Here is a 57,671-nt window from a genome sequence, read left to right on the forward strand (position 1 = left end):
CAGGTCATCCGATGGGGAATCCACCTCATCCCGACGAGCATGGGACTCGTGTTCTTCCTCGCGTGCATGTACAGTCTCGTGCGGATCACCCACGCCAGCGAGCGATGGCGCGATTTCGGTCTGCTCGTGCTATTTAGCACCGCCATCATCCTCACGCACCAGGTGTCGTCGTTCATCATGCTAGTGTTGCTCTTCGCGGGGCTCGCCGCGCAGATACTGCTCCAGTTCAGCTTCTTCACCGAGGAACCGGACGCCCTGTCGTTCACTGGCGGGGGGTCGAACCCGGTGAACCTCATCGGTCTCGTGGGGTTCAACCTCGGGCTCATCGTCTTCACGTGGTCGCTGACCCCGTACAAGGGCGACACCTTCCTCGAGACCGTCCTCAGCTACCTCTACGTGAACTTGTTCAACGCCGGGTTCCTGACCGGTGTCAGCGGGAGCGGGGGGTCCGAGGGCGCCTCCGGCGTCGCCGGCGGCGGCGGGCAGACGCTCCTCTCGCAGATGTCGACGTACGTCACCGAAGCGGGATTCCTCCTGCTGATCTTCGCAGGCGTCTTGGGGTGTCTCACCGTCCTCAAGCGGTCGCGTGCGACACAGACGACGTACACCTTCGTCGGTGCCATCGTCGCGATGCTGTTCGTCGTCCTCGGCCTCCCGCTGTTCGGTATCGAGAGCTTCGTGCCGGGCCGCTGGATCGGGTTCCTCTACGCGCTCCTCGCCATCGTCGGCGTCCTCGGGTTCCGTCACCTCGCGAACCGAACGTCGCTCAAGGTCGCCGGCGTCGTCCTGCTCATGCTCGTGCTGATCTACCCGAACGTGATGGTCATGTCGAACGACGGCGCGATGGACAGTCCGGTGTTCTCGGACCAACACGAACGGCTCTCGTACACCGACCAGGAGCTCGCCGCGGTCGACACGTACGGCAACGCCCGTCCGACCGACGAAGGAGGCGAGATCTACACCGACTTGCCGTACGGGACAGTGTGGGAACGAACAGACGCGCATCCGGCCGAACCGCTCCCCGCGGAGGCGGGACGGCCGGTGCCCCAAGGGACTTCGGTGTACCGGGACTACCAGTCCGAGAGCGCCTCGTACTTCATGAACAGTCAGACCGAGGCGGCAACGAACCTCAACCCGTCGAAGACGGACATCTGTCCGTCGACGACCAACCACGTCTACGCGAACGGGCAGGTCACCGTCTGCACGCTGCCCGGGTCCTGATCGACCGCGGCCGCTCTTCTCGTATCTTGCGTCCCCGTCGCGCCGACGGACGGTCGTCGTGCGGAACACGAAGCGCGGATCGGTCAGCGCGTCTCGACGGACGGTCGAACCGCCGTTGACGACGATGCCACGCGGTGCGTTCCTCGCGTTGCGGCGACGCCCCGCGAGGGACGGTCGACCGTCTACTCGGGGTCGGCGTGTTCTTCGGCGGGGTTTCCGGACGGGTCGAGGAGAATCCGACCGAGACGGGACCGACAGCGACGGGGGTCGCAGTTGAAGCGCGACGGGAGCCGCGCTGGGTCTGCCTCATCCGCCCGCGACGGTCGGCACGGAACACGCGTCAACCGCTGAGCGCCTGCGGCTGGAAACGGTGCGAAAACACGGGAGTTGCCTCCGCGAAGCGGCTCTCGTCCGACTGCTCGGGTTCGTTGGAGTCCGCGACCGCGTCTAGGTTCCGTCGATCGCGGTGCCGTTACCGCCGGACGAGTCGTCGCCGGATCCCGACGCCCCGTCGGCCGCCCGTTCGAACTGCTCGCGGGTCGACTCGGGGTCGACGGTCGGTGCCGTCACGGAGTCGCCGTAGGCGACGCGCGGAACGGTCGTGATCTCGAGTCCGTCGGCGCGTTCGGCGGACTGTTCGACGCTCCGATTGTACGTTCGGGAGCGAATGGCCTGTCGGATCTGGTCGAGTCCGTCGACGTCCGCGCGCTCGGCGAAGCGAACGAGGTTGTCGGTCGTCGCCCACTCGAATCGCTCCTGCGGCTGGTTGGCGAAGACGTACGCGAAGTAGTCCCAGAACGACGACGGGTCGATGTCCCAGACGGCGAGGCCCGCCTCGGTCGCTCTCGGCGCGTCCTCGCCGAGATACGGTTCGCCGTCTACGTACGCCACGTTTCGGAACTCGACGGAGACGTCGCCGGTGGCGACGAAGTCGTCGACGAGGTCGTCGAACTGTTCGTTGACGAACTCCTGCGTGTACGGGCACTTCCAGTTCCCGTAGAGGGTGACCGTCGTGTCGGCGGTCCCCAGCGTCGGATATCGCTGACGCGGGCGCTCTTCGAGGAGGGAGCTGCTCGGCACGTCGATGTCCGGTTCGGAGATCGTCTCCGGCCGGTCGCCCGGGGCCACTTGCTCGTCGGTCGCGGTCCCGTTTTCGGTCGCGGCATCGCTCTCGGTCGCGTTCGTCGCGGCGTTCTGTGGCGCCGAGGCGTTCGTCGCCGTTCGTTCGGGCTCCGAGTCGGTATCATCGACGACGCTCGCACAGCCGCTCAGTGCCGGCACCGCGGCGATCGCTGATAGTCCGAGCAACCGTCGTCTGCTCACCGGGTTGTCGTCCATACAGACTACCCGGGCGTGAACGTCATTATTATCGGTCGTGTAAGGCGTGCTGGAAGGCGTTCTCGCATCTGACGTCGTGCCTAAACGGGGAACAACGGAGCGCGGACGGGATCCGTCCGGAAACCGCTCGACTCGGCGCCGATGAGTCCTCGGTTGTCAGCCGTATCGTCCCTTAGCGCATCTATAGTAATGGGGCTCTCAGCGCATGGGGTTTGTCAGGGGCAACCCGTCCGCCCGCGGACCCCGATAACCATGAAACGCCAGACTCAACGTTCGGCTGCGACGAACCAGACCACACCGACCAGTTCGAATGCAGAGACCGGTCGTACAGACCGCCGCGCCCCCGCCCGTAGGGAGGTGCGCTGATATGTGTGGCATCATCGCCCACATCGGGGACGAGCGAGTGCTGAACCCGATCGTGACCGGCCTCGAGAAGCTCGAATACCGCGGCTACGATTCGGCGGGGGTCGCGGTGAAGAACGGGTCCGGACTCGACGTCTGGAAGTGCTCGGGCCGCGTCTCGGACCTCAAGGAGACCATCGACGGCGAGGGATCCAAAGCGAACCTCGGTATCGGCCACACTCGGTGGAGTACTCACGGTCCGCCGAGCGACGAGAACGCACATCCGCACACGGACGGTTCAGACCGCGTCGCCGCCGTTCACAACGGCATCATCGAGAACTACGAGTCCATCAAGGAGCGGCTGATCGAGGAGGGGTACGAGTTCACGAGCGACACCGACACCGAGGTCATCCCCAACCTCATCGCGTACTACCTCGACCGAGGGAACGAAGCGCTCAGCGCGTTCGAGCAGACGATAGACGAACTAGAGGGGAGCTACGCCATCGCGGTGATCGTTGACGGCATCGACTCCATCTTCGCCGCCCGCCGAGGGTCGCCACTCGTCCTCGGTGTCGAGGAGGAGAGTTACTACCTCGCAAGCGACGTTCCGGCGTTCCTCGACCACACGGACGAGGTCGTCTACCTCGAGGACGGCGACACCATCGAAGTCCGAGAGGAGCGGGTCAACTTCATCGACGAGAACGATCAGACGGCCCAACACGAGATCGAGCAGGTCGACTGGCAACCCGAGGAGACGGGCAAGGGCCAGTACGACCACTTCATGCTGAAGGAGATCCACAGCCAACCGACCTCGCTTCAGAAGACCGTCGAGGGCCGTCTCGACACCGACGCCGGTACCACGGACCTCGACATCGACAAGGACCTCTCCGACATCGACACCGTCCACCTCGTCGGATGTGGTACCTCGTACCACGCCGCCCTCTTCGGGGCGAGCCTGCTGAACCGCTGTGACGTCTCCGCGCGAGCGATCCGTGCCAGCGAGTACGACGCCAACACCGGTACGCCGCCGGGGAACAGACTCTTCGTCGCCGTCACCCAGAGCGGCGAGACGGCCGACACGCTCGGTGCGCTCTGGCAGGCCAACGAGGCGGGCGTCGAGACGCTCGCAGTGACGAACGTCGTCCAATCGACGGCGGCGCGGGAGGCGGACGAGGCCCTGTACATCCGCGCGGGGCCCGAGATCGGCGTCGCGGCGACGAAGACGTTCTCGTCGCAGGCCGTGCTGCTCACGATGCTCAGTCAGCACCTCGCTCGCGTTAACGAGAGCGGGAATCGGGTCGAGGACGCGGACGAACTCGTGGCGGACCTCATGGAGCTGCCTGACGAGGTCGAGAACATTCTCCAGTCGAGTGACACCTCCCGATTGGCGCGGGAGTTCCTCCACAGCGAGTCCTACTTCTTCATCGGCCGCGGCCTCGGCTGTTCGGTCGCGAAGGAGGGCGCGCTGAAGTTCAAGGAGATCACCTACGAACACGCCGAGGGGTTCGCTTCCGGCGAACTCAAACACGGCCCCCTGGCGCTCGTCACTGAGAAGACGCCGGTGTTCGCGGTCTGTGCCGAGGACAACGAGAAGACGGTGACGAACGCGAAGGAAGCCCAGGCGCGAGGCGCATCGATCGTCGCCGTCTCGCCGCCCGACCACGGCATCGTCGACACCGCCGACGAACACCTCTACGTGCCCGACCTGCACTCCGTCTGTTCGAACCTCCTGGCGAACGTTCAGCTGCAGCTGCTGTCGTACCACTGCGCGACCGAGCTGGATCGGGCCATCGACAAACCGCGTAACCTCGCGAAGAGCGTCACCGTCGAATGACACCGATTTTCAATCGTCCCTACGAACGATGAACAAGGAACTGTTTGGCGTACTCGACGACGACGGCGCGTTCAACGAGTTAGCGTCGCGGCCGAGCTTCGACCGGGTCGCCGACGGCGAGAGCGCGACTGTCGCGATCCGAGATCCGGCAATCGGGTTCCCCGGTCGGTCGGCCATCCACAGCGACGAGCGCGGTCACTGTATCCTCTGGGGGGAGATATTTCCCCCGGACGGCGTTTCGACCCAGGTCGCCGAGTACACCCTGGATCGATACGAGGAGGTCGGCACCGACGCGTTCGCCGAGCTCAACGGGTCGTTCCTGGCGTTCGTCGAACTCGACGACGAGGCGATCGTCGCCACCGACCCGGCACGGACGTGGCAGTGCTTCTACGCGGACACGCCCGACGGTCGGGTCTTCGGAACGAACCCGCAACGCGTGCTCTCGGCGGTTCCGAACACGGACGTCGACAGGCGCGGCTTGCTCGAATTCGCCCACATGGGCGTCGTCGTCGACGAGCGAACCGTGTTCGACCGCCTCAGTACGATCCCGTTCGACGGCTACATCACGGGGGAGGAGGCGGGAACGCTGTCTCGGTTCGTCTACGACCCGGCAGACCCGGAGACGTTCGACTACGTCGACGAGCTCGCCGACCGTATCGAGCGTGCAATCGCCCGCCGGTCGAACTACCCGGGGAAGACGGGGCTCCTCCTGAGTGGGGGGTACGACTCTCGCACGATCGTCGCCCAACACCCGGGAATCGATATCTGTTACACGCTCGGGGAACCCGACCATCCAGAGGTCGAAGTTGCACGTGACATCGCCGATCAGTACGGAGCCGACCACAAGACGCTCATCGCGGACGACGACTACCTCAACGTGGACGAGGACGTCATCGAGTACTCCATGGGGACCCGCGAATCGGTCCACGTCCACCATGCGGGGTGTGACGAGAAGATGGACGTCGACACCATCTTCCACGGGTTGTTCTTCGACACGTTCCTTCGTGGCCACTTCCTCCCACGGAACGCCATCGAGTTCTTCGGGAACAGGTTCCCGCTTCAGGGGCTCAACCCGAACCCGAACCCGACGGAGGTACTCTCCTCGAAGTTCGGCTATCACCCTGCGTGCGACCACATCTTCCCCGAGTGCTACGAGGAGTTCGACACGAGCATGGACCTGATCGACGACGTGGTCGACGAGCAGTTCGACAAATGGTCGGACCGCTACGACAACGTCTACGATAGCATCGCGCTCATCGGCATCCAGAACCAGCCGACGCTTCCGTTCCACTTCGAGCTGGCCGACAACTACATCGAGTCGTTCGTCGCCGCCGACGCCGAACTCATCGACTGGCACCTGAAGACGCCGCCCGAAAAACGCAACACGAAGACGATGAAGAAAGCGGTGCGGAAACTGAACCCGGACATCTTCCGTCACCGCCCGCCGGACCGGCCACACCACTCGTTCCGGAAGAATCAGGTCGAGAAGTTCCTGCGGCGGAAGATGCCGGTTATCGACCCGTTCAGTTCGCCGTGGCCGGACATGGACGCCCAGTACGCCGAAAACGAGCTCGATCGCAAACTGTTCCCCGGCTATCCGAGTATCCACGAACTACCGGTGAGGGTCAAACTCCGCATCAACGACATCACCAAATGGATGAACTCGTCCGTCGATGAGAACCTCCTCACACCGAACGACGTGCTGTGTCCGCCGCCGAAGATTCCCACGGAGCCCTGAGCCGGCTGGTCGATTTGGGTGTCGGCCGCGGTTGTCCGAACTGACGCCATGCGGTCGCTGTCGACGGGTCGAGTGCTGTCTGTAGCCGCTCGCGTCGACGGCTCGTCTGACCGCGCCTGGTTCACTGTGCCGTGAATCCCGGGGAGGAGCCGAACCGCTGTTGAACCCGCAGCAACTACTCGTAAGAGCGTCGAATGCGGGCTCGAAATGCGGCACACGAGGCTTGTCAGTTGTCGATGGAGGCCGCGGAGTCGCCCGATCGATCCGGTCCGTGCCTCGCAGGTGGCTCGTCAACGGAAAGCGCCGCGTCGAGTGCGGTTCGTCGAGCGCCGAGCGGAGGAGGGGCGGTGGTCGGCAGACGGACACCCGTTTCAGCGGTGCGGGTCACTCGGTCACGTCGGCGTCACTTGTCGTGCGCCACGATCTCGCCGGGGGTGGTTCGAGCGCCCTCCGACAGTGTCACACCGGCGTTGAGACCGGTGTTGATGCCGGTCTTCACGCCGTCACCCACGACGACGCCGAACTTCTTGCGGCCCGTCGAGACGCGCTCGCCTTTGACCGTGAGTTCGACGTCCTCGTCGTCGTGGCGGAGGTTCGCGACGTTGGTGCCGGCACCGAAGTTCGCGTTCCGGCCGACGACGCTGTCGCCGACGTACGAGAGGTGCCCGACGTTCGTGTTCTCCAGGACGACGCTGTTTTTGATCTCGACGGCGTGGCCGATGTGGACGTCGGGGGCGATGAACGTGCTCCCCCGGACGTAGGCGTTCGGTCCGACGGACGCCCCCTTCGAGACGTACGCCGGTCCCTCGATGACGCTGCCGCCGCGAACGGTCGCGCCGTCCTCGACGACGACGGGTCCCTGAATCGTCGCGTCGTCGCTCACCTCGCCGTCGACGCGGCGGTCGAACGTTCCGAGCTTCCACTCGTTCGCTTCGAGTAGCTCCCACGGCCGGCCGACGTCCATCCAGCGGTCGAGGGTGACGGGTGAGACGGTGTACTCCGAGATGACTCGGTCGAGCACGTCGGTGAGTTCGCGTTCGCCGCGCTCACTCGGCGACACGTCGAGCATGTCGCGTGCTTCCTCGGGAAAGACGTACGCGCCGGCGTTCACGAGGTCGTTCTGCGGAGCGTCGGGCTTCTCCACGATGTTCGTCACCGCGCCGTCGGAGACGTTCAGGACGCCGTAGTTCGAGGGGTTCGGGACCCGAATCGAGGCGATACTCGGCGCGGCGTCGAACAGCCTGTCGATCCCCTCGGGGTCGTAGAGGTTGTCGCCGTAGAGCACCGAGAAGGGGCCGTCGATGTGTTCTTTGGTGGCGTGGACGGCGTCGGCGGTTCCCTGCTGTTCGTCTTGGACGACGTACGAGACGGGGACGCCGCGATACGACGATCCGAAGTAGTCCCGGACGGTCTCTCCGCCGTATCCGACGACGAAGACGAGTTCGTCGGCACCGGCCTCGACCGCCGCCTCGGCGGTGTGGGCGGTGATCGGTTGGCCGGCGACCGACAGCATCGGTTTGGGGACCTCGTTCGACAACGGCCGCATTCGAGTGCCTTTGCCCGCCGCGAGAACGATCGCTTGCATGCCCAGGCGTAGTCGAATGACGCGGTTTATTATACGCAAAATAAGCGTCTATCGGGGCCGAAACGTCAGTTGCGGGAGCGTTTAGTACTGTGGTAGCGACGGCTCACCCGAACAGGAAGCCGTGCCGCCAGAGCAACGCTTCCGCGGCGGCGGTTCCCCACACCACCTGGTCCTCGATGTAGGTCCCTTTGCGCGTCGTCTCGACGAGGTATCCGGGGAGATGCAGGTCACCGTACACCTTGTGGATGAGGAGCGGTCGCGACCCGTCGAGCGAGTTCCCGCAGTCGAAGTCGTAGTACGACGGGTACTCCGAGAGGTCGACGTAGTGGTCGTCGACCCGGGCGCACGCGTCCACGGCGTTTTCCGGCGTGGCACGAGTCGGGAAGACGGCCTGTCCGACCTTCCCGTCGTGCTTGTAGATCCCGCTCGAACTGTGGAGGTCGACGACGACGTCCGGGTCGTGCGCGACGAGCTCCGACCAGAGCGCTCGGGCCAGTTTACTCTCCGGGGTCGACCCGGTCGGGAACTGTCGGTTCAGATCTCCGTCCTCGGTGTGCCGGGCGTGCCGTTCGATGGCCCGCCGGTTCGCCTCGGGGACGACGACGAGTTTGCCGCCCGTCGGGCGAAGGCGCGTCATCTCCCCGGCGCTGATGTACCCTTGCGGCTCGTCGCCGTGGACCCCACCGACGACGAACGCCGTCGGACCCGGTTTCCCCGAGTCGATGACGTGCACCGGCGTCTCGTACTTGGTCCCCGGAAGGAGCGAGTGGGTGCGGACGCTCCCTTCGTTGACTCTGTCGAGACGCGTGCGAATCCAGCCCAGGATGTCGGCGTAGTTGCCGTGCTTGTGATCGCGGAGGAGGCGGACCCGCGGGACGTCAGAGATGCCGTATCGGACGGCCTCGTCGGTCGCAGAGCGCACGAGACCGTCGTAACGGTCCTCGTAGGCGCGGTTGGCGATCTTCATCGTGTTTCGGACGCCTCCGAGGCCCATGTACGACTCCAACCGGGCGTGCGTGTACGTCTTGGTCGTGTAGTTCCAGTACATGAACTCGAAGAACTCCCAGAAGTTCTCCGGTTCGACCAGCCAGACGCCGTGTGCGGCGCGGGCGGCGCGGGCCTCGCCCTCGTCGTCCCCGACAAGGTACGTGTCGACGGCGTCGGGGCGGTACGAGAGGAACCGAAGTTCGACGTTGAGGAGGCCCGGCCGGACGTACTCGCGAACGATCTTCTCGAGGTTGTGCTGGACGAAGTACTGCGAGGCGTCGGAGAGGAAGTTGACGTACACGGTCAGCGTGGGGTTCGTCTCGTCGGTTCCCATCGTGGGGTAGAGCCGATCCGGGAGATACGGTGCCGTCCCGACCTCGCCCGGGACGAACGCCGCTTCAGCGGATGACGTGGCTGCCGCACCGACCAGAGAGGATCCTATCGTAGCGCCAAGAAAATGACGACGAGTGAGTTGGGTATCCATTATCTTCTGGATCTGATGACGTTCTCTAAACCGAGAATGTTCTCGCTTCATATCGACAGCATTCAAGTACTCGTGTGAGCTGTGAACGAGAGACTCACTCTCGGTCTCTGCCGTCGACCCGGAGAAAAATCAGCGATGCCGGAGCGCCGGTCCGGCGCTTCGACTGCCGCTTGCGCTTCGACTACCGCCGACGCCGCTGCCGCCCGCGCTTCGACTACCCCCTACGCTTCAATTACCGCTCTCGCCGCCTCGACGCGGTCGATCGCGTCGTCGAACAGTCCGTCCGCGTTCGCCTCGGTCCGCGCCTCCGCCGTGACTCTGACGAGCGGCTGTGTCCCGCTCGCGCGGACGAGGAACCAGCCGTCGTCTGTGGCGACGCGGACGCCGTCGCGGTCGTCGATGTCGTCGTACTCGTCGCGAACGCTCGCTCCGACTCGTTCGAGGACGCGAGCCTTGTCGTTCACCTCGATGCTCTCTCGGCGGAGCGGGTAGGTGTCGGTCGCGGCGACGAGTTCGGACAGCGGCCCGCGCTTCGAGACGAGTTCGACGAGTTTGCACGCCGCGAGCGGACCGTCGGGGCAGGGCGTCTCGTCGCCCCAGATCCACGCTCCAGACGGTTCGCCGCCGAAGACGACGGTCGGCTCGGCGCACGCTTCGGCGACGTACACGTCGCCGACGCGCGTTCGAACGGCGTCGGCGCCGACAGAGTTGACGGCGTCGTCGACGGCGAGGCTCGTGTTCACCGGGACCGCGATCAGTTCGCCTTCGGCAGCGGCTTCGCGACCGAACAGCGCGAGGAGGGAGTCCCCCTCGACGAAGTCCCCGTCGTCGTCGACGGCCATCATCCGGTCGGCGTCGCCGTCGTGCGCGATCCCGAGGTCGGCGTCGGTTTCGGCGACGTGCGTTTCGAGCGCGTGACAGGTCGCCTCCGTCGGCTCGCTCGGCCGCCCCGGGAACCGGCCGTCGCGTTGGCCGTTCAGCGTCGAGACCGTACACCCGAGATCGGTGAGCACGTCCGCCGTGATCCGGCCCGTGCCGTTCCCGACGTCGACGACGACCGAACACGGCTCCGAGAGGTCGACGCTCTCGCGGAGCTCCTCCCGGTGTCGATCTCCGATAGCGCGCTGTCGCTGGCCGCCGACCTCGTCCCACGCGGCGAGGTCGTAGTCGCCTTGCTCGACCCGTCGGGCGACGGCGTCTCGCTCGTCGGCACCGAAGGCGCGTCCGGATTCGGTCCACAGCTTAAGACCGTTGTCCGACGACGGGTTGTGCGAGGCGGTCACGACGACGCTCGCGTCGGCATCGAACCACCCTGCGGCGCGGGCGACCGTCGGCGTGGGGTGGGTTCCGACGCGGACGACATCTGCTCCGGTCTCTCGAAGACCCGCCGTGAGCGCCTGTTCGAGCATCGGTCCGCTCTCCCGAACGTCACGTCCAACGACGACCGTGTCGTACCCTTCGCTCCCGAGTGCGCGGCCGACGGAGAGGGCCAGAGACGCTGTAACGTCGTCACCGACCGCTCCACGGATCCCGCTGGTTCCGAACATGGTCTCGACCACGCCCGCGCCGGGCATTACTATGGTATCAGTAACAGAAGAGCGGGAGCGGGCTGGCCGCCCCCTCAACTGCACCCACGCGGTGGTAACCCATACCCAAGCAGACCGACAGTACAGGCCGTCACTTTCCGAGAGGGGACGGAACGAGACGGCCCGTATCGACCCTCGGCCCGTTCCCACATTACTATCCAGTTGGTAGGACAGCCGGCGATGGGAATCCCGATCGTTTCACGGTACTAGGGTCTCTTTAGTGAGACAACGGTCTGGGTAGTTCATGTAGGGAGGGCGAGTGTACCCAACGCATGGACGTACACGAACTGACGGCAATCCAACGTGACTTGCTTTTCGTCGTGAGTGGCATGTCCGACTCGTCGGGGACGGCGATCAAGTCCGAGCTCGAACGGACCCAGAACCGAAACCTCGTCAAAGGACGGGTGTATACGAACTTGGACGAACTCGCCGACGACGACCTCATCGACAAAGGGAGTAAGAACGGGCGAGCAAACGAGTACTCGGTGACAGAGGAGGGCCGTGAGGCGGTGAGAAACCGGCGTCGCTGGGAGCAGAGCTACGTGAAACAGACGGCCTGACCCCGCTTTCCGTCGGTGGACGCCGCACCCGCTGAGCCACCCGAGCGGCGGGTCACGGGTCTGAGAGGCTTACTTTGTTTATAATAAACACCAGTAGGCCGCAATGGCTCGTTGATGACAGAACGACAGTCCAGCCGGAGACGGTTCCTCCACGCGACCGGTGCGGCAGCGCTCGTCGGACTCGCCGGTTGTTCGGGCGGGTCAGAGTCCGAGAACACGACGGCACCCGCCTCGAACAACACGACGACGACCAACCAGTCGTCGACCGACACGCCGGAAGACCAGATCCGCGGCCCCCGCGAGGGCGACGACCTGCCGGAACTCACGGAGCCGTCGAACGGATACCCGCCGGAGTTCGACGCCGTGCCGGAGGAGCGGGACATCGACACGAGCGCCTACGACACGCTGACGCGAGACGTCAACGGCGAGACCGCCGAAGTGCCGCTCGTTCCCGTCGAGGACGCGTACTATTGGTACGCACGTCAGGAGGCGCGCTTCGCCGACGCTCGCAGTGAGACCGGGTACGAAGTCTCGCACATCTTCGGATCGGTCCTCAGTCCCGCACCCGACGGCCGACGGTTGGACCCCACCGCCGACTGGGACAAGTCAGACCGGGTCGTGACGTACTGCCACTGCCCCCACCACCTGTCGTCGCTCCGTGCGGCGTCGCTGCTGGAAGCCGGGTTCGAGAACGTGTACGCCATCGACGAGGGGTACCAGGGATGGCTCGACCGGAACTACCCGCTCGCCGGCTCCGACACGAACCGCGACTACACGGTCCGGACGATCGAGGGGGAGACCAGTCGATTCGACGCCGGCGAGACGGCGTGGGCGTTCCACCCCGAGACCGATCAGGTCGAGGCGACCGAGATCGGATCCGACGGCTCCTACACGCTCGAACTCAAGTTCGTGCAGGTCGGCGCGCAGAGCACGATTCAGGTCGAGACGCCGAGTTACGCCATCCAGGCACCGCTGGGCGACCTGACCAGCGGGACGGTCACCGCCGAGAGCGGGTCCCCGGCGACGTCGACGAAGGAGACGTCCACGAACTCGACGAACTCGACGACCACCGCGTCGAACGGCACGGTCACCAACTCCACGAACGCGACGGACGATTCGTATTCGTGGCAGTGGAACTTCTAGCGCGTCCGTGAGGACGGGGTCGTACCGACGAGCCTCCCTCCCCGCTCTCCGTCGGAAACGCGGGACCGCGACGCTCGAATGGCTCCCGGTGGGCCTCCGAGAATCGACGATTCGGTCGAGCCGCGCCGCTGTCGAACGCGCGCTCGGAGCGGTCCGAAAGACGCGGAATGCGGGGCGGGCAGTCGCGGCGGTCGGCGGCGCCTCGAGCGAGAGACGCGACGGCGACTACCGGAACCGACCGAGCAGCCGGTAGTCGCGGTCGGGCTCGTATCGCCGGAACAGCAGGCTGTTCGTCAGCACGCTCACGCTGGAGAGCGCCATCGCCCCCGCGGCCAGCGCGGGCTGGAGCAGGCCGAGCGAGGCGAGCGGGATCATGAGCGTGTTGTAGCCGAGCGCCCAGACGAGGTTCTGTTTGATCTTCTGGAGGGTCGCGTCCGAGACGCGGATCGCCTTCACCACGTCGAGCGGGTCGTCGCGCATCAGCGTCACGTCCGCGGCCTCGATCGCCACGTCGGTGCCGCTCCCGATGGCGGTGCCGACGTGCGCGACCGCGAGCGCCGGCGCGTCGTTGACGCCGTCGCCGACCATCATCGCCTGTCGGCCCTCGTCCTGAATCGCCTCGACGGCGTCGGACTTGTCCTCCGGCAGGACGCTCGCCCGGACGTTCTCGGGGTCGATACCCACCTGCTCGGCGACGGCCCGGGCGGTGCGCTCGTTGTCGCCGGTGATCATCATCACGTCGATCCCGCGGTCGCGGAGGGCCGTCACGGCGTCCGCCGCGCTCTCCTTGACCGTGTCCGCGTCGGCGACGACGCCGATCAGGTCGCCGGCGTTCGTGCCAGCGGGCACGCGAGCGACGAGCATCGCCGTCTTCCCCTCGTCTTCGAGGCGCTCCATGGTCTCGGCCGCGGGCGAGGCGTCGATCCCCTCGTCGTCTAACAGCTTGCGGTTGCCGACCAGGATCACGTCGCCCTCGACCGTCGCGCGGACCCCCTGTCCGGGGACGTTCTCGAACTCGTCGGGCTCGGGCACCTCCAGGCCGCGCTCGCGAGCGCCCTCGACGATGGCGCGGGCGAGGGGGTGCTCGCTGCCGCGCTCGGCGATGGCGGCGAGCCGGAGCACCTCGCTTTCGGCGTCGCGGTCGGCGTCCGGAGCCGCGGAGTCGGCGTCCGGGGCCGGATCCGGGGAGTCGCCGTCACCGGACTCCAACGGCCGCGCCGCGCCGCCGTCGGTGACGGGCTCCCCGTCGCGGTCGAACGCGACCACGTCGGTCAGCTCCATCTCGCCCTCGGTGAGCGTCCCCGTCTTGTCGAAGACGACGGTGTCGACGTCCTTGGCGCGTTCGAGCACGTCGCCGCCCTTGAACAGGACGCCGTGGCCCGCGCCGATGGTGGTGCCGACCATCGTCGCGGCCGGAGTCGCCAGCCCCAGCGCGCAGGGGCAGGCGATGAGCACGGACGAGGCGAACACGACGATCGCGAACTCGGCGACGGAGACCGCGCCGCCGGCGACCGCGGGGCCGCCCGCGACGAGCCCCCACAGCGGGAGGGCGTTCACGAAGCCGGCGAGCGCCTCGGGGAAGAGGTACCAGACGGTCCCCCACAGCAGGGCGTTGACGATGACCGCCGGGACGAAGTACGCGGAGATGCGGTCGGCGAGGTTCTGGATGTCGGGCTGGCGCGACTGCGCCTCCTTGACGGTCCGGACGATCCCCTGCAGGGCGGTGTCGGCGCCGACCTTGGTCGCCTCGACGACGAGCACGCCGTTTTCGTTGATCGTCGAGCCGATCACCTCGTCGCCCTCGCCCTTCTCGACCGGGACGGACTCGCCGGTCACCATCGACTCGTCGACCGCGCTCTGCCCGTCGACGACGACGCCGTCGGTCGGGATCTTCTCGCCCGGGCGGACCTTCATCCGGTCGCCGACCTCGACCTCGTCGACGGGGACCTCCTCCTCGTTCCCGTCCTCGTCGACGAGGGTGGCCTGATCGGCCTCCATCTCCAGGAGCTTCCGGAGCGCCTCGCCGGCCCGGCCCTTCGAGCGGGCCTCGAGGTAGTTGCCGAGCGTGATGAACACGAGGATGAGCGCCGCCGTGTCGAAGTAGAGGCTGCCGGCGACGACCCCGGCGAGGACCGCGACCGAGTAGGCGTACGCGGTCGTGGAGCCGAGCGCGATCAGCACGTCCATGTTGGCGCGCCCGTTCCTCACCAGCGCCTTGTAGGAGTTCTCGTAGAACGGGCGCCCCAGAACGATCTGTACGGGCGTCGCGAGCAGGAACTGCACCCACCCGACCGAGACGCCGAAGACGGTCTCCGGGAACAGCGCCCCGTCGAGCAGCAGGTGGTCGGCCATGAACAGGAGCAGCGGCGCCGCGAGCGCGGCCCCGAAGAGGGTCAGGCGGAGCTGTTTGCGGATCTCCTCTTCGCGAGCCGCGTCGCGGGCGTCCTGCTCGGCGTCGCCGCTCTCGCTCGCGTTCCCTCCGGATTCTCCCGCGTCGCCGCCGCCCCCCTCCCGAACCGGGGAGTAGCCCGCCGACTCGATCGCGTCGTAGAGGTCGGACCGGGAGGCGTCCGCGGGGTTGTACCGCACCTGCGCCTCGTCGGTCGCGTAGTTCACGTCGGCCTCGATCACCCCCGGCGTCGACTCGAGGGCCTCCGCGTTGGTCTCCGCGCAGTTCGCACAGGACATGTCCGTGATCGCGACGGTGACGGTCTCGCTGACCGCGCCGTAGCCCGCGGACTCGATCGCCGCGTAGATCTCGCCGAGCGACACCTCCTCGGGGTCGTACTCGACGGACCCCTCGTCGGTGGCGTAGTTGGCGTTCGCCGAGACTACCCCGTCGAGGTCCGCGAGGGCGTCCTCGATCGTCGCCGAGCAGTTGGCACAGGACATCCCCGTGACGTCCAGATGGGCTGTTCTCGTTGGCGTGTGTATCAATACGTGTCCCTCCCTTAGGCGGTTTTCTGCTTCGAGATCGCGGCTTCGAGCGGTCCGAAATCTTCGATTCCAAAGCGACCGCCGACTCCGAGAGACCGAGGAGACGAGAAACAGAGGAGGAGATATCGCAGCGATCGACGATATCGCAAACGAATAGAAGGCGGTGGCGCGTGCCGACGAGCGCCCGAAGGGCGCGAGTCGCACGCGCGAGGGAGCCCGCGGCCGCCGGCGGCGGCCGCGGCGAGGCTGGGGAGGCGTGAGGCTGCGGTTGCCGTGCTGTGCGGCTGGGGCTTTGGAGATGATCTTCGACGAAAGCAGCTCACAAACGGCCGATCCGCCAGATTATACCCCTTCCTCCAGCCGCTGGTATCGCTCTCGGAACCGCGACAGGCAGGACGGACAGCAGAAGTGGTAGACGTCGCCGTCGATCCGCGCCGTCTCGCCCTCGCTGTCGACGGTGTTGGAACACTCCGCGCAGGTCAGCGCGAACTCCACGCCCTCGATCGACGGCGTCCACTCGAACTCGTCGACCAGCGTGACCGCGTACTCCTCGACGGCGACCCCCTCGAACAGCCCCTGCACCCACTCCCGCACGTTCCGCCCCTCGACCCGACCGTACACGCGGAGGTCGCCCTCGGCCGTGACGAACACGTGCTCGACGGCGTCGGCGTCTCGCGCCCGGTCCCGCGCCGCGCCGAGCGCTTCCGGACGGCTCGGCGGCAGTTCCACGTCCACCAACACGGGGACGCCCGCCCGGAGCTTCGTGCGGTCGACGTCGACCGTGAACCCCTCGATGACGCCGGTCTCTTCCAGTCGGGTGACGCGGTCGGAGACCGCCGGCCCCGACAGCCCCACGCGCTCCCCGATCTCGCTGAACGGGCGCCGGGCGTCTTCGGCCAACAGCGACAGGATCTCCAAGTCCGTCTCGTCGAGGTCGCGCATGCCCCACACGACGACCTCGCGACACAAGACCGTTGCCCCGTTCCGCTTCGGATTCCAAAGTCGATCGGTCGATTCAGCCGCAGTCGAGAAGCGACAAGCGAAAAACGTCCCCCACACGTACGATCGGGTGCCATGAGCCGAACGCTCACCGTCGAAGGAATGTCGTGTGACCACTGCGAGCAGAGCGTCGAGGAAGCATTGGAGGGCGTCGCGGGCGTCGAGCGCGCGACCGCCGACCGCGAGAGCGAGTCCGCGACCGTCGAGGGCGACGCCGACCCGGACGCGCTCGTGGCCGCGGTGGATGAGGCGGGCTACGACGCGTCCGCGTAGGGAAACCGAGCGAGCGCGAGCGACGAACGGCTACCGGTTCAGCGTGTGGATCGCCTGCCCGCGGGCGTTCTCCGCGGCCTCCATCACCGCCTCCGCGAGCGTGGGGTGCGTGTGGACCGTCGCCGCCACGTCCTCCAGCGTCGCGCCCATCTCGATCGCGAGCGCGACCTCGGCGACCAGCTCGGAGGCCTCCGGCCCGACGATCTGCCCGCCGAGCACGAAGCCGGTCTCCTCGTCGGCGACGAGCCGGACGAACCCGTCGGTGTGGCCCGTCGTCATCGCGCGGCCGGAGGCGTTGAACGGCATCTCGCCGACGACCGGGTCGAACCCCTCCGCCTCGGCCTCCGCCTCGGTCAGGCCTACCGTCCCGATCTCGGGGTCGGTGAAGACGGCCGCGGGGATCGCCTGCTGGTCGAGCGCCGCGGGCTCGCCCGCGATCACCTCGGCGGCGACGATCCCCTCGTTCGAGGCCGCGTGCGCGAGCATCGGCTCGCCGGCGACGTCGCCGACGGCGTGAATATGCTCGACCGCGGTGCGGGTTCGGTCGTCCGTCTCGATGAACCCGCGGTCGTCCGTCTCGATCCCGGCGTTCTCCGGGTCGAGCCCGTCCGTCACCGATTGGCGGCCGACCGCGACGAGGATTTTATCGACGCCGTACGTCGACTCCTCGCCCTCTTCCGTCTCGGTGTGGAGGCGGTAGCCGCCGTCGGCGGCCTCGGACCACCCGCTCGCGCCCTCGCCGAAGTGGAACTCCACGCCGAGCTCCTCGGCGCGCTTGCGGACGATCCGCTTCACGTCGTCCTCGTACGGCTGGAGGATGTCGTCGAGCATCTCGACGACGGTCACCTCGGCGCCGAGCTTCGCGTACGTCGTCGCCAGCTCCATCCCGATGTAGCCGCCGCCGACGATCCCGATCCGGTCCGGGACCGTGTCCGCGTCGAGCGCCTCGGCGGAGCTCCAGACGTGGTCTTCCGCGAAGTCGAAGCCGGGGATCTGGACCGGTCGCGAGCCGGTGGCGACGACCGCGTGCTCGAACTCGATCGACTCGGAGCCCTGCCCCTCGCCGCCGTGGGCGACGCGCGCGGTGTGCTCGTCGACGAAGGACGCGGTTCCGGGGACGAGGTTGACGCCGTTCGCCTTACAGAGCTTCTCGACGCCGCTCGTCAACTGGTCGACCACGCCGTCCTTCCACTCGACCATCTTCCCCATGTCGACGGCGGGGTCGGCGTGAACGCCCATGAACTCCGCGTTGCCGGCCTCGTGGGCGAGCCCGCTCCCCGTGATCAGCGCCTTCGAGGGGATACAGCCGCGGTTCAGGCAGACGCCGCCGTAGGCGTCCCGCTCGACGAGGGTCGCGTCGAGCCCCTCCTGTGCGGCGCGGATGGCGGCGACGTAGCCGCCCGGTCCGCCGCCGATCACCAGTACCTCCGTTCCGGTTGCGATGTCTCCGACGACCATTATCGAGTCAACAGTAGCAGCGGGTGTTCAAGGTGTTCCATTACGGTGTTCGCGAACCGCGCGGCGACCGCGCCGTCGACGACGCGGTGGTCGATCGACAGCGACAGCGGGAGGGTCGGCGCCGGGACGACCTCGCCGTCACGGACGACCGGCCGCTCCTCGATGGCGCCGAGCCCCAGAATGGCCGTCTCCGGGTAGTTGATGATCGGCGTGGCGAACTCTCCGCCGATGGCGCCGAAGTTGGTGACGGTGAACGTGCTCCCCTTCATCTCGGCCGGCTTGAGCGACCGGTCCCGGGCGCGCGTCGCGAGGTCGCGCACCTCCGCGGCCAGCTCGAAGAGCCCCTTCTCGTCGACGTCGTCGACGACCGGGACCATCAGCCCGGCGTCGGTCGCGACCGCGATCCCGAGGTTGTACTCCTTCTTCAGCACGATCTCCTCGTCGTCCTCGCGCAGCTCGCTGTTGAGGTACGGGTGCTCTTTCAGCCCCGCGACGATCGCCTTCATCACGAACGGCATGTAGGTGAGGTTCACCCCCCGCTCCTCGGCCCTCGGCTTCAGCTCCTCGCGCGCCTCGACGAGGGCGGCGACCTCGGCGGTGTCGTGGTGGGTGACGTGCGGAGCGGTGAACTTCGACCGCTCCATCTGCTTCCCGATGGTGCGGCGCACCCCGCGGTAGGGGACGGTCTCGTCGCCGGGAGTCGTTTCCTCGCCGGCGGCGGACGCGCTCGCCGTCGACGTGTCGCCAGCGGTCGCGTCGGCGGTCGCGGCCGCCGTCTCGTCCACGTCGACCGGCTCCGGTTCGGGCGCCGATTCGGCCGTCGTCGCCGACTCCAGCGCGTCCGCGTACGCCCGCACGTCCTCGCCCGTGACGAACGCCTCGCCGTCGCGGGTCTCGTCGGTCGGCACGTCGTCGACGTCGACGCCGAGGTCGCGAGCCGCCTTCCGCGTCGCGGGCGTCGCGAGCGTCGTGTCGCGACCGGCCGGCTCCGGCGCCGCGTCGGAAGTGGCGGTCGCCGAGGGCTCTGCGGCGCCGTCGTCGCCGCGCGCGTCCACGACCGACTGCCGGTCGTCGAAGTCGACGTCGGCCGGGGTGGGAGCGGGCGACTCGTCGGATCCGGCGTCGTCCGCGTCGGTCGCGGGGGCGGCGTCCCCGGCAGCGTGCGCCCGCACGTCGGCCTCGGTGACGCGACCGCCGGGACCGCTCCCGTCGACGGCCGCGACGTCGACGCCCAGTTCGCGGGCGACCCGGCGGGCCGACGGGGGCGCGAAGGTTCGGCCGGACGAGGTCGCCGGCTCCGACTCGACGGCGTCGTCCGCCGCGGCCGGCTCCGGTTCGCCCGCGTCGGGGCTCGTCTCGTCGACGTCCCCTTCGTCGGCGGAGCCGGAGTCGTCCGCGTCCGCCTCCGCCCCGTCCTCGTCGACGCGGAACGAGATGATCACGTCGCCGACCGGGACCATCTCCCCCTCCTCGACGAACAGCTCCTCGACGGTCCCGTCGTAGCGCGACGGGACCTCGACGAGCGCCTTGTCGGTCTCGACCTCCGCGACCGGTTGGTCCTCCTCGACGCGGTCGCCGGGGGCGACGAGCCACGACACCAGCTCGCCCTCCGCGACGCCCTCGCCGACGTCCGGCAGCCTGAACTCCTCGACGGTCATGCCTCGACCTCCGCGACTGTCATGGGATGGATCTCCGCGGGAGCCATCTTAAAACTCGACCGCCTCCAGGATTCCCTCCTCGATGCGCGCCGCGGTCGGGAGGTAGTAGTCCTCCAGCGCGTACAGCGGGTAGGGGACGTCGAACCCGGTGACGCGCTTCACGGGCGCCTCCTGGTACAGCAGCGCCTCTTCCTGGATGATCGCCGTGATCTCCCCCGCGAGCCCGCCCGTCTTGGGGGCCTCGTGGACGACGACGGCGCGGCCGGTGCGCTCGAAGGCGTCGACGATCGCCTCGCGGTCGAGCGGGGAGACGGTGCGGAGGTCGACGACCTCGCACTCGATCCCCTCCTCCGCGAGGTTGTCCGCGGCCTCCAGCGTCGGGCGCGTCATGGCGCCGTAAGTGAACACGGCCACGTCGTCGCCCTCGCGTCGAGTGGCGGCCTCGCCGATCGGGACCGTGTACGGCTCCTCGGGGACCTCCTCGCGGAACGCGCGGTAGATGAGCTTCGGTTCGAGGAAGATCACCGGGTCGGGGTCGCGGATCGACGCCGCGAGCAGCCCCTTCGCGTCGTACGGCGTCGAGGGGATGACGACCTTCAGCCCGGCCTCGTGCGCGTAGAACGCTTCCTTCGACTCGGAGTGGTGCTCAGGCGCGCGGATCCCCCCGCCGTAGGGGGCGCGCAGCGTCATGGGGAGGGAAAAGCGGCTCCGGCTCCGGGCGCGGAACCGGGCCATGTGCGAGACGATCTGGTCGAAGCCGGGGTACATGAACCCGGAGAACTGGATCTCGGGGACCGGGCGGAGCCCCATCGCGGCCATGCCGACCGCGGCGCCGACGATGCCCGACTCCGCGAGCGGGGTGTCGACGACGCGGTCGCCGCCGAACTCGTCGTAGAGCCCCTCGGTCGCCCGGAAGACGCCGCCGTTCTTCCCGACGTCCTGGCCGAGCACGAGGACGTCGTCGTCCTCGCGCATCTCGCTGTACAACCCGTCACGTACCGCCTGTACGACGGTGAGATTCTGTGTGTCGCTCATTTACTCCTCCAGGAACGCCTCGTCGCCGTGGGTCTCGCGGAACGCCTCGAACCGCTCGTACTGCCGCTCCAGTTCGGGCGGGATATCCGCGTAGGCGTGCTCGAACAGCTCGCTCGGCTCGGGCCGGGCGGCCGACTCCGCCTCGTCGATCGCGTCGGCGACGCGATCCTCGACCGCGCTCTCGATCTCGGCGACCCGCTCGTCGTCGAGGACCCCCTCCGACCGGAGGTAGGTCTCTAGCCGCGGGATCGGGTCCTTCGCCTTCCAGCGCTCGACCTCGTCGTCGTCGCGGTAGACGGTGGGGTCGTCGGCGGTCGTGTGCGCGCCGAACCGATACTGGATCGCCTCGATCAGCGTCGGGCGCGGCCGGTCGGGCTCCGGGTCGCGCGCCTTCTCGAGGGCGGCCGCCGTGACGGCGTACACCGCGAGCGGGTCCATCCCGTCGACCTGCACGCCGTCGATCCCGTACGCCTCGGCCTTCTGCGCCAGCGTCGCGCTCCGGGTCTGCCGCTCGCGGGGCACGGAGATCGCCCACTGGTTGTTGTTACAGAAGAAGACGGTCGGCGTGTCGAAGACGCCGGCGAAGTTGACCCCCTCGTGGAAGTCGCCCTCGCTCGTCGCGCCGTCGCCGAAGTAACAGAGGAACGCCTCGTCGGTGCCGCGGAGCTTCGCGGCCCACGACGCGCCCGTGGCGTGGGGCACCTGCGAGGCGATGGGGACGGCGACCGGGAAGACGTTGACGTCCTCTGGCGCCTTGTTGCCGGCCTCGTGACCCATCCAGTAGAGGAGCGTCTGTTTCAGCGGGAGCCCGTGGACCAGCGCCGCGCCGTGCTCGCGGTACGAGGGGACCATCCAGTCGCCCTCGGCGAGCGCCGTCGCGGAGCCGATCTGCGCGCCCTCCTGTCCCGACAGCGGCGGGTACGTCCCCATCCGCCCCTGCCGCTGGAGGCTCACCGCCCGGCCGTCGAAGTGTCGGGCGAGCCGCATGTGCCGGTACATGTCGACGAGCTCCTCGTCGCCGAGGTCGGGGACGTCGCCGACGACCTCGCCGTCCTCGTCGAGCACGCGGACCGGATCGTCGTACGCCCTGTCGAATACGCTCACGGTCGGACCCACCTGTTCATGCCCGAACGGTTCGGCGCCCGGGTAATATCGTTTTCGTACGTAGTTTAGTATACCCAGAAATCGGTGGACGCGATGAGAAACTGTCCATCAGATTCCGAGAGAACCGGACGTTTTTGAACAACTCGCGCCGAGCCGGCAATATTTTCGTCGGCTCGGCGGTTTCCGCGAACAGTAACGGACAAACGGGAAGGTTTCCCGAGTATCGGGTCCGCGGCGGAGGCGGAGTCGCGACTCGACCGGAGGGTGGAGCCGTGGCTCGGCGGAACAGATCGGGACGGAACCGCGGCCGTCGGGGCGTCCGATCACCCGAGCCGGAAGGAGGGTTCGTCGCGCTCGCCGCGCTCGTCGCGCTCGTCGTCGAGGTCCTCTAACTGGATCACGTCCTCCTCGTCGTCGTCGAGCTGCTCGCGGAGGTGATTGACGTACCGCTTGTACTCGTCCAGCTGCTCGCGGAGGTGGTCGGCCTCCAGCTCCAGCCGCTCGTGCTCGCGGATGAAGCTCTTGGGAACCTCGACGCGCGGCGGGAACGACTCGCCCGGCTCGCCCATGCTCTCGAGCTCCGCCTCCGGGACGGCGCGGACCTGTCCGTCGTGGGCAACGAGCGTGTCCACGTAGTCCCGGAACACCGCCGACAGCGAGATGTCCCGCTCCTCGGCGATGTCGCGGAGCGCCTCGAACGCGTCCTCGTTGACGCGGAACGAGATCGTCTTGTTCTTGTTGCCCATTACCGGAACGGTGGTCGGGCTATCCACTTAAGCGTTTGTCAGACGGTGGCACGAAAAGGGGGAATAGCGGGTTTCGTGGACGTTAAGCGCCCGATCAATACGCGGATCGGTCGGCGTCGCTCAGGGCTCCGGCGTCCCGGCCGGATCCGTCGCGTCGCCGGCAGCGGCGCCGTCGGCGGAGCCCTCGTCCGCGTCGCCGCCGGCGAGCTCGTCGTCGCCGTCGGCGTCGAGGTCCTCCAGCGCCGACAGCGCGGCGGCCTTGTACGTCTCGGGGTCGAGGTCGTACTCCTCGCGGGCCATCCGCGCGTACTCGTTCCCGTCGTCGTCGAACGCGGCGACGCGCTCGATCGTCCGCGTGGCCGTCTCGGCGACCCAGCGGTCGCGGGTGGCGGCGTCGACCTCGGTGATCGACTCGGGGCGGACGGAGACCCGAACGGTACCGTCGTCGGTCTCGTACGTCCGGGGCTTCCCCACGACTGCGACGTAGGCGGGCGGCTCCAGGTCGCGGAGCTTGGAGGCGGCCTCGGGCTGGTACTGGCCGGCGTACACGAAGAACGTGCCCGTCGGGTCGACGATGCGGCCGCGCCAGTACTCGCTGTCCTCGCCGACGTCCTCCTTCTCCGTGAGGGTGCCGACGAAGAACACGCGGTTCGAGGACTCGCCCGTCGGCAGCAGCGCGTAGACGGGGGCGCGCTCGTCGTCGGACTCGGTGAACGTGTAGCCGGCGTCGTTGAACTCGCTCGCGAACACGCGCCGGGCGACCTCTCGGGTGGGTGCGGATTGGCTCATTTAAATCGACCTCGCTTCGATCAGCGCGCTTTCAACGTCGACGGCGCCGGGGTCTTCCATCTCGTCGACCAGGACGTACCGGCCGAAGGTGGGCCCGGTGACGCGGTAGTACCGCCCGAGCACGTCGTCGGCCATCTCCTCGGCGACGACGGTGGTGTCGAGCGCGTCCATCGCCATGTCCTTGGCCTCTTCGAGGCCCATCCCGGTGAGCTCCTCGGTGGCCTCGCGGTCGAAGATGACCTCGGTGACGGTCTCGCCGTCGTCGAGGACGCCCTTGATCCGGAGGTCGAACTCGCCCTCGACCTGGCCGTGCTCGGAGCAGCGCCCGTTCTGGAGGACGCGCGTGCAGTCGTCCTCGGGGCAGCGCTTGATCAGCCCGGAGCCGGACTGGATGTCCACGAGGGCGCCCTCGACGGTGTCGGCGTTGTCGCCGATCTCGATCTCCTCGTCGATCTCGGTGATGCCGGTCGTCCGGTTGAGCTTCACCGAGTAGCTGCCCTCGTACTCGTCGGTGACGACGTTCGAGAGCTCGTACGCCTGCCCCTCCGTCAGCTCGGGGAGATCGGAGGTCTCGAAGGCGACGAACTTGATCGTGCCCGACTCGTCGCCGAGGAGGCCCACCTGCGAGATCGAGTCGCTGCGGGGCTCCCAGAGGTCGACGAGCTTCACACGTAAGTCGACCCACTGCTCGTCCTCGTCGATCTCGTCGACCAAGACGGACTCGCTGCCGCCGCGGCCGAGCTCGTCGCGCTCCATCCCGGCGTCTTCGAGGTAGCTGTTGGTGACGCTCCGGCGCGCCTCGTCGAGGGGGACGCGGTACTCGTTGACGAGGTTCTCCAGCCGCTCCTCGACCTCGTCGGCGTCCACGTCTAGGTGGTCCGAGAACTGTTCCGCTATCGCTTCCGCTTCCTGTCGCAGTTCGCTCATGGGGTGTCTCCGCCTCCGGTCGTGTTTCAATGGGAGGCGTACGACGGTTGGTTCCTCACGGTATTAAAAATCCCGCAACCGCGGTGAAAGTGGTCGTCTCCGAGGCGCTGACGGGCTTCTTCCGGCGGTTCGGGTCCATCTGCACCCGTCTGCGTCAGACGACCGTCAGCCGTGCGCGGGCGCCGTTTCAAGTGGAACGATACCGCGTGAAGCGTCCGCACGTGTCGAGGTCGAAGAGAAATAAGCGAGGCGGTGGCGCGCCGGTGAGCGCCCGTGAGGGCGCGAACCGAGCGCGAGGGAGGCGGCGGCCGGCGCGGCGTCGCCCGCGCCGGGCCGTCCGCCGAGGCTGGGGAGGCGTGAGGCTGCGGTCCCGCGAGCGAAGTGAGCGGGAGCACGGAAGTCGCAGCCCGCACAGCGAACGCAGTGAGCGAGCAGGACCGTCTTCCGGCGGTGCGGTTGCGGTGCGGGGCGGGAACTCAAAGGGGCAGTCGCGGGGCTTTGGACGTGTTCACTGTCGATCTGCAGTCGGGTATTCATAAGCGGGCGACTGGGCCGTCTACGGAGCCTACCGCGACGGCGACGAGTGACGAACCCCTCACGACGGGTCCGCCGCCCGCGGACCGAGTAACCCCGTATCGCCAACGGACCTATATTCCGCGCGCCGGTACGACCCCCATGGACGACCGACTCGAACGCGTCATCCGCCAGCAGCTCCGCAAGGCGGGCAAGCAGTTCGAGGAGGCGAAGCGGGCGTACTCCGAGGGGAGAGACGACCCCGACGGCGACGCCAGCGGGGCGGAGCGGTACGACCTCCCGACCGACGGGGACGGGCGCGCCCGGATCGTCTGCCGGCGGCACGCGGAGCGGCGGGCGGTCGCGGTCGACGCCGAGGGACGCCCCTCGTGTTTCGACGCCGACCACCCCGACTGCGAGGGCTGCGCCGAGGACGTGCGCGACGGGTTCGTGGAGACCTGGTGAGGCCGGTCGCGGCCGGTGCGGGGGAGCACGAACCGCGCCGGCCCCACCCGAAGGCGTTTTTAGACGGGTCCCCTCGGGCCGGGCATGAAGCGGACGACGGTCGTCGTCGGGCTCCTCGTCGTGGTCGCGGTCGGGCTGGCGCTATCCGGCGTCTTCGGCGTCTTCTCCGGGCCGCCCGCGGAGGAGCCGGCGGCGACGGTCCCCGAGGAGTCGCTCATCGCGGTCGACGGCGACTACCGGCTGTGGCCGTACACGAGCCGGAGCCCGTCCGTCTCGGGGCGGACGCTCGCGATCAACGTCCTGTTCCACGCCGACGCGGAGACGACGCGCGCGGCGATCGAGGGGGGACCAGAGACCGACTGGGAGGAGACCGAGGGCGTCGAGTCGGAGACGACCGCCGACACCGAGCGGGTGCGGGAGTTCGTCGAGCGCGACTGGGCCGACGCGCGCAGCTCGACGCGGTACAGCTACGTCGAGGGGCCCGACGGCGGGGTCTGGCTGACGGAGACGTTCGAACTCCACGACGGGGCGTATCTCGGCGTGCGCGACCACGTCCGCGCGTACGAGTCCCCCGACGGGGAGTACACCGCGATACAGGCCCACGAGGAGTACTACGACTGGTTCCGGCTCCGCCACACCGTGCCCGGGATCGACGACCCGGCGGTCCGGCTGGAGGACGAGTTCATCCACGGCGAGGTCGACGCCGAGGTGCGCCGCGAGTACCGCGGGATCGAAGGCGGCTGGAGCGACGGCTGGATCTCGGTGATCGAGCTGGCGTCGCTCGTGACCGTCGCCGGCGCCCTGCTCCGGCGCCGGACCCGGGCGGCTGCCGTCGATCTGGCGCGGCGGAGCCGCCGAGAGGCGGCGAGACACGCCGACGCCGCGGTGCTCGGGGTCGCGCTCGCCGCCGTCGTCGTCGGCGTCCGGACCGGCGGGGTCGCGCTGGAGCTCGCGTACCCGAGCCTTCCGCCGAAGGCGATCGCCGGCCCGCTGTACCTCGTCCTCGCCGTCGGCCTGCCGGGTCTCGTCGTCGCCCGGTCGCGCGAGTGCGATCCGGCGGCGGCCGCGCTCGGCGTCGTCGTCGGACTGGGGGCGGGGTTCGTCCTCGACTTCGCCGCGCTCGGCGTCGCGGTCCCGCCCGACCTCATCGTTCACCGAATGGCGCTGCTCGCGGCGCTCGGCGTGGTCGCGATCGGACGTGCGGCGGACGACCGCCCCGTTCTCGCCGCGGGGCTCCTCGCGTGGGCGGTCGGGCTGGCGCTCCCGCTCGCGGACGTGATCTGAGGCGATCGGAGCCGGAATCGGGGTCGAGACACCCGGTCGGCCGGACGATGCGGCGCGAGGCCACCACAGAAGAGATATACATCGGCGCCGAAACAGCAAGGGACGAATGAACGGGCACGTCAGCCGGCGGGAGGCGCTCGCGGGGATCGGTCTGGGGGCCCTGAGCGCCGGCTGTCTCGGTCGGACCCGTAACCTCGCGGGCCGCAACAGGCCCGCGCAGCTCACGCTGCAGATCGACTCGGCGCCGGCCGACAGGGATCCGAACGCGATCCGGATCGCGAGGCACCTCGCCGAGAACCTGAACGCCGTGGGGATCGACGCCCGGATCAACACCCTGAGCCGGACCGACCTCTGGCGGAAGGTGCTCATCAACCAGGACTTCGACGTCTACGTCGGCCGGTTCCTGGAGTCGGACCCGTTCGACCCGGACGCGATGTACGCGTTCGCCCACTCGCGGTTCGTCGCCGAGGCCGGCCGCCAGAACCCGTTCGGATTCGCCGACGTCAACGGCGTCGACGAACAGCTCGAACGCCAGCGGCGGGTGACGGAGGAGCGGCCCGAGGTCGTGGCCGAGCTCCAGCGCTCGCTGTGCGAGCTGCAGCCGTTCACCGTCGTCGCGTTTCCCGACCCCCTCACCGCGGTCCGCGAGGGGCGGTTCTCGGGGTGGACGAACCGACAGCCGCTTTCGGCCGGCGCCCTGCTGGACCTGGAGTACGCGGGATCGACCGACGGGACGGCGGCGACGAACGCGACCGCGGACGACGGCGACGCGGGGGCCACCGAGAACGCCACCGCGGACGGGGAGACCGCCGACGGCGACGCCACGCTCCGGCTCGTCACGACGGACGACCAGATCACGGAGAACTGGAACCCGATCGCGGCCGAGTACCGACGCGAGGGGACGTTCACGTCGCTGTTGTACGACCAGCTCGCGCTCGTCGACCGCGGAGAGACCGTCCCGTGGCTCGCGTCGGGGTGGGAACGGATCGACGAGGAGACGCTCGTCGTCGACATCCGGGACGCCCGGTGGCACGACGGCGAACCGGTGACCGCGGGCGACGTGGCGTTCACCTACGAGTTCCTCCGCGACACCTCGTTGGGGTCCCTCGATACGGAGGTACCGACGCCGCGGTTCCGCGGCCGGAGCTCCGTCGTCCGGTCGGCGAGCGTCGTCGGCGACGGGCGGGTCGAGCTCGCGATCGGCGACGTGAACGACGCGGTCGCGATCCGGGCGCTGCAGGTCCCGGTCCTCCCGGAACACGTCTGGTCGGAGCGGACCGGCGTCGCGACGATCGCCGGCTTCGAGTTCGACGTGGAGACGACCGAGGCGGTGGTGTCGAACAACGAGGACCCGGTCGGGAGCGGTCCGATACGGTTCGTCGAGGCGACGGCGGAGGAGTCGGTCGTCTTCGATCGGAACCCGGACCACTTCCTCGCCCGCGCGGACTCGACGGAGGGGGGGACCGACCCCGCGGCGGGGGTCCCGGAGCGGTTCCGCGGGAAGCCGGCCTTCGATCGGCTGCGGATCGAGGTGTCGCCCTCGGACATCGCCGCGGTGGCGGCGGTCGGCGACGGGCTCGCGGACGCGACGGTCTCGAACCTCGGTCCGGACGCGGTGCCTCGGATCGGACGCCAGGCCGACACGCGGCTCGTGACCGGGCGCTCGGGCGGGTTCTACCACGTCGGGTACAACGCCCGGCGGGCGCCGCTGTCGAACCCGCGCTTCCGGGCCGTGCTCGCCTCGCTGATCGACAAGGAGACGCTCGTCCGCGAGGCGTTCAGCGGGTACGCCGAGCCGGCGGCGTCGCCGCTGGCGGCCTCGCCCGAGTGGGTGCCACCGGACCTGAAGTGGGACGACCGAGAGACGGACCCGGTGTACCCGTTCGTCGGGGATTCGGGGTCGCTCGACGCCGACGAGGCGAAGGAGCTGTTCCGCGACGTGGGGTATCGGTTCGACGAGGAGGGGCGGCTGCTGTCGCGGGGAGAATGAACTGGCTCCTGTCGGTCCTCGGCTCGCTCGTCCTGTGGGTCGGCGGGGGAACGCTCGTCGCCGCGGCGGTGATAATCGGCCCGAGTCGGCTTCGGGGGCTCCGCGACGACGCCGCGTCGCGCCTGAGAGACGCGCGGCGGGAGCTCGCCGCGCTCGGCGCGGTCCTGCTCGCGAGCGCGGTCGGCCGGAGCTCGCTCCAGACGGTCTCGGAGCTGTTCGGTCTGCGGTTGACGGGCCTGATCTACGCGGTCGAGGGCGACTTCATCGAGTGGATACAGCAGACGTACGCCACGCCCGAGCTGACGATGTACTTCTCGTCGGTGTACGTGTACGGGTACGCGTTCCTGCTCTCGTTCCCCCTCCTCGCGTACCTGGCGCTCCCGCGGACGAGGACGCTGCGGCGGCTCGTCGTCGCGTACGCGCTCAACTACTCGATCGGGCTCGCGATATACACGGTCGTGTTCGCGCACGGACCGCGGAACCTGGACGTCGGGCGGTCCCTGCTTTTCACGTACAACCCCGAGTTCACGGCGCTGACGAGCGAGGTGAACGAGGCCGCGAACGTCTTCCCCTCGCTGCACACGTCGCTGTCGGTGACCGTCGCGGCGTTCGCCGTCCTGACGCGCGAGGAGTACCCGCGGTGGACGCCGGTCGCGCTGTGGATCTCGACGTCGGTGGTGATCGCGACGATGTACCTCGGGATCCACTGGCTCACCGACGTGATCGGCGGGATCGCGCTCGCGCTCGGCGCCGTCTACCTCTCGTGCCGGATCGTCGACGAGGAGGAAGAGAGCGACGGCGGAACCGACGGCGACGCCACGGTCGGGACCTAGCTGGCTCAGGCGCCCTCGACGAGCCGTTCGAGCTGCTCCGGCGGCACCGCGCCGCGGGCGGCGTGGCCGTCGAAGGCGAACGTCGGCACGCCGGTGATCCCCCGCTGCCGCGCCGCGTCGAACATCGCCGTCACGCGCTCGCGGAGGTCCTCGTCGCCGAGCGCGGCGTCGACCACGTCGGCGTCGAGCCCCTCGACGTCTTCCGCGACGTCGACGAGCACCTCGCGGTCGCCGATGTCGCGCCCCTCCCGCCACAGCGCCGCGAACACCGCGTCGTCGAAGGCGGGCCACGCCTCGGGGGCGGTCTCTTTCACGTGCACGGAGACGAGCTGCGCGGGCAGCGAGTCGACGTCGGTCGCGATCTCCTGGACCATCTCGACGTCGTACTGCTCCTGGAGCCGGCGGACGTTCTCGCGGGCCTGCGCGTAGTAGTCGTCGCCCTTCCCGTCGTCGACGTCGTGGTCGATCGTGCCGTCGGGGTTGCGCTTGCCCGCCCGGAGGTCGAACGGGTGCCAGTCGACCGCGAGCGGCTCCTCGCGCGTCTCCCGGTACTCGGCGAGCGACTGTCGCCCGAGGTAGCAGAACGGACAGACGTAGTCCGAGTAGACGGTGATCGACTCGGTCGCGTCGTCGGCCGGATCGCCGTCGGTCGCGTCGTTGGAGTGAGCGTTCGACATACCCCGGGTTCGACGGCGAGCGTCAAAGGCCGTTCGGCGGCGGCGATCGCCACGACTTAGTATAATCTAGTGGTACCACCAACGTATGACGCGAGACCACGACGCCGTCTCGCCGCCCGTCGCGCTGACGATCGCCGGCAGCGACAGCGGCGGCGGGGCGGGGATCCAGGCGGACCTGAAGGCGATGACGGCCCACGGCGTCTTCGGGACCGCGGTCGTGACGGCGACGACGGCGCAGAACACGCGGGGCGTCGAGGACGTCCACGCGGTCCCGGCCGACCACGTCGCGAGCCAGTACGACGCCGTGGTCGAGGACTTCGACGTCGGGGCGGTGAAGACCGGGATGCTGGCCACGGCGCCGATCGTCGAGACCGCGGCCGGGCTGCTCGCCCGCTGCCCGGCCCCGACCGTCGTCGACCCGGTGATGGTCGCGGCGACCGGCGACCGGCTGCTCTCGCCCGCGGCCGAGGCGGCCTACGAGGGGCTGATCGAGCGCGCGACGCTCGTCACCCCCAACGCCGACGAGGCGGCGGTCCTGGTCGACCAGCCGGTCGAGACGCCGGCGGACGCCGCGGCGGCCGGCCGGGAACTCGTCGGTCGGGGCGCCGGCGCCGCGCTCGTGAAGGGCGGCCACCTCGACGGCGAGACCGTCGTCGACACGCTCGTGATCGGAGACGCGGGCGGGAGCGGCGGCGAAAGCGAGAGCGGAGACGACGAGGCCGCCGCCGATCCGACCGTCGTCCGCTTCGAGAACCCCCGCGCCGCGACCGAGGCGACGCACGGCTCCGGCTGCGCGTTATCGAGCGCGATCGCGGCCCGGTTGGCGCGCGGAGGGCCCCTGCGGGAGGCCGTCACCGGCGCGGTCGGCGAGATGACGCCGGCGATCCGTCGCGGCTACGACGTGGGTGAGGGGCCGGGCGCGGTGAACCCGACCGTGTTCGACGACGGAGCGTGAAGCGGGGGAACCGGGACGCGCTCAGACGAACGCGAGCGGCGTCATCAGCGCGGCGCCGGCCGCGATCCCGGCCGCGAGCACGGGCTTCCCGCCGCGGGGGAGCTCGGTGCCGGCCGCCAGCGCCTCCGGGACGAACTCGGTGGCGACGAGGTAGATCATCGCGCCGGCGGCGAACCCGAAGCCGTACGGGAGGAACTCGCGGGCGTACCGGACGAACGCGAAGGCGAGGACCGCCCCGATCGGTTGCGGGAGGCTGGAGAACACCGCCCACCAGACCATCTTCCACCGCGAGACGCCCATCGCCCGCAGCGGGATCGAGATCGCGGTCCCCTCCGGGACGTTGTGGATCGAGATCGCGAGCGTCATGAACACCGCGAGCAGCGGGACGGTGAAGCCGAACAGCTCGGTCCCGCCCGCCAGACCGAGGTCCGCGAACGAGACGCCGACGGCGACCCCCTCGGGGAAGCTGTGGACGGTCAGCACGCCGAGGATCAACACGAGCTTCTTGAAGTCCGCCTCCTCGTACTCCCGCGGGTCGATCTCGGCGTCGAGGAGCACGTCGTGCGCGACGACGACCAGGACGACGCCCGCGGCCAGTCCGATCCCGATCTCGACGGGCGTCCCCTCGGCGAGCCCCTCCCGGACGAGCCCGAACAGCGACGCGGAGACCATGATCCCCGAGGAGAACCCCCACAGCGCCACGTTCCCGCGGTCGCTGATCGAGTCGAACAGGAAGAAGGGCAGCGCGCCGATCCCGGTCGCGAGCGCCGTGAGCAGGCCGGCGACGAAGACGAACGCGAACGCGTCGAGTGCGACCATCGCTCGTTCGGACGTTCGGCGACCCCGCGTATAACTGCGACGGGCGGGCCCGGATCGCGAGAACGCGCCGGCGACTCCGGCCCGTCACGTGAGTTCCGTGCCTCGGTTCGGGGCGGCACGAGTCCGGACTCCGAACGGCCTCAGCCGATCCCGCGAAGGAGCCCGAACGCGAGCAGGAGGAGCAGCAGCGCGGTCGACAGCAGCAGGACCATGAGCTTCGTTCCGGGGCGGGAACGACCGCCGGGGTGAGCGACGGCCCCGCTCCGGCGGGTGCGGCCCCGGGGGGGCGGTAGCGGAGTCACGGTCACGCTTCGTCGGACGGCGACTCGGGGGACTCCCCGTCGGGGTCGTCGCCGTCGGAGTCGTCGCCGTCGTCGCCGGCGACGTCATCGCCTTCGCCGGACGCGGCGTCGGCCTCGTCTCCGCCGTCGGCGGGCGGTTCGGCTCCCGTTTCGGTGCTCCCGCCGGCGTCGGTCTCGCCCTCGTCGTCAGACGCTTCGGGCCCCTCCTCGCCGGCAGACGATTCGGGCACCTCCTCGCCGTCGGGTTCGCTCTCCGTGTCGCCGAGGTCGGTGGGTGCAGACTCGTTGCTTCCGTTGTTGACGGGGTCAGTCGGTCCCCGTTCGTCGGCGTCGGGATCGCCGTCGGATTCGTTCAGCCCGCTCGACTCGTCGACTCCTCCCGAGTCGTTGACCCCGCTCGACTCGTTCAGCCCGTCCGACTCGTCGCCGTCGTCCGCGACGTTCGAGCCGCCGACGGCGGTGACGGCCGTCGGTCCGGCCGAGGGGAGGCGCTCGTCCGACACGAAGCTCTCGTTCGTCTCGAAGCCCACGCTCACCTCCGCGGAGGAGGTGAACACGGCGACGGTGTAGCCGCCGCCGAAGGCGACGGCCCACACCACCAGCGCGGCGACGACCATCGCGGCGAGGGGGCGCTCGGCGCTCATCAGTCCCCCTCCCCCGCGCCGTCGACCGGCGCGGCGACGTCCTCCGGGCGGGGAGACGACGCGCGCGAGGCGTCCGCCCTAGCGTCGCCGTCGGTCGATTTCCGGTCGAGCACGCCGCTCGCCGGGACCCAGACCGCGAGCGCGCCGAGCAGCAGCGTCGTCACCGCGACCGCGACCGCGATCGAGACCGCGGTCCGGAGCTGGAACGCGACGTACGCGGCGTACGGCGCGAATCCGACCAACACGGCGGTCGCTCCGCCGACGGACGCGACCGACACGCCGCCGGAACCGGTCCCGGCGCCGGACTCGTCTGACGGGGGGTCGGCCGCGACGGCCGGAGCGCCCTCGGCGCCCGCTTCCGCGGCGTCCGCCGGCGCGGCGGTCACCGCCGACGACTCGGGCGACGCATCTCCGTCGGCGCCGCGGACGATCGACCACAGCTCGCCGGCCGCGAGGAGCCCGAACGGGAGCACCACGAGCGCGACGAACCCGGCCCGGGTGCCGGCGAACTGGATCACGTACCCGATGTACGGGATCGCGAACACCACCTCGCCGATGAGGTTGGTCCCCGGCACGAGCCCCGGATCGGGGCCCTCGTTGGCGTCGCCCATCGTCTCGAAGGCGACGCCGCCGTCGGCCGCGACGACGTCGATCACCCGGTGCGTCACGGGCACGTCGCTCGTGCCGCGGGAGAAGGTGATCACGTCGCCGGCGGCGATCGCGGCCGGGTCGCGCTCGGCGACGATCACGACGTCGCCCGGGGCGATCGCGGGCGTCATGCTCGCCGTGAGCACGACGAAGCTCTCGTCGGCGCCCACGACCTCGGGGGCCGCGAACACCGCGAACGGCGCCACGAGGGCGATCAACACGACGATACCGAGCACGTTTGCCGCTTTTTTAACGTTTGGTAATGTGAGTGGGTTGTTCATCAGATATCCTCCTCGCCGTCGCCGTTGCCGCCCTCGCCGCTATTGCGGCCGTTCCGGCCGCCGTTCCCGCCCGCATCGCCGTCAGCGGCACAGACGAAGACGACGATGTGGCTGATCCCGTAGTTTCCGTCCTTTCCGTCCCGCTCGGGCGCGAACAGGACCTCTCCCGTGTCGGGTCCGACGGGATCGATCTCGTACCGCACGGTCTCCTGACCGCCCTTGATTTCGACGGCGCAGAGGTCCGGACCGGGGTTGCCGTCCGCGTCGATCAGCGCGAACGCGGCGCCGACCGCCTCGCCGTCCGCCTTCGTCTCGACCGCGGTGACCTCGATCGAATGCGGTTCCGTGCCGTCGGGGAGCTCGACGAGCGGGAGGACGTCGCCGACCGCGAGCGCGGCCTCGACGTCGTCAGCCTTGCCGAACTCGACGCACGCCGGGCAGTCGTCCCCGGGCTCGTCGCACGTCAGGCCCGCGAAGGGGTTCGACGCGGCGGCGTCCGCCTCCGAGACGTGCCGGCACTGCTCCGCGTAGAGGCGGAACGCGAGCGCGGCGTCGGTCCCCGCGAGCGCGTCGACCGCGTCGCCCGGGAGCCGCCAGCCGACAGCCACGTCGAGGGCGTCTCCGGGGTCGAGGCAGCCGACGTCGATCCGCTCCCCGTCGGCGAGTGCGCGTTGGACGTCGGCCAGGACCCCCTGACCGCCCGACACGGCGTCGCCGTCGACGCGAACGTCGACTTCGAGCGCGTCCGCGAGGACGTCGTCCGGGGCGGGGCAGTCGGCGGCGAGCCAGACCCGAACGGGATTCGTCCGCACGCCGACGGCGAACCGCTCGGTTCCCGCGTCCCCGGGCTCGATGCCGGAGACGCCGAGCTCCACGGCGCCGTCGGTGACGTCGCCGTCCACCGTCAGCTCGACCCCGCCCGCGCCGAGGGCGTTGCCGCCGAAGGTCGCGCGGTCGGAGAGGTACGCGCCCGTCCCGAGCCCGCTGGCCATGCCGACGGCGCCGACGCCGCCGATCCCGGTGAGCAGCTGGCGACGGCTCAGGCCGCTCGGACGGCGCCCGCCGTCGCGTCCGGGGGTCACGACTGCCCCCCGTCGTCGCCGGGCGCCGTCAGGAAGGGGTTCTCCTCGTCGCCGCACGCGACCGCGGCGAACGAGAGGTCGAAGTCGACGGTGCCGCCCTGTCCGGCGTTGCCGCCGTCGGCGTCGAACGCCCACGAGAAGGCGAGACAGCGCCGCTCGTCGGGCGCGAGGCACCCGTCTCCGAAGCCGCCGGGGGTCAGCTCGACGCCCGACGCGAGGGCGCTCCCGTCGAACGACGCGAGGGGGCCGGCGGCGATCCGCTCGCCGTAGGCCGCGAAGCCGCTCTCGGCGCCGGCGCAGCCGCCGATGCCTAAGACGCCGGTGTCGTACCGGAGGTCGAGCGAGACGCGCTCGGCGAGCGCGGCGCTCGCCGGGTCGCTCCCGACGCGCGGGACGAGCCTGAGCCACACGCGGACGCCGTCGGGGACGAGCCCCGCGGGGTCGTCGAGCCGGAGCCCGACGCTCGCGGTCCCGCTGTCGCCGGGGAGCGCGTTGTTCAGGTCGACGAGCCGGACGCCGGCCTCGACGTCCGCGGCGTCGGTCGGGCTCGCGTCGACGACCGAGCCGTTCTCGGTCCGGCGCCAGCCGACCACGACGTTCCACGGCGTGTCGGACTGCGCGTACGTGTAGTCGGAGTACTCGTTCCAGCTGCCCGTCGACCGGCCGCCGGCGGCGCCGAGGGTCGCGAAGCCGACGGCTCCGATGCCCGCAAGCGCCTCCCGCCGCGTGAATTGTGTCTCTTTTCGTGTCATGCTGTGTGTTCGCGGCTCCGAACGGCCGTTCGTCGATGTGCTTCGCCACGCGTCCGGCGAGTGTATGTATGCGCGACCTACCCGCCCGTCCGGACGGGATACCCGTCCGGTCCGCGGGGCCTACCCGTCCGGTCCGCGGGGCCTACCGCGCCGTCGACCGGCGAGGCGGCCGGTCGCCGATCCCGACCGACGTCGATCGGGTCGGCCCGGAGTTCGCCCGTATCAGGCGGGCTGCTCCGGTCCGGAGCCGTCGTTGTGGCGCGCCTGCTCGGTGTAGAAGCCGAGGTCGAAGCCGAGGGTGTCGCCCTGGGCCTCGTTGCCCACGTCGATCGGGAGCTCCCACGAGAGCGCGACGCAGTGCATCACGCCGTCGCCGCGGAACGCGTCGCGGTCCGGGTCGTCGGGGTCGTCGCCGAGTTCGTCGTACGGCGTCGCGCGGTTGCCGTCGAGCGGAACGCCGTTCCCGTCCGCGAGCGCCGCGAGGACGTTGCCGAGGGAGTCGTCCATGATGACCTTCTCCTGTGCGGTCTGGGCCGCGAGGCTGCCGAAGACGGTCGGGACGTTGAGCGGGTCGTCGACGTCGTTGAAGAACGCCGGGTCGCCGCCCGATCCGCCGGCCGGACCGGCCATCGACTGGAGCACGCCGTCGTTCGCGCTGCCGACCGAGATCGTGTAGACGCTGGTGGCGGGGGCCGGCGAGGCCGATCGAGCGTCGTCCGCGGCGCCGGTCGGCGAGGAGAACTGCGTGCTCCCGTCGCCGTTGAACGACTCGCCGTCGGAGAGCACGATATTGCGCTTCTCGGCGCCGGCGCGACCGTTGGCGGCGAGCTCGTCCTGCGCGTCGTCGACGCCCTCGCCGATGTACGTGCCCGTCGCGATGCCGTTCGCGTTGGAGAACGGGTCGGGGTCGCCGTCGCCGTCCGAGGGGGTGGATCCCGCGCCGCCGCTCACGACGTTCGCGAGCTTCTGTCGCAGCCCCGAGAGCGCGCCGTCGACGACCGAGAGGTCGCCGGTCAGGGCCTGTAAGACGCCGGTCCGGGGCTCGGAGTCGTCGCTCCCCTCGCCGTCGAAGTACGCGACGCCGACCTGCACGTCGGAGTTCTGCGACTCCAGGTAGTCGACGAACTGGCGGGTGCCGAGCTCGACGAGGTCGATCTTGGTCGTCTCGTCGTAGGTGGTGCCGCCGACGGTGATGTCGTCGTCGTTGACGACGCCGCCGTACTGGTCGTACAGCATCGAGCCGGAGAAGTCCAGCGTCAGCATGATGTCGACCGGCTCCGCGCCGTCGTACACGTTGTCGCAGTCCTCGTCGTACCAGAGCGTCGCCCGGATCGCGTCGCCGAGGTCGCCGAGGTTCTCCGGGTCGACGATCTTCTCCGGTTCAGTGTGAGCGCCGCCCTCGTCGCTGACGTTGCCCGCCTGCATCCAGATGTAGCCGGGGTTGTCACAGAGGTGCAGCGAGAAGGTGATCTCGCCGGAGTCGCCGGGCTTCACGTCGGAGAACTGCACGAGCGTCTCCATCGCCTCGCCCGTGACGGGGTCCGTGCCGAAGTCGGCCTCCGACAGCGGCGGGATGGTCTCGCAGTCCAGGACCGGGAGATTCGCCCCGTTGCTGTCCTCGTCGTCCTCGTCCGGGAAGTCGCTGTAGCGGATCTGGCCGGCGTCGTTGTCGGCCGCGATCGACTGCTCGCCGTCGCCGTCGTGGTCCGGGTGCGCGCTGACGAAGGTGTGGCCCTCGCCGAAGTCGTACGTCTGCTGCCAGTCGACCAAGAGGTCGAGCTGGCCGGCGGTGAGCGTGTTGCCGTCGAACGACTCCGTGTCGTTGAAGTACGCCGTGGTGCCCAAGCCCGCGCCGGCGGACGCCAGTCCGACCGCGCCGAGACCGGCGAGGATCGAGCGCCGCGAGAGTCCGATCGTGTCGATGTTTTCCTTGTCGTTCATGAGTGTAATTCCCCGAGGGGAAGTCCCACCGGCGGAGTCGAACCGCCGTTCCGGCCGCCCGCGCGGGTCCGGAATGGGTGGTGGTCGTTCGGACGGGCGTCACGGCGCCCGCCGCGGCCTCGCGCCGGTCAGACGTTGATGACCCCCGACGCGTCGGTCACGTTGTCGATGGTCCCGCGGCCGTCGTTCGAGCTGTTCGGCGTCGCCGCGACGCCCTCGCCGCCGTCGCCGGCGAAGACCTCGTTGACGGTGAACTGGGTCGGAACGCTCGACAGCGACGGCAGCCCGCTCGTCCAGTCGATGACGAACGTGTAGGTCAGCTGGTCGCCGCTCTCGACCGCGAGGAAGCCGGGCGCGTCCTCCGCGGCGGTGTCGAAGCGGTTGTTGTTTCCGCCCGTTCCGATATTCCGGCGGATGTACCCGCCGGGGCCGCTCGCGCCGCTCGTGCTGTTCCCGACGCCGCCGACGCGGGCGCCGGCGTTCGCGCCGCCGAAGCCGAACCGGAAGTCGTCGTTCGGGCTCTCACCGAGCCCGTCGACGTCGACGTCGAAGTTGGCCTCGACGACGTAGGAGTTCGGGTTGTTCGGCCACTCGCCGGCCCCCGAGCCGTACACGTCGCCGTCCAGCTCCACCTGCACGACCGTGGTCGGACCGCTGCTCACCCGCGCGGTGAGCCAGCTCCCCTCCGCCTCGGCCTGTCCGTCGCCGTCGCGGTCGACGCCCGGCCCGGAGTCCGTGGTCAGGACGGTGTCGAACTCCACGCAGGGGTTGTTCGTCCCGTCGTTGTGCCGCGACTGCTCCGCGTAGAACTCGAAGTCGAAGGCGACCGAGTCCGTCTGGATCTCGTTCCCGACGCTCGTGGGGACGACCCACTCGAAGCAGACGCACTGCTCGGCGGCGTTCGGTACCCCGTCGACGAACGGCTCGTCGACGCCCTCGAAGGCGGGGCGGTCCGCGAGCGGCGCGCTCGCGTCGCCGTCGCCCGATAGCGGGACGCCCGCGCGGAGCGCGAGCATCACGTCGGCCAGCGATCCGGAGACGATCTCGTCGCCGACGGCGGTGCCGCCGTCGCCGTCAGGGGTGCAGTACGAGACGGTCACTTCCATCGCGTCAGCGAGTTCGCCCATGCCCTCGCCGGGGTCACTGCCGGTCTCGTCGGCCTCCGTCTCGGGCTCGCTCTGTCCGTTCTCGTCGTTCGCGGTCAGCTCGCCGCACATCCACATGTACGCCGGGTTGTCGACGATCGAGAAGCAGAACTCGCCCTCGCCGGAGTCGCCGGGCTTCAGGTCGGAGACCTGGATACTGAGGGGTTCTCCCCCCTCTTCGCCGCCCACCACGTTTCCGTTGATGAACGTTCCCGGATCCGTCGAGTACTGCGCGTAGCTGCCCTGGTCCTCGGAGTAGTCGACGTGGACGAACAGGTCGAGTTCGCCGGCCGTCAGGGTGTTGTTCTCGAACGACTCGGTGTCGTTGAAGTACGCCGTCGTTCCGAGGCCCGCGCCCGCGGAGGCCACGCCGACGGCCCCGAGTCCGACCAGCATCTTGCGCCGCGAGAGTCCGATTGTGTCGATTTTGTCGTTGTCTGCCATGATTGTGATTCCCCGAGGGGAAGTCCCACCGACGGAGTCGAACCGTCGTACGCCACGTGGGGGACCGCGATCGCAGCGGTCGGATACGTCGCAGAACGCCCGGAATCCCGGGCGGACGCCACGCGTTCTGTCCGCGGGTTACTCGACGCTGATGTCGAAGGCGACGCCCTCCTCGGCGCCGGCGTAGTCGCCCTGCACGACGCCGGACACGTCGCCGCTGATGGTGAACTGGTTCGCGACGTCGGCCGCGTCGGTGTCGAACACGAGGTAGGTGATCTCGCGGTCGGGACCACCGTCGTCGTTGGACGCCGAGATCGCGTCGGGACCGCTGAGGGTGACCGGGACGCCGTCCAGGTCGAGCGTGAGGTTCGTCACGGAGACGGTCGCCTCGTCGGCCTTCGTCGTGATGGCGAGCTTGCCGCTGGGTGCGGGGATTCCGCTGGCGACGTTCACGCCGTCGACGGTGAACGAGGCGTTCCCGGCGCCGTCGTAGGTGTAAGTGAACGGAACGGGCTGACCGTCCCAGACGTAGTTGGCCGTGTCGGCGCTCCCGACGTCGGGGCCGACCGCGACCTCCCAGGAGCCCGAGGGGCCGTTGTTGCCGTAGCGGCCGCGGGCGAAGGAGGTCTCCTGTTCCGTGGCGAACTCCTGCAGCTTGGCGAAGCCGTCACCGGTCCGGGTCGTGACGGTGGGGACGCACGGGTTCGCCGTGCCGTCGTTGTGGCGCGACTGGACCGCGTGGAACTCGAACTCCATCGTCAGCGAGTCGGACTGGATCTCGTTGCCGACCGGCGTCGGGATCTCCCAGAACAGGCAGACGCACGGGCCGGTGATGTACGAGTCGTCACCGTCTTCGACGACATCGGCGTACTCCGCCTGGTCGCCGGGAGCCACGCCGGGGACGCCCTCGCCGTCGAGGGCCGCGCCGCCGGAGATGGCCGCGACGACGTCGACGAGCGAGCCGGAGACGATCTCGTCGCCCTCCACGACCTCGCCCTCGACGCGCTCGCAGTAGACGAGCCGCGCCTCGATCGCGTCGCCGAGCTCGCCCTGGTCGGGCGTGTCGTCGACGGCCATCTCGGGTTCGTTCCTGCCGTTCTCGGCCTGCGAGAGGTCACCGCACGCCCACACGTACGAGGGGTTGTCGACGATCCGGAAGCAGAACTCCACGTGCCCGGAGTCGCCCGGCTTCACGTCGTCGAGGTCGTAGAACATGCCGGCGGGTTCGCCGTCCTGCGTGCCGGCCGCGCTGTCCGCGAGATTCTCGACCGCGCCGTCGCTGTCGTAGGAGGCCTCGTAGTCGACGAACAGATCCAGCTCGCCGGCCGTGAGCGTGTTGTTCTCGAATGACTCGGTGTCGTTGAAGTACGCCGTCGTGCCCAGTCCCGCGCCGGCGGAGGCGACGCCGACCGCCCCGAGTCCGACCAGCATCTTGCGCCGCGAGAGTCCGATTGTGTCGTCGTTCATTGTGTATCATCCCCAGTGGGGAACTCCCGACGGCGGTCGCGAACCGCCGCGTCGGCCGCCCCCGCGGGGCGCCGAATCGGGAACCGGGCGAGTGTCGCCCGGGGGAAGCGCGTGGCTCCGAGGAGCTACACGCTGGTGCTGTTCACGTCGGTCCCGTTGAACGCGACGTTGGGGTCGTCGTTGTGCCGCGACTGCTCGGCGTAGACGGCGATGTCGAAGCCGACGGAGTCGGTCTGGATCTCGTTGCCGACGTCGGCGGGGAGCGTCCACTCGAAGCCGATGCACTGGGTGGTCGCGCCGGGGTATGGCTGCCGGCCGTCCTCCTGGCGGTTGCCGTCGAGCGCGAACCCCTCGGAGAGCTGCGCGAAGACGTCGGTCATCGAACCGGAGATGATCTTCTGTTCGCCCGCCAAGACGATCTGCGCGATCTCGGCGTAAACGGTGTCGAGGTCGGCCGGGTCGGGCGCGACGAAGGCGTCGTCCGGCGAACTCGCGAGGCTCTGGAGCAGCGAGGTGTTCGCGCTCCCGAGCGCGATCGTGAAGATGCGGATGCCCGCGTTCTTCGCGTCGTTCGCCGCGGTGGTCGCGGCGCTGGCGCTGGAGTTCCCGTCGCTCAGCAGGATCATCACCTTCGAGGCGCCGGGGGTGGCGTTGCTCCCGTTGAGGAGCTCGTCCGCACCCACGTCGATACCCTGATCAATGCTCGTGCCGCCACCGTCGCTGTAAGCGTTGATGGCGTCCTTGACGGCCTGGTAGTTCGTGGTCAGCTCCTGGTCAAGCGACGCGGAGCTGTTGAACGAGATCGCGGCGGCCTCGTCCGGTGCGGAGAGATTGTCGACGAACCCGTTCGCGGCGGCCTGGAGGTCGCCGATGGAGCCGCCCATCGAGCCCGAGACGTCGCTGACGAGCGCCACTTCAAGCTCGTTCTGCTGGCCCGTGCCGGTGGGCTCGTACACGTTGTCGCAGTCCTCGTCGTACCAGACGCAGACCTCGATGGCGTCGGCGAGCTCGCCGAGCCCGTCGGCGTCCTCGCCCTCGGCTGCCAGTTCGGGCTCGGACTGACCGTTCTCAGCGTTCTCGGTCAGCTCGCCCGCGAGGTAGAGGTACGCGGGGTTGTCACAGATGTGGATGCTGATCGTGACTTCGCCGGAGTCGCCGGGCTTCACGTCTTCGAGCGTGAACACCGGGATCCCGTCGCCGTTGACGAGGTACTCGTCCGCCTCGGGCGAGCAGAAGTCGAAGTCGTCGTCCATAACGAGGTCCTCCCACGCCTGCATGTCCGCGGGGCTGGGCGCCTGTCCGAGCAGGTACCGGCCGTCACCGAGATCTTGCGCAAGAGTCTCGTCGTTGGGGCCGTACCCCATCGCTCGAATGTCATCCAGGCGGCCGGGACCGCCGAGGTACGTCGACTTGTAGTCGAGCTTGAGATCGAGCTCGCCCGCGGTGAGCGTGTTGCCCTCGAACGTCTCCGTGTCGTTGAAGTACGCCGTGGTGCCGAGTCCCGCGCCCGCGGAGGCCACGCCGACGGCCCCGAGGCCGGCGAGCAGCTTGCGCCGCGAGAGTCCGATCGTGTCGTTGGTGTCCGGGTTCATGGTTCTCGCCGACTCGCCCTCCGACCGCGTCGAGTAGCCGAATCGGTTACTTCCCCCTCCGAGGGATACCCACCTAGTTACGCGCAGCCACGTCACCGTCGAACGATCAGTTCGATCCGGTGGAACGGACGGTTCGCGCGGTCAAACGCCGCGTTCGATCGGCGGTTCGGCGATCCTACTTCGGGCAAAATCGGCGACATGAACCCCATACTTCGACCGCGGCGGGCGGTACGGGACGCGTGCCGCTTCGGACGTGAGATCGGGGGCGATCGGAGCGAGAGGGCGGCGTCCACGGGCTCGCGGGCTATCGGTTTCGAGGAGTCGAATATCGGTTCGAGGTACCACGCGACGAGGACCGAACGGGGGTAGCGAGCGCATATCTATCCCCCCGAGGGAAGATGTAGCGCCAACGACCGATCTCCGCGTCGCGCGGAGCGTCGGACCCGCATCCATGAAACTCCGAAACGACGTCCTTCCGGCAGAGCAGGTGTACGCCATCCTCGCGAACGAGCGCCGTCGGCGCGCCCTCGAGCAGCTCGAGAGCGTCGGCGGCGTGGTGACGGTCCACGAGCTGTCGACGCTGGTGGCGGGCCGCGAGACGGGCGAGAGCCCGCCGCCGACGCGGTGTCGCGAGAGCGTGTACACCTCGCTCGTCCAGACGCACCTGCCGAAGCTGGAGGAGCTGGGCGTCATCGAGTACGACCGGGAGACGCAGACGATCGAGCTGTCGCGGCACGCGCGGGACGTCTCCCTGTATACCGAGATCGTCGCCAAGGGCGGGGTGACGTGGTCGGAGCTGTATCGCGCGCTCGGCGTCGCGTCGCTGACCGTCTTGCTCGCGGCGCTGCTCGGCGCCCCGCTCGTCTCCGCGGTCGATCCGATCCTGCTGACGAGCGTCGCGCTCGCGCTGTTCGCCGCCGCGAGCGCCTACCAACTGTGGCTCAACCGCTTCTCCGTGCTCCGGCAGCTCCGGATCGGACGCAACGGCCTGCGCTCGCGGCGCCGAAGCTGAGACGAACCCCGAGTTCTGCGATCTACCTGTCTATCCGAAGCAGTCTGACTTCTGCGGCGCGCGCCTGCGAGCGGCCGCCCCCGGCGGCCGCGAGTCAGCGCGTGCGAGGTCGCCGGCGGCGTCGCCGCCGGCTGCCAGAGAGACCGGAGGTCTCTCGCTGGAGTCGGCCACTCGGAGCGAAGCGAAGAGTGGCCGACGAGGCTGGGGAGGTGTGAGGTGCGGTCGCTGTGCGGTACAGGGTGGGACTCAAAGGGGCAGTCGCCGGCGGCAACGCCGCCGGCTGCCAGAGGCGCGAAGCGCCTCGCGGCTGGGGCTTTGGCGGTGTTCACCGCGGAACGACTAGTCACGACGTATTATTCGGCCGCGAGCGACGGCGGCAGGTTCAACTCGAACAGCCGCGCGTTGCAGGCGGCACAGCGGCCGGCGATCACATCGTAGCTCGTACAGCAGGACTCGACGACGCGCTCCTCGAAGCTCACCGGTCCCTCGCAGGCGGGGCACTCCTCGACGAACAGCCGAAGCGCGCCGAGCACGCCGCTCCGCGCCGCGAGCGGGAGGTCCGTCCAGCCGTCGACGCGGTCGGTCAGCACGCGGTCAGCGGCGGCGTCGGCGAGGAACGCGGCGCGGGACTCCCAGTGGCCGATGCGCTCGCCGTCGGCGAACGCGAAGGCGGTCCCGCCGCGCCAGTCGAGCGAGAGCGACTCGGCGTCGACGCCGGTGAGCGACGCGAGCGCCGCCAGGTCGGCATCATCGCCGGGGGTGTCGGTCACGTCGGTCTCCCCGGGCTCGGCCGCGGCCCCCGCGTCGGCGACGGCGACGCCCGCGTCGAGGCGCATCCCGTCGACGGCGCCGTGCCACGCGGACGCGAACCACGGGGCGAAGGAGAGGTCGGTCCCGTCCGGCGTCTCGACGAGGACGTCGGCCGACAGCAGGTACGACTCCGCGTCGACGTCGGCCGGCGGCGCGGCCGCCCGACCCTTTCCGAACAGCCGCAGGACGCGCTCGGGGAGGTACCGCTTGGTGAGCTCGGGCGTCCCCGGAACGAGGTAGCCGCGGAGCCAGATCGCCGCGAGGGAGGCGAGGAGGACCGCCGCGCCGACCCCGACCGTGAGCAGTCCGCCGACGGCGACGGCGACGATCGCGGCGACGACGACGTTGACGGCCGTGCAGGGGAGACACCGGTTTTCGCCGGTGTACTCCGGGCGGCGGAAGCGATTGAGAGAGCTGATCCCGGCCCGATGCGACGGCGGTTCCGAAACGGTCGTGTCGCGTGGAGTTTCCGAGACGATCGTGTCGCGTGGAGTCGTCATTGGTGGATCGTGGCGCCGAACGGTCGTATGTATGCAGCTCCTACCGCCGGCGGACCGGTCCGAGACGGGGTGCCGCCGCGAGGCTGCGGCCGCTCACCGTGAAGCCGCGATCGGTGTCTTCGGGCGGACCGCGAGAACCGGGGCGCCGCGGTCCGTTCGAGCGCAAAAACGCTGAGAGAACGATATTCGCCCCGGAGCCGGGCGATTAAGACGTTGATAACTGGCGTGTCAAGCCTCAGTGCGTCGTTTTTAGTTGGATATGAAATATAAATATAATGGAAAATTATATGCTCCTCGGTGTCAATCCCCATTCAGAGAAGTTCCACCGCAAGAGAGCCATGACACCCCAACTCGCGGTCACAGAAGAGGCACCGAGCGAGGACGCCGGGCCCTCGCGCGACGAGATATTCACGGCGTTGAGCAACCGGCGGCGACGGAACGTGATCATCTATCTGAAAGAGCACGGGGACGACGCCCGCGTGAGAGACATCGCCGAGCAGCTGGCGGCGTGGGAGAACGAGGTCGACCCCGTCGAAGTGACGTACAAACAGCGGAAACGCGTGTACACCGCGCTCCACCAGTCGCACCTCCCGAAGCTGGCCAAGAGCGGCTTCATCGCGTACGAGCCCGACAGGGGGATCGTCTCCCTGACCGAGGAGAGCCGCCGGCTGGAGGTGTACCTCGAAGTCGTCTCCGAGAACGAGATCCTGTGGAGCGAGTACTACGTCGGCCTCGCGGTCGTCTGCGGGCTGCTCGGCGGCGCGGCGTGGATCGGGACCGTCCCGTTCGCGTCCGTCTCCGGGTACGCGTACGCGGTCCTCTTCGCGGCGCTCTTCGCCGTTTCCGGGGTCGTCCACCGGACGGTGACGCGTCGGAACCGGGTCGGGTAGGCGTTCGACGGGCCACACCCGTAGGGTTTTACCCGCCCACGGCGGGAGTACGGACGTATGCCAACGGGGATCGTCGGGGAGTTCCTCGATCTCAAGGCGGAGACCGACGCGGACGTCCTCGCGATGCAGTGCGGCGACTTCTACGAGTTCTTCGCGGACGACGCCGAGCTGGTCGCCGACGAGCTCGACCTGACGGTGTCACAGAAGTCCTCGCACGGCTCGTCGTATCCGATGGCGGGCGTTCCGCTCTCGGAGCTGACGCCCTACGTGAAGGCGCTCGTCGAGCGCGGCTACCGGGTCGCCGTCGCCGACCAGTACGAGACCGACGACGGCCACGCCCGCGAGATCACCCGCGTCGTCACGCCGGGCACCCTGCTGGAGACGGCCGACGACGACGCGCGGTACCTCGCCGCGGTCGTTCGCGAGGACGACGGCGGCGGATCGGCGGGCGCCCCGGAGACGAGCGTCGAGAGCGACGACGCGGGCGGCCCCTACGGCCTCGCGCTCGCCGACGTCACCACGGGCCGGTTCCTCGTCACCGAGGTCGACGACGAGAGCGACCTCCGGGCGGAGCTGTACCGGTTCGACCCCGCGGAGGTGCTCCCCGGCCCCCGCGTCCGCAACGACGACCGGCTGCTCGGCGCGGTCCGGGAGGACCTCTCCGGATCGGTGTCGCTGTTCGACGCGGAGGCGTTCGCGCCGGGGCGGGCGACACACGCGGTCCGCGAGCAGTTCGGTCGAGAGACCGCCGACAGCGTCGGGATAGATTCCGACCTCGCGCTGCGCGCGGCCGGCGCGACCCTCGGCTACGTCGAGGAGACCGGCGCCGGCGTGCTCGCGTCGATGACCCGGCTGACGGCGTACGGCGACGGCGACCACGTCGACGTCGACGCGACGACCCAGCGCAACCTCGAGCTCACGGAGACGATGCGCGGCGACGGCGAGGGGTCGCTGTTCGAGACGGTCGACCACACCGTCACCGCGGCCGGCGGTCGGCTGCTCCGCGAGTGGCTCACCCGACCGCGACGGGACCGCGCGCGGCTCGACCGCCGGCTCGACGCGGTCGAGGCGCTCGCGTCGGCGGCGCTCGCGCGCGACCGCCTGCGGGAGACGCTCGGCGAGGCGTACGACCTCGAGCGGCTGGCCGCGCGGGCGACGAGCGGGAGCGCGGGCGCACGCGAACTCCTCTCGGTCCGGGACACCCTCGCGCTGGTGCCGGCGATGGTCGACGCCGTCGAGGGGACCGCGCTCGCGGAGTCTCCGGTCGCGGCGGTGCTGGAGGACCTCGACCGGGAGCGCGCCCGCGCCCTCCACGGCGAGCTCGCCGACGCGCTCGCCGACGACCCCCCGAAGGCGAAGACGCAGGGGGGGCTGCTCCGGAAGGGGTACGACGACGAGCTCGACGAGCTGATCGCGAGCCACGAGGAGGCGACGGAGTGGCTCGACACGCTCGCGGAGCGGGAGAAGCGCCAGTACGGGCTCAGCCACGTCACGGTCGACCGCAACAAGACGGACGGCTACTACATCCAGGTCGGGAAGTCGGTCGCCGACCAGGTGCCGGAGCACTACCGCGAGATCAAGACGCTGAAGAACTCCAAGCGGTTCGTCACCGACGAGCTGGCGGAGCGGGAGCGGGAGGTGCTCCGGCTGGAGGAGGCCCGCGGCGAGCTGGAGTACGAGCTGTTCGAGGAGCTGCGCGAGCGCGTCGCCAGCGACGCCGAGCTGCTCCAGGACGTCGGGCGGGTCGTCGCCGAGGTCGACGCGCTCGCGTCGCTGGCGACCCACGCCGCCGGCAACGACTGGACTCGCCCCGATCTGACCGACGAGCGCCGGCTCCGGGTCGAGGCCGGGCGCCACCCCGTCGTCGAGCGGACGACCGACTTCGTGCCGAACGACCTCCGGCTCGACGACGAGCGCGGCTTCCTCATCGTCACCGGCCCGAACATGAGCGGGAAGTCGACGTACATGCGGCAGGCCGCCCTCATTCAGCTGCTCGCGCAGGCGGGGTCGTTCGTCCCCGCCCGCGCCGCCGAGGTCGGGCTCGTCGACGGGATCTACACCCGCGTCGGCGCGCTCGACGAGCTGGCGCAGGGGCGCTCGACGTTCATGGTCGAGATGCAGGAGCTGTCGAACATCCTCCACTCGGCGACCGCGGACTCCCTCGTCATCCTCGACGAGGTCGGCCGCGGCACGGCCACCTACGACGGGATCTCCATCGCGTGGGCCGCGACCGAGTACCTCCACAACGAGGTGCGCGCGCGCACCCTCTTCGCCACGCACTACCACGAGCTGACGGCGCTGGCGGACCACCTCCCGCGGGTCGCCAACGTCCACGTCGCCGTCGACGAGCGGGACGGCGAGGTGACGTTCCTCCGGACGGTCCGCGACGGGCCGACGAACCGGTCGTACGGGGTCCACGTCGCCGACCTCGCCGGGGTCCCCGAGCCGGTCGTCGGGCGCGCCGACGAGGTGCTCGACCGGCTCCGCGAGGAGAAGGCGATCGAGGCGAAGGGGTCGCGGGGCGGCGGCGAGGGGGCCGAGAGCGGCGGCGAGAGGGCCGGAAGCGGCGGCGCGGGGGACGGAACCGGGAGCGGCGAGGGCACGAAGCAGGTCGTCTTCGACCTCTCGTCCGGGTCGTTCGCGGGCGAGGGCGACGCCGGGTCGGCGGCGTCCGACGCCCCCGACTCCGGAGGAGCTCGAAACGGGAGGGGCCCGGAGTCGACGGCGGGCGGAGCGGGCGAAGTGGGCGGGGCGGCGAGGACCGCTGGAACCGGCGAAGCCGACGGCCTCGACCCCGAGACCCGCGCCGTGATCGAGGAGCTGAGCGACGTCGACGTCGCGGCGACCGCGCCTGTGGAGCTGCTCGCGCGAGTGCAGGAGTGGCAGGAGCGACTCGACGGGGACCGCTGACGACCCGCGCGACGAGAGTCGCCGACGACCGACGCGCCGGGTGCGTCTGACGTAAGAACTAATGTCCGACCTCGTCGTGTGGTGTGTATGGGCATCATGAGCAAGATCCTCGGCGGGGGCGGGAACCGTTCCGTCGACGACTACGTCGAGCTCGACCTCGACGACTTCGCCGAGGCGCACGCGGACACGGGGATGCAGGTACACATCGCGGAGATCGGCGACCAGAGCGACGTCATCCCGATCAAAGACGCCGTCTACGACGGCGACTTCGTCATCGCCGACATCACCCGCCACTCCACGTCGGACCGCACGATCGAACACATCATCGACGAGCTGCGGCAGGTCGCCCAGGAGGTCGACGGCGACATCGTCCAGAAGGGCGACGACCAGATCGTGGTCACGCCGACGGGCGTCTCGATCTCGCGGAAGAAGCTGTAGCCGGGACTCGTCTCGGTCTCGACGTCGCCTCGTTTTCGCGCCGCGGAGGCGCGTTCGGCCGCGATCGACCGGTGCGTGGCCGAACCGTGTGTTATATGCCCGTCTCCCGCCCACGTACGACCGAATGGACGAGCCGGTCCTGCTGACGGGCGCCGGCGGACGGGTGGGGCAGGCCATCCTCCGCGGCATCGGCGACGACTACGAGTGGCGACTCCTCGACAGGGAGCCGCTCCCGGCGGCGAAGGTGCCGGACGGGGTCACCGACGCCGACCGGTACGTCGCTGACATCACCGACGAGCGGGGGGTCCGGGAGGCGATGCGGGGCGTCGGCGCCGTGATCCACCTCGCCGGCGACCCCCGGAAGACGGCCCCGTGGGACTCCGTGCTCCGCAACAACATCGACGGGACGCAGGTCGTGATGCGCGCGGCCGTCGACGAGGGCGTCGAGAAGTTCGCGTTCGCCTCCTCGAACCACGCCGTCGGCGGCTACGAGACCGACGACCGGACTCCGGACCTCTACCGCCCGGACGACGACTACCGGCTGGACGGGACCGAGCTCCCCCGCCCCGGGAACCTCTACGGCGTCTCGAAGGCGACCGGCGAGGCGCTCGGGCGCTTCTACCACGACGAACACGGGATGAGCGTCGTCTGCGTGCGCATCGGGAACCTCACGAAGGACCATCCCCCGCGGGAGTACGAGCGCGGGCAGGCGATGTGGCTCTCGCACCGCGACTGCGCGCACCTGTTCGACCGGTGTCTGCGGGCCGACTACGGCTACGAGATCGTCTACGGCATCTCGAACAACGACCGACGCTACTACTCCATCGAGCGCGCCCGCGAGGCGCTCGGCTACGACCCCGCCGACAACTCCGCGAACTACACCTTCGAAGGGGAGCCGAAGGACGCGGACCGGGACGAGGGCGACTCCGGCGACGGGAGCGACCCCGGCGAGGGAACCGACTACTCGGTCACCGAGGAGCCGAACTTCCCCTCGGACCCGGACACCCCGACGGACGGCGCCTGACCGGTCTCTGGATTTAAAACAGGTCGTCGACGTCGCGTCGCTTTCTTTCCGCCAGTTCCACGTGGTCCGCGAGCCGCGCGGCCACCTGCGGGCGGGCGTCGGGCTCGCGGAGGAACGCGAAGAGGAGCTCCGCGAACCGCGTCCGCCCGGTGCCGCGCTCCTCGCGCGCAAGCGCCGCCGCGGTCTCGAACGTCTCCTCGTCGGCGTGGTCGACCGCCTCGGCGAGCGCGGGCGCCGCGAGCAGCGCGGCCGCGAGGTCCAGGTCGGCGAACCGCGGTGCCGCGCCGCCGACGCGGATCGGCGGCAGCCCGACGCGCTCGATCGTCTCGGGATCGGCCGCGAGCCGTCGGCACCACTCCCGAACGGTCGCGACGTCGACGCCGCGAACCCCCTCGTCGGCGCCGCGAGTCGTCCCCGCGTCGAGGCCGCCGAGGTACCGGACCGCGTTGGCGGCGCATCCGGCCGCGCCGGACCAGTTCCGCTCGGTCGCGTGGTGAGTGGCCGCCGCGGCCGCGATCAGCCCGTGGAGCAGGCGCTCGTCGTCGCCCTCGTCGAGCGGGAGCCACGCCGCCTCCCACGGGTCGTGGGCCGCGAGGACGTGTCCCTCGTTGAACAGGGCGGCGCCGGCGGCGACGGCGGCGGAGACCGAGGGGGCGCCCTCGAGGTCGCCTCCGCGGTCGCCTTCCCCGCCGTCGTCGGCCGCGCCGTCGCGGACGCCGGAGTCTCTGTCGGTCACGTGCGAGCCTCGGCGACGGCGACGTAAAAAAGCGAGAGTCGCGACGCGGGCGACGGCGATCGGGTGGGGCCACGTCGAGGAGTGAGAGAAGCGTCAACGGGGACTTCGACCGCGACCGACGCGGGTTACCGGTCGCCGGCGGCGGACGCCGAGTCGCCGCCGGGGACCGGCAGCGTCCGGTCGACGGCGCCCGGGTACCGGCGCCCGAGCGCCGCGCCGGCGACGACGCCGGCGAAGAGGGCCAGTGCGATCGCGGCCGCGACCGGGAAGGAGGCGACCGCGACGACCGCGACGGGGAGCGCCGCGAAGACGGCCATCGCCCGCGCCGACGGGAGAGGGGCTGACGGGTCGGGGCCCGCGTACGGGTCGGGGTGTGCGGTGCGTCCGGATCGGGATCGGTCTCGTCTCATGGTGGGATTCGAGCGGGTGGCGCGAGGGCCTCGCGCCGCGGCCGGGTGCTGTTCGTCGGTCGGGGACCGCGTCGCGCCCGTCGGGGGCCGACCGCCGCCCGCGGGCGGTCGCTGCCCGAGAGCGGTCACCGGTCGCGTCCGGTCGCCGTCCGCTCGCGCGGACGGGCCTCCGAGACCCCGACGACGTCGGTGAGGTCGGCGACCTCGACGTCCGGCGCGAGCCGGACCGAGGCGTCGACCTCGACCGCGAGGTCGTTGAGGCGGGGGCGGAGGTCGACGACGTCGACGCGTTCGACGTCGACGCCGTCGCGACCGTCGAGCTTCGATCGGACCCCGGCGTGGAGGTCGCCCGCGGCGTCGCGGGGGACCGCCACCCGGAGCGCGACGTCGGTCGCGCGGCGGCAGGGTGGGGCTGCCATACGGACCCGGGAGGGAGTCGATTCCTCATCCCGAGGCTCTGCCGCTTGAGCTACCGGGTCCACGGTAACGCGGCTGGAGCGTCGGGAGACGGGAGAGAAGACGGCGCTCGCCTCGACGGGCGGGGGCCGACCGTCCCCGCGTCGGGGTCACGCGGCGACGGCGTCGAGCCGAGCGGCGACCGGTCCGCGGACCCGCTTCCCGACGCTCCGGAGGGGGGCGAACGTCGGAATGGGGTCGCGGACGGTCATGGCGGGGGCGCCCGGCGGGGGAGTCCGCTCGGGCGTACACTCACGCAGATGAGGAACCGAGTTAATAGTTGTCCGAGTGTGCGGATCAATGGCGTGATTCGGCGGTCCGGGAGTATTCGTTCCGGTTATCTCATTCGCAACGGACGACCGCTCCGACGCGACGCCACCAGTACACTAAGGAGGGCGGCGGGCGTACGAGCGGTAGACGTGTCCAGCCTGTTGCCGGTCATCGCGGCGATCCTCGTGTCGGGACTCGTCGTCCAACTGGTCGCTCACCGTCTGAAGGTGCCGAGCGTCATTTTCTACCTCCTCATCGGGGTCGTGATGGGGCCCGAGGTGTTGGGGCTCGTGACCCTCGAGACGTTCGGGGACGGCCTCGAGATCATCGTCGGACTCAGCGTCGCGATCATCGTCTTCGAAGGGGCGTTCGCCCTGCGGATCGACCGGATCCGCGGCGCGTCCACGGTGTCGCTCCGACTGGTGACGGTCAGCACCCTCGTGATGTTCCTCGGGACGGCGGTCGCGGTCCGGTTCTTCGAGGGGGCGGACTGGGAGATCGCGCTGCTCATCGGGGCGCTGCTCGTGGCGACGGGTCCGACCGTGATCACGCCGATACTCAACGTCGTCCGCGTCAGGGACCACGTCGCGACCGCGTTGGAGACCGAGGGGATCGTCAACGACGTGACCGCCGCCATCGTCGCCGTCGTGATCTTCGAGACGCTGCTGCTCGACGACCTCGGGGTCCCGGCGACCCTCCTCTCGTTCGCCGAGCGGCTCGGCGTCGGCGTGGGCGCCGGGGTGCTCGCGACGGTGATCATCTACTACCTGCTCGACAGCGAGTTCGTCCCCGAGCGCGACGTGCAGGCGTCCCAGTTCCTCGTGTTGGCGGCGGCGGTCGGAGCGTTCGCGGCCGCCGAGGCGGTCGCGGCCGAGGCGGGCATCGCGGCGGCCGCGACGAGCGGCATCCTGCTCGGGAACCTCGACATCGACAACAGAGAGGAGATCGAGCGGTTCGCGGAGAACACGACGCTCGTCGTCCTCTCGTTCGTGTTCATCTCGCTGGCCGCGCTGATCGACATCGAGGCGGTCGCGGCGCTCGGCGTCGGCGCCGTCGCGCTCGTGCTCGTGGTCATGCTCGTGCTCCGGCCGCTCGGGGCGCTCATCGCCACCGCCGGCGTCGAACGGTTCACCCGGCCGGAGCGGCTGTTCATCGCCGGCGTGGGACCGCGGGGGATCATCCCGGCGAGCGTGGCCACGCTGTTCGCGATCGAGCTGGAGCTGGCGGGGAGCGTGGCGCAGGGCGAGCTGCTGGTCGGGACGGTGTTCGCCGTCATCTTCGCGACGGTCGCGGTCGAGGCCGGGCTCGCGCGGCAGATCGGCGACGTTCTCGGAGTGTCACCAATGCGCACGATAATCATCGGCGGGGGCCGGGTCGGCCGGGCGCTCGCCACACGACTGGAGCGGCGGGGTGAGTACGTCGTCATCGTCGAGATCGACGACGAGGTGGTCGAGCGGGCGCGCTCGGACGGGTTCACCGTGTACGAGGGCGACGGCAGCGACACGGAGACGCTGCGCGAGGCGGGGATCGAGGACGCCAAGCGGCTGATCACGGTGACCGGCGACGACGACATCAACCTCCTCGCGTGCCAGCTCGCGATCACGAAGTTCGACGTGGAGTCGGTGTACTCGCGGGTGAACGAGCCGGACAACGTCGACGCCTTCGAGAGCATCGGCGTGAAGGGGATCGACTCGCCGACGGCGACCGCGGTGGCCATCGACGACGAGATCGAGCGGCCGGCGATCACCCACTGGATGAACGAGCTCGGCGACAGCCACGACGTCCAAGAGGTGGAGGTGACCGCGGAGCACCTCACCGGGAAGACGATCCGCGACCTCAACGCGGAGATCCCCGACGGCACCTTCGTCGCCGTCGTCAGCCGGAACGGGGAGAACCACGTGCCGTCGGCCGACAGCGTGCTGGAGTACGGCGACCACGTCACCTTCATCGGCGACACGGACGCGGTCAGGCGCGCGATGGAGCGGTTCCACCCGCACGATTAAGACACCGACCGGGAGGCTCCGTCCGTTCGCGGAGCGAGGGCGAGGAGCGTCGGACCGGCGCTCGGTCGTTTATAACCAGTTTCCAGCGAGGGATCGTTCCTCGACGGCTTCGCCTGTTTATAAATGGTCGATGTTGGTGCGGTGAGTAGCTCCAAAGCCCCAGCCGCTCGGTACTACGCGATCGGAGACTGGACGGTGAACACCTCCAAAGCCCCAGCCGCTCGGCTATACGCAGTTGCTTGGAGGCCGATGACGAACACCTCCAAAGCCCCAGCCACGAGGACTCGCGCGGCTCGCTGCGGTCCTCGACCGGTCGCTTCGCTCACGGTCTGCGGTCCTTGCGTCGCCGTGCGTCGTCCTCGTGGCTGCCCCTTTGAGTCCCACCCCGCCCAGCACCGCACAGCCTCACGCCTCCCCAGCCTCGCGGCTCCCTACGGTCGCCGCGTCCCTCGCGCGTGCTCCTCGCGCCCGGTGGGCGCTCGGAGGCACGCGCCACCGCCCCTTCTAAATCGTGAATGAATAGGGGGTAGAGCGTGGAATTCACGCACGGCTCGCGATGCTCGCCGTTTGGTGTGTCCGAAAACGTCCTGACGGAGTCCTGCGCGAGGGAACCGAGCGCAGGGCACGTCAGGACGCGAACGCCGCGGCTACCGAACGAAGTGAGGTAGTCGCAAAGTGAGCGTCCTGACGGAGATTTGAACTCCGGTCCCTGGCTCCGCAAGCCAAGAGGATAGTCCACTACCCTACCAGGACTCAAGCAAACGTACCGCGGTGGAACTTAAGACGGTTACGGTCCGGAGGCCGCGTGGCGGAAGGTCGCACGCGACGCGGTCCGGGGACAGACGATCGCGCACGGATTGCACACCTTTTGTATCGAGGGGACCGATGGACCCGTATGACTGAACTCCGCTCCGCGACGGCGACGCCGCGGACCCGACCGGCGACCGCGGCCCGAACCGGACCGGCGACGGGCGCGCGTTCGGCCGCGAGACCCCGGCAAGGACAACGCTTATCCGCGGACTCGACAACCGAGGAGGTACGCGTATGGGAGTGATAGAGGACGTCTACGGGGACCTCGACACCGACGTCGAGTTCGAGGAGTTCGAGGCGGCCGTCGAGGACAAGGTCGAGCAGATGGGCGGGCTCGCCGACGAGGAGACGGCCGCGATGCTGATCGCCCACGAGCTGCGCGACGAGGAGGCCGACACGATCGCCGACATCGAGCCGGGGATGAACGACGTGAAGTTCCTCGGGAAGGTGACCTCCATCGGCGAGATCCGGACCTTCGAGCGCGACGAGGAGGACGCCGAGGAGGGGCGCGTCTGCAACGTCGACGTCGCGGACGCCTCCGGATCCGTGCGGGTCGCCCTCTGGGACGACATGGCCGCGGCGGCCGTCGAGGAGCTGGAGGTCGGCCAGGTGCTCCGCGTCATGGGCCGCCCGAAGGAGGGGTACAGCGGGCTGGAAGTGAGCGCCGACAAGGTCGAACCGGACGAGGACGCCGAGGTCGACGTGCAGGTGCTCGACACCTATCGCGTCGAGGACCTCTCGCTCGGCGCCTCCGACGTCGACCTCGTCGGACAGGTGCTCGACACCGACTCGGTCCGGACGTTCGACCGCGACGACGGTAGTGAGGGACGCGTGGCCAACCTCACCGTCGGCGACGAGACGGGCCGCGTGCGCGTCACGCTGTGGGACGGCAAGGCCGACCTCGCCGACGAGTTCGAGGCCGGCGAGGTCGTCGAGGTCGGCGACGGCTACGTCCGCGAGCGCGACGGCGACTTGGAGCTCCACGTCGGCGACCGCGGCACCGTCGAGCGCGTCGACGAGGACGTCGAGTACGTCCCCGAGACGACCGACATCGCCGACCTGGAGATCGGCGAGACGGTCGACGTCGGCGGCGGCGTCATCGAGACGGACCCGGTGCGCACGTTCGACCGGGACGACGGCAGCGAGGGACAGGTGCGGAACGTCCGGATCAAAGACGAGACCGGCGAGATCCGGGTCGCCCTGTGGGGCGACAAGGCCGACCGCGACATCGACCTAGCCGACCGCGTCGTCTTCACCGACGTGGAGATCCAGGACGGCTGGCAGGACGACCTCGAGGCGTCGGCGAACTGGCGCTCGACGGTCACCGTCCTCGACGAGGGGGCGGAGACGGCGGGCGGAGCGTCGAGCGCCGACGGCGGGAGCGGCGACCGCGGCGCGGAGGACACCGGACTCGGCGCCTTCGCCGAGGACGGACAGAAGGCGGCCGCCGAGGCCGTCTCGGGCGAGACCACCGGAGACGGCGGCGGAAGCGCCGGGTCCGGCGGCGCCGCGGCCGCGACGGCGGAGCGCTCGGCCGAGGAGGTCGAGTTCACCGGGACGGTCGTCCAGACCGGCGATCCCGTCGTGCTGGACGACGGCCAGCGCACGAAGAGCGTCGAGACGGACGCGAGCCTGCGGCTCGGCGAGGAGATCACGGTCCGCGGGACGGAGCGCGACGGGACGATCGACGCCGACGACGTGTTCTGATCGGACGGCGGCGCGACGAGGGGATGGTCGACCGCCGAAGTGGCGGTCGACGGCGGGAGCGACGCGTCGAGTAGCCGCGACGCCAGCGCTCGGGCGCGGAGACGCCGGTAACGGAAAGCGTTATACGGTACACGGACGCGACTGTGTGTATGAGTGTCGAGTTGCCGTTCGCGCCGGTCGACGGGATCATCCGGCGGAACGCCGGGGAGCTCCGGGTCAGCGCCGACGCCGCCGAGGAGCTGGCGCGCCGCATCCAGTCGCACGGCGCGGAGCTGGCGATCGACGCGGCCGAACGGGCAACCGAGGACGGGCGGAAGACGCTGATGGCCTCCGACTTCGGCGTCGAACAGGTGATCGCTCGCGAGGAGCTCACCCTGCCCGTCGCGCCCATCGACCGGATCGCGCGGCTCCGGATCGACGACCGATACCGGGTCGGCGTCGACGCCCGGATCGCGCTGGCCGACATCCTCGAGGACTACGCCGACAACGTCGCGAGCGCGGCCGCGACGCTCGCGCGACACGCCGACCGGCGGACCGTACAGGCCGAGGACATCGAGACGTACTTCGCGCTGTTCGAGTAGATGCGATTCGGCTACAGCGAGCGGTGTCTCGCGCACGACACGGGGGAGCGACACCCGGAGAACCCGGACCGACTGCGCGCGATCCGCCGCGGCCTCGCCAAGCGGCACGGCGTCGAGTACACTGAGGCGGACCCGGCGACCCGCGCGGCGGTCGTCGCCGTCCACGACGCCGAGTACGTGGACGAGCTCGAGTCGTTCGTCGACGACGGGGGCGGGAGCTGGGACCCCGACACCGTCGCGAGCGAGGGGACGTGGGACGCCGCGCTCACCGCCGCCGGCCTCGCGCAGTGGGCGGCCCGGTCGGCGCTCGACGGGGCCGACGGCCGCGACACCCCCTTCGCGCTCGGCCGCCCGCCGGGCCACCACGCGGTCCCCGACGACGCGATGGGGTTCTGCTTCTTCAACAACGCCGCCGTCGCGGCCCAGACCGTCCTCGACGAGGGCGACGCGGACCGGGTCGCGATCTTCGACTGGGACGTCCACCACGGGAACGGCACGCAGGACGTGTTCTACGACCGGGGCGACGTGCTCTACTC

The 57,671-nt window shown here is 69.7% G+C and carries 48 protein-coding genes and 1 tRNA gene (2 of these 49 cut by a window edge); 20 read left to right on the forward strand and 29 right to left on the reverse strand.

All coding sequences use genetic code 11. The annotated features are described in order from the left end of the window. A protein-coding gene (locus B4V04_RS15145) for a hypothetical protein (protein ID WP_498232559.1) crosses the window boundary here: on the forward strand, window positions 1-1,221 show its 3' portion. 747 nt of this gene lie to the left of the window's left edge; 1,221 of the gene's 1,968 nt are visible here — the last part of the coding sequence; its start codon lies beyond the left edge, outside the window; it ends in the stop codon at window positions 1,219-1,221. 447 nt (window positions 1,222-1,668) lie between these two features. Here B4V04_RS15145 and B4V04_RS15150 read toward each other — a convergent pair whose 3' ends face one another. Further along, window positions 1,669-2,559 carry a DsbA family protein gene (locus tag B4V04_RS15150; protein WP_498232560.1) on the reverse strand — a complete coding sequence of 297 codons (891 nt, stop codon included), beginning with the start codon at window positions 2,557-2,559 and terminating at the stop codon, window positions 1,669-1,671. Between the two features lie 367 nt (window positions 2,560-2,926). On the opposite strand from B4V04_RS15150, the gene glmS reads away from it, so the two are divergent. After that, the gene (gene glmS, locus B4V04_RS15155; protein ID WP_498232561.1) at window positions 2,927-4,735 is read left to right on the forward strand and encodes a glutamine--fructose-6-phosphate transaminase (isomerizing); all 1,809 of its coding nucleotides are present in this window, start codon (window positions 2,927-2,929) and stop codon (window positions 4,733-4,735) included. 28 nt (window positions 4,736-4,763) lie between these two features. After that, window positions 4,764-6,473 carry an asparagine synthase-related protein gene (locus B4V04_RS15160; RefSeq protein ID WP_498232562.1) on the forward strand — a complete coding sequence of 570 codons (1,710 nt, stop codon included), beginning with the start codon at window positions 4,764-4,766 and terminating at the stop codon, window positions 6,471-6,473. Between the two features lie 403 nt (window positions 6,474-6,876). Here B4V04_RS15160 and glmU read toward each other — a convergent pair whose 3' ends face one another. From glmU to glmM, 3 genes are all read right to left on the reverse strand, one after another. Then, a complete protein-coding gene (gene glmU, locus B4V04_RS15165; protein ID WP_498232563.1) occupies window positions 6,877-8,058 on the reverse strand; it encodes a bifunctional sugar-1-phosphate nucleotidylyltransferase/acetyltransferase in 1,182 nt (393 codons plus the stop codon). A gap of 103 nt (window positions 8,059-8,161) precedes the next feature. After that, window positions 8,162-9,379, reverse strand: a complete 1,218-nt coding sequence (locus B4V04_RS15170) for a M99 family carboxypeptidase catalytic domain-containing protein (protein WP_498232564.1) — start codon at window positions 9,377-9,379, stop codon at window positions 8,162-8,164. Between the two features lie 371 nt (window positions 9,380-9,750). Continuing rightward, entirely contained in the window at window positions 9,751-11,076 is a 1,326-nt protein-coding gene (gene glmM / locus B4V04_RS15175; protein WP_498232565.1) for a phosphoglucosamine mutase, read from the reverse strand. A 311-nt stretch (window positions 11,077-11,387) separates the two neighbouring features. On the opposite strand from glmM, the gene B4V04_RS15180 reads away from it, so the two are divergent. Both B4V04_RS15180 and B4V04_RS15185 read left to right on the forward strand, forming a co-directional pair. Next, a complete protein-coding gene (locus tag B4V04_RS15180; RefSeq protein ID WP_498232566.1) occupies window positions 11,388-11,675 on the forward strand; it encodes a PadR family transcriptional regulator in 288 nt (95 codons plus the stop codon). Between the two features lie 114 nt (window positions 11,676-11,789). Then, window positions 11,790-12,818, forward strand: a complete 1,029-nt coding sequence (locus B4V04_RS15185) for a rhodanese-like domain-containing protein (protein WP_498232567.1) — start codon at window positions 11,790-11,792, stop codon at window positions 12,816-12,818. Between the two features lie 225 nt (window positions 12,819-13,043). Here B4V04_RS15185 and B4V04_RS15190 read toward each other — a convergent pair whose 3' ends face one another. Next, the gene (locus tag B4V04_RS15190) at window positions 13,044-15,752 is read right to left on the reverse strand and encodes a heavy metal translocating P-type ATPase (protein ID WP_498232672.1); all 2,709 of its coding nucleotides are present in this window, start codon (window positions 15,750-15,752) and stop codon (window positions 13,044-13,046) included. Between the two features lie 345 nt (window positions 15,753-16,097). After that, a complete protein-coding gene (locus tag B4V04_RS15195; protein WP_498232568.1) occupies window positions 16,098-16,697 on the reverse strand; it encodes an AsnC family transcriptional regulator in 600 nt (199 codons plus the stop codon). Window positions 16,698-16,829: 132 nt separating this feature from the next. Between B4V04_RS15195 and B4V04_RS15200 the strand changes: the two genes are divergently transcribed. Then, entirely contained in the window at window positions 16,830-17,027 is a 198-nt protein-coding gene (locus tag B4V04_RS15200) for a CopZ family metallochaperone (protein WP_144800017.1), read from the forward strand. A 30-nt stretch (window positions 17,028-17,057) separates the two neighbouring features. Here B4V04_RS15200 and lpdA read toward each other — a convergent pair whose 3' ends face one another. From lpdA to B4V04_RS15235, 7 genes are all read right to left on the reverse strand, one after another. Continuing rightward, window positions 17,058-18,485, reverse strand: a complete 1,428-nt coding sequence (gene lpdA / locus B4V04_RS15205; protein WP_498232569.1) for a dihydrolipoyl dehydrogenase — start codon at window positions 18,483-18,485, stop codon at window positions 17,058-17,060. Next, complete coding sequence (locus tag B4V04_RS15210) at window positions 18,485-20,143, reverse strand: dihydrolipoamide acetyltransferase family protein (RefSeq protein ID WP_498232570.1); 1,659 nt, start codon at window positions 20,141-20,143, stop codon at window positions 18,485-18,487. Before B4V04_RS15210 ends, lpdA begins: the two co-directional genes overlap by 1 nt. A 48-nt stretch (window positions 20,144-20,191) precedes the next feature. Beyond that, the gene (locus B4V04_RS15215) at window positions 20,192-21,178 is read right to left on the reverse strand and encodes an alpha-ketoacid dehydrogenase subunit beta (protein WP_498232571.1); all 987 of its coding nucleotides are present in this window, start codon (window positions 21,176-21,178) and stop codon (window positions 20,192-20,194) included. After that, a complete protein-coding gene (pdhA, locus tag B4V04_RS15220; RefSeq protein WP_498232572.1) occupies window positions 21,179-22,282 on the reverse strand; it encodes a pyruvate dehydrogenase (acetyl-transferring) E1 component subunit alpha in 1,104 nt (367 codons plus the stop codon). A 323-nt stretch (window positions 22,283-22,605) separates the two neighbouring features. Next, window positions 22,606-23,028 carry a DUF8146 domain-containing protein gene (locus tag B4V04_RS15225; RefSeq protein ID WP_498232573.1) on the reverse strand — a complete coding sequence of 141 codons (423 nt, stop codon included), beginning with the start codon at window positions 23,026-23,028 and terminating at the stop codon, window positions 22,606-22,608. Window positions 23,029-23,148: 120 nt separating this feature from the next. Next, complete coding sequence (locus tag B4V04_RS15230; RefSeq protein ID WP_498232574.1) at window positions 23,149-23,817, reverse strand: RPA family protein; 669 nt, start codon at window positions 23,815-23,817, stop codon at window positions 23,149-23,151. Next, a complete protein-coding gene (locus B4V04_RS15235) occupies window positions 23,818-24,744 on the reverse strand; it encodes a replication factor A (RefSeq protein WP_498232575.1) in 927 nt (308 codons plus the stop codon). 675 nt (window positions 24,745-25,419) lie between these two features. Here B4V04_RS15235 and B4V04_RS15240 point away from each other — a divergent pair. From B4V04_RS15240 to B4V04_RS15255, 4 genes are all read left to right on the forward strand, one after another. After that, window positions 25,420-25,722 carry a DUF7091 family protein gene (locus B4V04_RS15240; RefSeq protein ID WP_498232576.1) on the forward strand — a complete coding sequence of 101 codons (303 nt, stop codon included), beginning with the start codon at window positions 25,420-25,422 and terminating at the stop codon, window positions 25,720-25,722. An 84-nt stretch (window positions 25,723-25,806) separates the two neighbouring features. Further along, a complete protein-coding gene (locus tag B4V04_RS15245) occupies window positions 25,807-27,006 on the forward strand; it encodes a hypothetical protein (RefSeq protein ID WP_498232577.1) in 1,200 nt (399 codons plus the stop codon). A 106-nt stretch (window positions 27,007-27,112) separates the two neighbouring features. Next, complete coding sequence (locus tag B4V04_RS15250; protein ID WP_498232578.1) at window positions 27,113-28,996, forward strand: ABC transporter substrate-binding protein; 1,884 nt, start codon at window positions 27,113-27,115, stop codon at window positions 28,994-28,996. After that, window positions 28,993-29,829 carry a phosphatase PAP2 family protein gene (locus B4V04_RS15255; RefSeq protein WP_498232579.1) on the forward strand — a complete coding sequence of 279 codons (837 nt, stop codon included), beginning with the start codon at window positions 28,993-28,995 and terminating at the stop codon, window positions 29,827-29,829. Before B4V04_RS15250 ends, B4V04_RS15255 begins: the two co-directional genes overlap by 4 nt. Before the next feature lie 5 nt (window positions 29,830-29,834). Here the strand turns inward: B4V04_RS15255 and B4V04_RS15260 are convergent, their stop codons facing one another. Further along, window positions 29,835-30,506 carry a DsbA family oxidoreductase gene (locus tag B4V04_RS15260; protein ID WP_498232580.1) on the reverse strand — a complete coding sequence of 224 codons (672 nt, stop codon included), beginning with the start codon at window positions 30,504-30,506 and terminating at the stop codon, window positions 29,835-29,837. A gap of 85 nt (window positions 30,507-30,591) precedes the next feature. Between B4V04_RS15260 and thiD the strand changes: the two genes are divergently transcribed. Further along, window positions 30,592-31,461, forward strand: a complete 870-nt coding sequence (thiD, locus tag B4V04_RS15265; RefSeq protein WP_498232581.1) for a bifunctional hydroxymethylpyrimidine kinase/phosphomethylpyrimidine kinase — start codon at window positions 30,592-30,594, stop codon at window positions 31,459-31,461. A gap of 21 nt (window positions 31,462-31,482) precedes the next feature. On the opposite strand, the gene B4V04_RS15270 is transcribed toward thiD, so the two are convergent. From B4V04_RS15270 to B4V04_RS15315, 10 genes are all read right to left on the reverse strand, one after another. After that, window positions 31,483-32,280: a ZIP family metal transporter gene (locus B4V04_RS15270; protein ID WP_498232582.1), complete on the reverse strand. Its 798-nt coding sequence runs from the start codon at window positions 32,278-32,280 to the stop codon at window positions 31,483-31,485. Window positions 32,281-32,420: 140 nt separating this feature from the next. Beyond that, complete coding sequence (locus B4V04_RS15275; RefSeq protein ID WP_498232583.1) at window positions 32,421-32,582, reverse strand: hypothetical protein; 162 nt, start codon at window positions 32,580-32,582, stop codon at window positions 32,421-32,423. Window positions 32,583-32,584: 2 nt separating this feature from the next. Next, window positions 32,585-33,226 (reverse strand): hypothetical protein, encoded by a 642-nt coding sequence (locus tag B4V04_RS15280; RefSeq protein ID WP_498232584.1) that lies wholly within the window; start codon window positions 33,224-33,226, stop codon window positions 32,585-32,587. Continuing rightward, window positions 33,226-34,155 (reverse strand): signal peptidase I, encoded by a 930-nt coding sequence (locus B4V04_RS15285; RefSeq protein WP_498232585.1) that lies wholly within the window; start codon window positions 34,153-34,155, stop codon window positions 33,226-33,228. The genes B4V04_RS15280 and B4V04_RS15285 overlap by 1 nt, the downstream gene beginning before the upstream one ends. Further along, window positions 34,155-35,237 carry a hypothetical protein gene (locus B4V04_RS15290; RefSeq protein WP_498232586.1) on the reverse strand — a complete coding sequence of 361 codons (1,083 nt, stop codon included), beginning with the start codon at window positions 35,235-35,237 and terminating at the stop codon, window positions 34,155-34,157. Before B4V04_RS15290 ends, B4V04_RS15285 begins: the two co-directional genes overlap by 1 nt. Beyond that, window positions 35,234-35,989: a hypothetical protein gene (locus tag B4V04_RS15295; RefSeq protein ID WP_498232587.1), complete on the reverse strand. Its 756-nt coding sequence runs from the start codon at window positions 35,987-35,989 to the stop codon at window positions 35,234-35,236. Before B4V04_RS15295 ends, B4V04_RS15290 begins: the two co-directional genes overlap by 4 nt. A gap of 222 nt (window positions 35,990-36,211) precedes the next feature. Beyond that, on the reverse strand, window positions 36,212-37,930 hold the full coding sequence (locus tag B4V04_RS15300; protein ID WP_498232588.1) for a SipW-dependent-type signal peptide-containing protein: 1,719 nt from the start codon (window positions 37,928-37,930) through the stop codon (window positions 36,212-36,214). Between the two features lie 128 nt (window positions 37,931-38,058). Next, complete coding sequence (locus B4V04_RS15305; RefSeq protein WP_498232589.1) at window positions 38,059-39,519, reverse strand: SipW-dependent-type signal peptide-containing protein; 1,461 nt, start codon at window positions 39,517-39,519, stop codon at window positions 38,059-38,061. 138 nt (window positions 39,520-39,657) lie between these two features. Beyond that, a complete protein-coding gene (locus B4V04_RS15310; protein ID WP_498232590.1) occupies window positions 39,658-40,986 on the reverse strand; it encodes a choice-of-anchor W domain-containing protein in 1,329 nt (442 codons plus the stop codon). 125 nt (window positions 40,987-41,111) lie between these two features. Further along, window positions 41,112-42,578, reverse strand: coding sequence for a vWA domain-containing protein (locus B4V04_RS15315; RefSeq protein ID WP_498232591.1), 1,467 nt, complete (start codon window positions 42,576-42,578; stop codon window positions 41,112-41,114). A gap of 451 nt (window positions 42,579-43,029) precedes the next feature. On the opposite strand from B4V04_RS15315, the gene B4V04_RS15320 reads away from it, so the two are divergent. Then, a complete protein-coding gene (locus B4V04_RS15320; RefSeq protein WP_144800039.1) occupies window positions 43,030-43,590 on the forward strand; it encodes a DUF7344 domain-containing protein in 561 nt (186 codons plus the stop codon). Between the two features lie 353 nt (window positions 43,591-43,943). Here the strand turns inward: B4V04_RS15320 and B4V04_RS15325 are convergent, their stop codons facing one another. Then, window positions 43,944-44,900, reverse strand: a complete 957-nt coding sequence (locus B4V04_RS15325) for a DUF8054 domain-containing protein (RefSeq protein ID WP_498232592.1) — start codon at window positions 44,898-44,900, stop codon at window positions 43,944-43,946. A gap of 338 nt (window positions 44,901-45,238) precedes the next feature. On the opposite strand from B4V04_RS15325, the gene B4V04_RS15330 reads away from it, so the two are divergent. The 4 genes from B4V04_RS15330 to azf all read left to right on the forward strand — a co-directional run bounded on the left by B4V04_RS15330 (window position 45,239) and on the right by azf (window position 50,162). Continuing rightward, window positions 45,239-45,790 carry a DUF7344 domain-containing protein gene (locus B4V04_RS15330; RefSeq protein WP_498232593.1) on the forward strand — a complete coding sequence of 184 codons (552 nt, stop codon included), beginning with the start codon at window positions 45,239-45,241 and terminating at the stop codon, window positions 45,788-45,790. 57 nt (window positions 45,791-45,847) lie between these two features. Further along, entirely contained in the window at window positions 45,848-48,700 is a 2,853-nt protein-coding gene (gene mutS / locus B4V04_RS15335) for a DNA mismatch repair protein MutS (RefSeq protein ID WP_498232594.1), read from the forward strand. An 87-nt stretch (window positions 48,701-48,787) separates the two neighbouring features. Beyond that, complete coding sequence (locus B4V04_RS15340; RefSeq protein ID WP_498232595.1) at window positions 48,788-49,138, forward strand: cell division protein SepF; 351 nt, start codon at window positions 48,788-48,790, stop codon at window positions 49,136-49,138. 124 nt (window positions 49,139-49,262) lie between these two features. Then, window positions 49,263-50,162: an NAD-dependent glucose-6-phosphate dehydrogenase Azf gene (gene azf, locus B4V04_RS15345; protein WP_498232596.1), complete on the forward strand. Its 900-nt coding sequence runs from the start codon at window positions 49,263-49,265 to the stop codon at window positions 50,160-50,162. Window positions 50,163-50,175: 13 nt separating this feature from the next. On the opposite strand, the gene B4V04_RS15350 is transcribed toward azf, so the two are convergent. The 3 genes from B4V04_RS15350 to B4V04_RS15360 all read right to left on the reverse strand — a co-directional run bounded on the left by B4V04_RS15350 (window position 50,176) and on the right by B4V04_RS15360 (window position 51,727). Further along, on the reverse strand, window positions 50,176-50,898 hold the full coding sequence (locus B4V04_RS15350) for a DUF309 domain-containing protein (protein WP_498232597.1): 723 nt from the start codon (window positions 50,896-50,898) through the stop codon (window positions 50,176-50,178). 125 nt (window positions 50,899-51,023) lie between these two features. Continuing rightward, complete coding sequence (locus B4V04_RS15355) at window positions 51,024-51,215, reverse strand: hypothetical protein (protein ID WP_498232598.1); 192 nt, start codon at window positions 51,213-51,215, stop codon at window positions 51,024-51,026. Window positions 51,216-51,433: 218 nt separating this feature from the next. After that, window positions 51,434-51,727 (reverse strand): hypothetical protein, encoded by a 294-nt coding sequence (locus B4V04_RS15360; protein WP_498232599.1) that lies wholly within the window; start codon window positions 51,725-51,727, stop codon window positions 51,434-51,436. Between the two features lie 468 nt (window positions 51,728-52,195). Here B4V04_RS15360 and B4V04_RS15365 point away from each other — a divergent pair, with 468 nt between their 5' ends. After that, complete coding sequence (locus B4V04_RS15365; RefSeq protein ID WP_498232673.1) at window positions 52,196-54,037, forward strand: cation:proton antiporter domain-containing protein; 1,842 nt, start codon at window positions 52,196-52,198, stop codon at window positions 54,035-54,037. Between the two features lie 680 nt (window positions 54,038-54,717). Here the strand turns inward: B4V04_RS15365 and B4V04_RS15370 are convergent. Further along, window positions 54,718-54,790, reverse strand: a tRNA-Arg gene (locus B4V04_RS15370). 291 nt (window positions 54,791-55,081) lie between these two features. On the opposite strand from B4V04_RS15370, the gene B4V04_RS15375 reads away from it, so the two are divergent. From B4V04_RS15375 to B4V04_RS15385, 3 genes are all read left to right on the forward strand, one after another. Next, window positions 55,082-56,554, forward strand: a complete 1,473-nt coding sequence (locus B4V04_RS15375; RefSeq protein ID WP_498232600.1) for a single-stranded DNA binding protein — start codon at window positions 55,082-55,084, stop codon at window positions 56,552-56,554. Window positions 56,555-56,703: 149 nt separating this feature from the next. Next, entirely contained in the window at window positions 56,704-57,135 is a 432-nt protein-coding gene (locus B4V04_RS15380) for a histone (protein ID WP_123113670.1), read from the forward strand. Beyond that, a protein-coding gene (locus B4V04_RS15385; protein ID WP_498232601.1) for a histone deacetylase family protein crosses the window boundary here: on the forward strand, window positions 57,136-57,671 show its 5' portion. Its footprint extends 469 nt past the window's final position; 536 of the gene's 1,005 nt are visible here — the first part of the coding sequence; it begins with the start codon at window positions 57,136-57,138; its stop codon lies beyond the right edge, outside the window. It begins immediately after the preceding gene.

Source organism: Halorubrum sp. B52, from assembly GCF_059752555.1.

Coding starts and splice junctions, on each gene's coding strand:
- B4V04_RS15150 (WP_498232560.1), bottom strand. CDS start 2,559: ATGGACGACAACCCGGTGAGCAGACGACGGTTGCTCGGACTATCAGCG.
- glmS (WP_498232561.1), top strand. CDS start 2,927: ATGTGTGGCATCATCGCCCACATCGGGGACGAGCGAGTGCTGAACCCG.
- B4V04_RS15160 (WP_498232562.1), top strand. CDS start 4,764: ATGAACAAGGAACTGTTTGGCGTACTCGACGACGACGGCGCGTTCAAC.
- glmU (WP_498232563.1), bottom strand. CDS start 8,058: ATGCAAGCGATCGTTCTCGCGGCGGGCAAAGGCACTCGAATGCGGCCG.
- B4V04_RS15170 (WP_498232564.1), bottom strand. CDS start 9,379: ATGGGAACCGACGAGACGAACCCCACGCTGACCGTGTACGTCAACTTC.
- glmM (WP_498232565.1), bottom strand. CDS start 11,076: ATGTTCGGAACCAGCGGGATCCGTGGAGCGGTCGGTGACGACGTTACA.
- B4V04_RS15180 (WP_498232566.1), top strand. CDS start 11,388: ATGGACGTACACGAACTGACGGCAATCCAACGTGACTTGCTTTTCGTC.
- B4V04_RS15185 (WP_498232567.1), top strand. CDS start 11,790: ATGACAGAACGACAGTCCAGCCGGAGACGGTTCCTCCACGCGACCGGT.
- B4V04_RS15195 (WP_498232568.1), bottom strand. CDS start 16,697: ATGCGCGACCTCGACGAGACGGACTTGGAGATCCTGTCGCTGTTGGCC.
- B4V04_RS15200 (WP_144800017.1), top strand. CDS start 16,830: ATGAGCCGAACGCTCACCGTCGAAGGAATGTCGTGTGACCACTGCGAG.
- lpdA (WP_498232569.1), bottom strand. CDS start 18,485: ATGGTCGTCGGAGACATCGCAACCGGAACGGAGGTACTGGTGATCGGC.
- B4V04_RS15210 (WP_498232570.1), bottom strand. CDS start 20,143: ATGACCGTCGAGGAGTTCAGGCTGCCGGACGTCGGCGAGGGCGTCGCG.
- B4V04_RS15215 (WP_498232571.1), bottom strand. CDS start 21,178: ATGAGCGACACACAGAATCTCACCGTCGTACAGGCGGTACGTGACGGG.
- B4V04_RS15225 (WP_498232573.1), bottom strand. CDS start 23,028: ATGGGCAACAAGAACAAGACGATCTCGTTCCGCGTCAACGAGGACGCG.
- B4V04_RS15230 (WP_498232574.1), bottom strand. CDS start 23,817: ATGAGCCAATCCGCACCCACCCGAGAGGTCGCCCGGCGCGTGTTCGCG.
- B4V04_RS15235 (WP_498232575.1), bottom strand. CDS start 24,744: ATGAGCGAACTGCGACAGGAAGCGGAAGCGATAGCGGAACAGTTCTCG.
- B4V04_RS15240 (WP_498232576.1), top strand. CDS start 25,420: ATGGACGACCGACTCGAACGCGTCATCCGCCAGCAGCTCCGCAAGGCG.
- B4V04_RS15245 (WP_498232577.1), top strand. CDS start 25,807: ATGAAGCGGACGACGGTCGTCGTCGGGCTCCTCGTCGTGGTCGCGGTC.
- B4V04_RS15250 (WP_498232578.1), top strand. CDS start 27,113: ATGAACGGGCACGTCAGCCGGCGGGAGGCGCTCGCGGGGATCGGTCTG.
- B4V04_RS15255 (WP_498232579.1), top strand. CDS start 28,993: ATGAACTGGCTCCTGTCGGTCCTCGGCTCGCTCGTCCTGTGGGTCGGC.
- B4V04_RS15260 (WP_498232580.1), bottom strand. CDS start 30,506: ATGTCGAACGCTCACTCCAACGACGCGACCGACGGCGATCCGGCCGAC.
- thiD (WP_498232581.1), top strand. CDS start 30,592: ATGACGCGAGACCACGACGCCGTCTCGCCGCCCGTCGCGCTGACGATC.
- B4V04_RS15270 (WP_498232582.1), bottom strand. CDS start 32,280: ATGGTCGCACTCGACGCGTTCGCGTTCGTCTTCGTCGCCGGCCTGCTC.
- B4V04_RS15280 (WP_498232584.1), bottom strand. CDS start 33,226: ATGAGCGCCGAGCGCCCCCTCGCCGCGATGGTCGTCGCCGCGCTGGTG.
- B4V04_RS15285 (WP_498232585.1), bottom strand. CDS start 34,155: ATGAACAACCCACTCACATTACCAAACGTTAAAAAAGCGGCAAACGTG.
- B4V04_RS15295 (WP_498232587.1), bottom strand. CDS start 35,989: ATGACACGAAAAGAGACACAATTCACGCGGCGGGAGGCGCTTGCGGGC.
- B4V04_RS15300 (WP_498232588.1), bottom strand. CDS start 37,930: ATGAACGACAAGGAAAACATCGACACGATCGGACTCTCGCGGCGCTCG.
- B4V04_RS15305 (WP_498232589.1), bottom strand. CDS start 39,519: ATGGCAGACAACGACAAAATCGACACAATCGGACTCTCGCGGCGCAAG.
- B4V04_RS15310 (WP_498232590.1), bottom strand. CDS start 40,986: ATGAACGACGACACAATCGGACTCTCGCGGCGCAAGATGCTGGTCGGA.
- B4V04_RS15315 (WP_498232591.1), bottom strand. CDS start 42,578: ATGAACCCGGACACCAACGACACGATCGGACTCTCGCGGCGCAAGCTG.
- B4V04_RS15320 (WP_144800039.1), top strand. CDS start 43,030: ATGAAACTCCGAAACGACGTCCTTCCGGCAGAGCAGGTGTACGCCATC.
- B4V04_RS15325 (WP_498232592.1), bottom strand. CDS start 44,900: ATGACGACTCCACGCGACACGATCGTCTCGGAAACTCCACGCGACACG.
- B4V04_RS15330 (WP_498232593.1), top strand. CDS start 45,239: ATGACACCCCAACTCGCGGTCACAGAAGAGGCACCGAGCGAGGACGCC.
- mutS (WP_498232594.1), top strand. CDS start 45,848: ATGCCAACGGGGATCGTCGGGGAGTTCCTCGATCTCAAGGCGGAGACC.
- B4V04_RS15340 (WP_498232595.1), top strand. CDS start 48,788: ATGGGCATCATGAGCAAGATCCTCGGCGGGGGCGGGAACCGTTCCGTC.
- azf (WP_498232596.1), top strand. CDS start 49,263: ATGGACGAGCCGGTCCTGCTGACGGGCGCCGGCGGACGGGTGGGGCAG.
- B4V04_RS15355 (WP_498232598.1), bottom strand. CDS start 51,215: ATGGCCGTCTTCGCGGCGCTCCCCGTCGCGGTCGTCGCGGTCGCCTCC.
- B4V04_RS15360 (WP_498232599.1), bottom strand. CDS start 51,727: ATGGCAGCCCCACCCTGCCGCCGCGCGACCGACGTCGCGCTCCGGGTG.
- B4V04_RS15375 (WP_498232600.1), top strand. CDS start 55,082: ATGGGAGTGATAGAGGACGTCTACGGGGACCTCGACACCGACGTCGAG.
- B4V04_RS15380 (WP_123113670.1), top strand. CDS start 56,704: ATGAGTGTCGAGTTGCCGTTCGCGCCGGTCGACGGGATCATCCGGCGG.